This is a genomic window from Streptomyces sp. NPDC001508, assembly GCF_040298665.1.
In the GTDB taxonomy this organism is placed as follows: Bacteria; Actinomycetota; Actinomycetes; order Streptomycetales; family Streptomycetaceae; genus Streptomyces.
This window is the reverse complement of sequence record NZ_JBEPAP010000037.1, coordinates 8,298-64,510: the sequence shown is the minus strand read 5'-3', so window position 1 is coordinate 64,510 and position 56,213 is coordinate 8,298. Positions and strand designations below refer to the sequence as shown.

The window sequence follows — 56,213 nt, the reverse complement described above, 5'->3', positions numbered from 1 at the left end:
CAAGCGCATCGGAAACGGCCGGCCGTACCCCGACCACGGCCGGGAGAGCACCCGGCAGTGGGCGGACGTCGCGCCGCGCCCGGTCCGCCTCGATCAGCTCGTGACGACCAAGGGCCAGCTCGACCTGGAAACCCTCCTCGCCGAGGACTCGACCTTCTACGGCGACCTCTTCGCGCACGTCGTGAAGTGGCAGGGCGACCTCTACCTGGAGGACGGCCTGCACCGCGCGGTCCGCGCGGCCCTGCAGCAGCGCCAGGTGCTGCACGCGCGCGTACTCGAACTGGACTGACGCGCGCAGCCGGCCACGGCGGCCCCGCGCGGAGGGCGACGGACCCCGCGGTATCCGGGGTATCCGGGGAACGCATCGGCGACCACGCCCGTGCCCCGACCGCGGCCCGTCGGTCACACCGCCGGGCGTATCTCACGCGCGCCGGGCTCACCGGGATCGGCGGACAGCCCACGGACACCGACCGGCCATATGCCGGTCTCCGGTTGACCCTTTCGGGTTCTCCTGCCCGGCATCGAATGATCATCTAGTAGGCATGGCCGCCCCGGCGCACTACGCTGCGCTCATGAGCATGCTGACTCCCCCCGGCATGGGCGGCAAGTACCGGATCACGGGGGACAAGTACCCGAGGATGCGCCCTCCACGGCGGCGCGGCAGGCTCGTGTTCGGGCTGGTGGCCTCGGTCGCCGTGCTCGGCCTGATCGGCTGGGGCACCCTGCAGCTCATCGACGTCTTCACCGGCGGCAAAAAGGCCTCGGCGGCCGACTCCGCACCGGACTGCCCCACGGGGGCCGACGCCTCCCCGAGCCCGGCCGCGGCACCGCCCCGGCCCGGCACGATCACCGTCAACGTCTACAACGCCACGCCCCGCACCGGCCTCGCCAAGGCCACCGCGGACGAGCTGGAGAAGCGCGGCTTCAAGATCGGCGAGGTCGGCAACGCACCGGCCCGGTTCGACCAGAAGATCAAGGGCACCGGGATGCTGATCGGTCCCGGCTCAGCGCTGAACACCTCGCTGCCCGTCCTCGCCACCCAGCTCGGCGGCGCCGAACGCCGCACGGAGGCCGGCCGCAAGGGCGCCGCCCTCGACCTCATCATCGGCACCGGCTTCCAGAGCCTGGCCAAGCAGGCGGACGCCGACAAGGCACTGGCCGCGCTCGCCGCGCCGAAGCAGGCGTCCACCAGCACGTCGAAGAAGGACTGCTGAGACCGTACGCACGGTCCGCGTCAGGACGTGCCGAGGCCGTACACCGGCCCGCGTCAGGACTTACTGAGGCTGTACGCCGACCCCGTTCGGGCAAGGACTGTCGCCGAAGGCCGCACACCGGCCCACTTCGAGCAAGGACTCTTGGCGACGACTCTTGCCGACGGCAGTACACGGGCCGGCGTCGACGAAGGACCGCCGACGGCCGTACGCCGGTCCGCGTCGAAGTAGGGCTGAGGACGGCCCGATGCCGACGCCCGTCGAGTCGCGAAGGACCGCCGACGGCCGGCGCACCGGCCTACTCGGCCGCCCCGTACAGCCGGTCCCCCGCGTCTCCCAGGCCGGGGACGATGTAGCCCTGCCCGTTGAGGTGGTCATCGACCGCGGCCGTAACCACCGTGACCGGGGTGCCCGCGAGTTCGCGCTCCATGATCTCGACGCCCTCCGGCGCCGCGAGCAGCACCACGGCGGTCACATCGTCGGCGCCACGCCTGATCAGCTCCCGGATCGCGGCGACCAGGGTGCCGCCGGTGGCGAGCATCGGGTCCAGGACGTACACCTGCCGGCCGGAGAGGTCCTCCGGCATACGGGTGGCGTACGTGGAGGCCAGCAGCGTCTCCTCGTTGCGGATCATGCCGAGGAAGCCCACCTCGGCGGTCGGCAGCAGCCGGACCATGCCGTCCAGCATGCCGAGCCCGGCACGCAGGATCGGCACCACCAGCGGGCGCGGGTGGGACAGTTTGACGCCGGTGGTCGCGGCCACCGGCGTCGTGATGTCGACCTGTTCGGTGCGCACGTCCCGCGTGGCCTCGTAGGCGAGCAGGGTGACCAGTTCGTCGGCGAGCCGCCGGAAGGTCGCGGAGTCGGTGCGCCGGTCGCGCAGCGTGGTGAGCTTGTGGGCGACCAGGGGGTGGTCGACGACGTGGAGACGCATGCCCATAACAGTAACCGCGCTTGCGCGCAGCTCGCGCTGGCGTCAAACCGCCCGTCCGGGGGAAAGTGGATGGGACTGACCGGGGTGGTGAACCGATGCCTGAGCAGCCCGATCGCATACCGGACCCGTCCGGCGGCCCCAGCGCGCCCGACGGCTCCGACACGACCGCCGACGCGACCGGCGCGAGCACGTCCGAGCCGGGCGGCGAAGCCGAGCGCAGGCGCCGCCGGGCACGGTTCCTGCGTGAGCTGACCGAGGCACGCGAGCTGCGCGACCGCGTCCAGCCGCGACGCGCCAAGGCCGCCAGACTCCGGCACGCGATGCGCATGCGCACCTTCCGCTGGTAGGGAAGGCCGGCGGTCGCGACCGCGTTGCGGTAGGGCGTGCGTGAGCGTCCCCGAAAGCCGCGTACGATCCGCAGGTGGCGGCAACGAGTGCGCTGGTGATTCCTTGACCGACGTCCGGATGCGACTTTGCATACACGCGATCAAAACTGCCAGACACAGGGAGCCGAAGACGTCCCCTCAGCGCTTTGTTTCTGCCACGATTCCGAGTGGGTGGGGCTCGGAGCCCAGCTCATCCCGCCCAGAACCTCCGCCGGGGGGACCCCCAACCGGCACGCCTAAGACCAGTGGGAGAGTCACGGTGTACTTCGCCGCACTGCTCGCGCGCACCGAAGACGGGTGGGAAGCGAGCGACACAGAGCTCGACGATGTGGAAACCCTGTCGGATCTGGCCGACCTGGCCCGGGAAGCCTCTCCCGAAGAGGACACGGTGCTCGTTCTGATCGAGCAGGAGGACGCGTGGTTCGGCGTCGTCCGCGTGGACGGCGAGGACGACCCTCGCATCTACGTCTCCGATGCCGCCGCCGCTGCCCGCAGCGCCTACGGCGAACTCCTGCTCACCGACGAACTGCTCGGCCGCGAACCCGGCTCGGACGGTCCCGACCTGGACGCCCTGAACCTCGACGGCACGGAGGACGGCGAGTCCGAGGACGAGGGCGACGACGAGGACGGCCCGGCCGCCGAAGCGGTTGCCCACGGTCCGGTGGGCGACAGCGAGATCCTGGACGACCTCGGCGTCGGCGAAAAAGAGCTGCGCGCCCTGGACGCGGAGGACGCGCTGGGCGCGATCGCCGACGCCCTGGGCGCCTCGGAGGTGCTGGAGACCGTCCGCTGACCACCTCACCCACCGGGCGGACCCCGGATCCGGTACGCGACCGCTGGCGGACCGCGATGCGCGGCGCCCTGGCCGAGGCCGAGCGGGCCGTCCGGGGCGGGGACGTCCCCGTCGGTGCCGTCGTGCTGTCCCCGGACGGCACGACGGTGCTCGCGAGCGGCCACAACGAACGCGAGGCCACCGGCGACCCGACCGCCCACGCGGAGATCCTCGCGCTCCGGCGGGCCGCGGCCTCGCTGGGCGGCTGGCGGCTGGCCGGATGCACGCTCGTGGTCACGCTGGAGCCCTGCACCATGTGCGCGGGCGCGCTCGTGCAGGCCCGCGTCGACCGTGTCGTCTACGGCGCCCGCGACGAGAAGGCGGGCGCGGCCGGGTCCCTGTGGGACCTCGTGCGCGACCGGCGGCTCAACCACCGGCCCGAGGTCGTCGAGGGCGTCCTGGCCGAGGAGTGCGCCGGGCTCCTCACCGCGTTCTTCCGGGACCGCTGAATACTGATTTCGGACCATGGCCCCGGTTGTTGTAGGGTCTCCCTCGGTAGCGTGTCCGAGCGGCCGAAGGAGCTCGCCTCGAAAGCGAGTGTGGCGCAAGTCACCGAGGGTTCAAATCCCTCCGCTACCGCAGGTGGAAGGGCCCCGTCCTACGACGGGGCCCTTCGTGCGTGCGCGGCCGCGGGCGGCGTGGGCGTGGACAGCGCGGGCGCGCAGCAGAAGGGCCCCGTCGTAGGACGGGTGAGGCGCGGCGGCGCCACGTGCCACGGTCGGTGCGGGTGAGGCCGGGCAGCGCGGCGTGCCACGGTCGGCGCAGGTGAGGCGGGCGGCGTGACCTGCCGCGGTCGGTGCCCTCGGCCCTCGCCGTCGGTGCCGACGGACTCGTACCGGCCGTGGTCGATGACGAGCAGCGCCGCGAGAACGGCGACCGCGGACCGGCCGCCGCCCTTCCTCACCACTTGGGGGTCGTCATCCGGGGGAGGACCCGCAGGACACCGCGCGTCCGTGGCAGGACCCGCGCCGGTCAGCGCCGGCGGGCGGTCCGGTGGGCGGGGCAGGGGGGTGTGCGGGTGGGGAAAGGTCTTCGGGTCGTGGGCCGTTGGTGGCCGTGGGGCGCGTGAAGGTTACACTCGCCGCCGGCAGCAGGGGCCCGACGGGCACACAGTGACAGGGGAGGCGCGGTGGCCGTGAACGCCAAGAAGATCGCCGTGTATGTGCTCGTGGTCTTCGTGCTGTACGTGATCATCACGGATCCGGCCAGAGCCGCGGACTACGTCCAGATAGGCTTCGAGGGCATATCGGACGCGGCCAAGGCCATCGGCGACTTCATGACCTGGGTCGTCAACGGCGGAAACAGCTGAGGAAAGAGCCGCGGAAACAGCTGAGGAAAGCTCTGAGGGGAAGCCCATGATCCGGCATCTGGTCCTGTTCCGGCTCGACGAGGGCGTCGAGCGCGACGACCCGCGGGTCGTGGCGGGCGTCGAGGCCTTCCGTTCTTTGGGCGACCGGATCGAGGAGCTGCGGTTCTGGGAGTGCGGCTGGAACATCTCGGACCGTCCCATCGCGTATGACTTCGCGATCAACTCGGCGGTCGAGGACACCGACGCGCTCAGGCGCTACCTGGAGCACCCGGCGCACCAGGCGGGCGTCGCGCTGTGGCGGGAGTTCGCCACCTGGGTGATCGCCGACTACGAGGTCTGAGCCGTACGGTCGAACCCTCGGCCCCGCACCGGAATGGTGCGGGGATTTTTTGCGTCCCATACCCCAATTCATCACTCAACACGTGGTTATGCGGTGCTTGAACACAGTGCACATGTCTTGTGATGCTATGACCGCTTTTGATGGATGAGTTGACCGATAGAAGAGGTGGCGTTGACCTTGTCGGCCCGTACTGCGCCGCCCCAGGACGGGGCTTCGGCTCCGGCCCCGAACCCGGTGCCCGAGAAGCGCCGCGGTGCCGACACCCGGGCCCTCACCCAGGTCCTCTTCGCCCAGCTCAAGGATCTCCAGCCGGGCACGCCGGAGCACGACCGGGTGCGCGGGGCGCTCATCGAGGCCAACCTCCCGCTCGTGCGGTACGCGGCCGCCCGCTTCCGCTCCCGCAACGAGCCCATGGAGGACGTGGTCCAGGTCGGCACCATCGGCCTGATCAACGCCATCGACCGGTTCGACCCGGAGCGGGGCGTGCAGTTCCCGACCTTCGCGATGCCGACGGTCGTCGGCGAGATCAAACGGTACTTCCGGGACAACGTGCGCACCGTGCACGTACCGCGCCGGCTGCACGAGCTGTGGGTCCAGGTCAACAGCGCGACCGAGGATCTGACCACCGCCTTCGGGCGCTCTCCGTCGACCGCCGAGATCGCCGAGCGGCTGCGCATCAGCGAGGAGGAGGTGCTGTCCTGCATCGAGGCGGGACGCTCGTACCACGCCACCTCCCTGGAGGCCGCACAGGAGGGCGACGGGCTGCCCGGCCTGCTGGACCGGATCGGCTACGAGGACCCGGCCCTGGACGGCGTCGAGCACCGCGATCTGGTCCGGCACCTGCTGGTGCAACTCCCGGAACGGGAGCAGAGAATCCTTTTGCTGCGCTACTACAGCAACCTCACCCAGTCGCAGATCAGCGCGGAACTCGGCGTCTCCCAGATGCATGTCTCGCGGCTGCTCGCGCGCAGCTTCCAGCGGTTGCGCTCGGCGAACCGGATCGACGCGTAACCGCGCCCGAACCGCTCCGGCGCACAACCGAATACGAGATCGATCGATCACCGGCCCGAGCGAATCGCTCACCAGGGCGGATTCCGACATCCGCCCGCCGACGAGCCGTCAGACCCCCTCCTTCCTGGGCTGATTCACATCTCTCATGTCGACATGTCACTACAGCGTGTTGCCGACATGTGACATTCTGCGTGAAGCGCGTTTGCCGTGGCTCCGGCTCCGGTATTCAGGTGAAGGTTGCGTTCCTCGCAGGAGGACGCCACCACGACCGTCCCGCGACCCAAAGGGGGTGGCATGTCCGCAGACCAGGGCAGCTCGAAGGTGCTCACGCCCACGAAGAGCGAGGCAGCGACCAAGGAACTCGACGCTCTTGACGTGCTCGACGACGTCACGGCCCTTGGGACCGCGCCGGCCCCGGCCGTCCCGGCCGACTCGGGGGCCATCGACACCCGCACCCTGTCCCGCTCCCTGTTCCTGCGGCTCGCCGCACTCGACGAGGCGAGCCCCGAACGCGCCTACGTCCGGGACACCCTCATCGAACTCAACCTCCCGCTCGTGCGGTACGCGGCGGCCCGCTTCCGCTCCCGCAACGAGCCGATGGAGGACATCGTCCAGGTCGGCACCATCGGCCTGATCAAGGCCATCGACCGCTTCGACTGCGAACGCGGCGTCGAGTTCCCGACGTTCGCGATGCCGACGGTCGTGGGCGAGATCAAACGCTTCTTCCGCGACACGTCGTGGTCCGTGCGGGTCCCGCGGCGGCTCCAGGAGCTGCGTCTGGCGCTCACAAAGGCCAGCGACGAGCTGTCCCAGAAGCTGGACCGCTCCCCGACGGTCACCGAACTCGCCGCGGTCCTCGGGGTGTCGGAGGAGGACGTGGTCGACGGCCTGGCCGTGGGCAACGCCTACACGGCCTCGTCGCTGGACTCCCCGGCCCCCGAGGACGACGGCGGCGAGGGCTCCCTGGCCGACCGCCTCGGCTACGAGGACAGCGCCCTTGAGGGCGTCGAGTACCGCGAGTCCCTGAAGCCGCTTCTGGCCAAACTCCCGCCCCGGGAGCGCCGGATCATCATGCTCCGCTTCTTCGCGAACATGACGCAGTCCCAGATCGGCGAGGAGGTCGGCATCTCCCAGATGCATGTCTCCCGCCTGCTCACCCGGACCCTGGCGCAGCTTCGCGAGGGCCTGATCGCGGACTGAGCCCCGGGGTCTCCTTCCGCCCGTCCCTTCCTTCCTGACGGCCCGTCAGCCACACTGGCGCGATGCTGGGAAGTGGGGCGGGCACGGAGACCGGGGCCGGGACCGGAACCGGAGCGGGCAAAAGGCCCTGGACTGGTCTGATTCATGGCCGACGGGGAGCCGTTGCGGCCGCGTCGGCGGCCGTCGTCGTCCTGGGCGGGGTGTCGGCCTTGTACGGGGGAGACGGCGCGGGCGGTGGGTACGTCGCCGTAGGGGCGCCCGGCGCCTCCCCGCGGACGCGGCCGGGTACGGGGCCGATGCCGAGCGATCCGGTGAGGCTGGTGCCGCTCGACGGGTCACCGGAAGCGGACCGCAACGCGCCTGTCCGCACGCCGACTTCGCGTCCCGCGCCCGACCCCCGGGCAGCGGGCGCCCGCGACGGCGGGGACGGCCCCGCCGAGGGCGGCGGGCCGACGCCGGAGGCGCCCGCCCCACCCACCGCGCCCGCAGGCTCCGGGCCGACCGGTACGGCGGCCGGGTCACCGGCTCCGTCGGCGCCACCCGCCGGCGGTACGACACCGCCGTCCCCCGCTCCCGCCCCCGCCGCCCTCGGCTGGGACGATCCTTCACGGGAGGCGACGGAGCAGCGGTGGTGCGAGAAGGTGACGGTCACCTTCCACAACACCGGTGGTACGGCGGTCCGTTCGGGAACGGTGACCTTCGGCACGCACATCATCGGCGCGCTCGGCATCGACTGGGCGACGGTGGAGTCCACGCGTGACCTCCCGGTGCCGCTTCGCCCGGGCGCGGACGAGAAGCACACCTGGACGGTCTGCGTCGACGCCTGGCGGGTACCGCTCGGGACGCACATCGAGACGCGGGACGTGTCGGTCACCTGGAAGTGACGCGACCACCGGCCGTCGGCCGGTACGGAGCGGCGGTCAGTGCGGGCTGCGCAGGCCCGCGGTGAGCAGTCCGACCAGCCGGCGGGCGTCGTAGCGGGGGTCGCTCTCCGCGCCGATGCAGAGGTTCCCGACGCCGCGCATCAGCTCGTAGGCCGTCAGGTCGGACCGGATCTCGCCGGAGGCGGACGCGGCGTCGAGCAGGTGGGTGCACACGGGCACGAGGCGGTCGAGGAAGTAGGTGTGCAGCGCCTCGAAGCCCGCGTTGTCGGACTGCAGCACGCCGGCCAGGCCGTGCTTGGTGACCAGGAAGTCGACGAAGAGGTCGATCCACCGGGCCAGCGCGGCGTGCGGGGTGGGGCCGGCCTCCAGCAGGGCCGGACCGGCCTCCGCGCAGGCTTCGACCTGGTGCCGGTAGACGGCGATGATGAGGTCCGCCCGGGTGGGGAAGTGGCGGTAGATCGTGCCCACCCCGACGCCGGCGTGGGCCGCGATGTCCCGGACCGGCGCGTCCACGCCCGACGCCACAAAGATCGCGGCGGCCGCGTCGAGCAGGGTCTTCTCATTGCGCCGGGCGTCCGCCCGCTTGGACCGGGCCGCGTGCCCCGCGCCCTCGCCGCCGTCGCTCACCGCACCGTTCCTTCCGCCCGCGGCCCGCCTGAGCGGATCCTCGTCCCCCGTCGCTTATCGGAGCGAGGTTCCGGTTTCTCATGATGGCAGAGCCATGGTCCGACGACCACCCTTGGGCGCCGTAGGGGTGCGGGTGATCCAGCCCGCTCCAGAGCGTGGGGGCTTGGCGCGCAGTTTCCCGCGCCCCCAGGTGGGCTGCCCCCGGCACGGGAACGGGAAGTACCGGTCCGGGCCCCGGCGCCGTAAGGGGGCGGGTGATCCAGCCCCGTGCCTGAGCGTGGGGGCTTGGCGCGCAGTTTCCCGCGCCTCCGGGTGGGCTGCCCCTGGGGGTCGTCGGCCGGGCGGGCTACTTCAGTGCCAGCCAGGCCACCGCTGCGACGATCACCACCGCCGCTACGACGCCGAGGATCACGCCGACGCGGGGGCCGGTCGAGCCGGACGCCTGCTGCCGAGTCCCCTGGGGGGCCTCGTCGACGAACGCGCGGAACATCTGGGTGCTGCCTGCGGGGTCGGGGTTGCCCTGAGGGCCCTGGGTGTTAGCCATGGCCCGAGACCCTAGCGAAGACGGGCGGGGCCGCCCAAGTGGGGGCACTGAAGAGCCCGTACAGAACGTGTGTGCACCCCTCACCCTCACCCCCTTTCACCCCGCGAACGACACCACCTGCGTATTTACGGTCGCAATACTTGCCTTTGCCAAGTTTTTGAGCCGCGCCCCCCTCGATTTGTTTGCCTTCAGCAACCAAGCACTCGTACGGTTGCCTCAAGCAACGAAAACGGGAGGTGTGATGGCCGAGCAGGCGCAGTTCGAGGAGCTGGCGCGTCAGCTCAGTGCCGTCGGAGCCGTGAAACGGGATCTGGCGCGGATACTCCCGCACGACTGCCCGGGTGGCTCCGCCGCCGTGCTGACCCTGCTCGGACGGCACGGCGACATGCGCATGAGCAAGCTCGCCGAGCTGCTGGCCGTGGACATGTCCGTCACCAGCCGGCATGTCGCGCACGTCGCCGAACGGGGCTGGATCGAACGGTCCCCGGACCCCGCCGACAAGCGCTCACGCATCCTGCGTCTCACTCCCGCGGGCAGATCCATGACGGACGAACTGGCGCGGCGCAGCACCCAACTGCTGGCCGAGCGGCTCAGCGACTGGTCCGACGACGAGGTCGCCCAGCTGATCCGGCTCATGACCCGGCTCAGGAACAGCTTCGGCGACTGCCGGACCGTACCCGCCCGGCCCCACCCGTCGCAGCCCGCCGCCGTACCCGAGCCCGCGCCCGCACCGGTACTCGAAGCGACGACCACCCGTACACCCGGATAAGCACGCAGAAGCACGTAGAAGCACGTAGAAGCACGTAGAAAAGGAAGCCCATGGCAACGACCACACCAGCCGGTGTGCGGGCTCACGCCAAGCACGGGGGAGGCTCCGACCAGGCTCCCATGACGCACCGGCAGATCATGGAAGCGCTCTCCGGGCTGCTGCTCGGCATGTTCGTGGCGATCCTGTCGTCCACGATCGTCTCCAACGCCCTGCCGCGCATCATCGGTGACCTCGGCGGCGGCCAGTCCGCCTACACCTGGGTGGTCACGGCCGCCCTGCTGTCGATGACCGCGACCACTCCCCTGTGGGGCAAGCTCGCAGACCTGTACAGCAAGAAGGCACTCGTCCAGATAGCCCTGGTCATCTATGTCATGGGCTCGGTCGTCGCCGGTCTCTCGCAGAACCCCGGCATGCTGATCGCCTGCCGCGTCGTGCAGGGCGTCGGCGTCGGCGGTCTGTCGGCCCTGGCGCAGATCGTCATGGCGGCGATGATCTCCCCGCGCGAGCGCGGCCGTTACTCCGGTTACCTCGGTGCCACCTTCGCCGTCGCCACCGTCGGCGGCCCGCTGCTCGGCGGTGTCATCACCGACACCTCGTGGCTGGGCTGGCGCTGGTGCTTCTACGTCGGCGTGCCCTTCGCGGTCATCGCGCTGATCGTGCTCCAGCGGACCCTGCATCTGCCCGTGGTGAAGCGGGATGTGAAGGTCGACTGGGGCGGCGCGTTCTTCATCTCCGCGGCGGTCTCGCTGCTGCTGGTCTGGGTGACCTTCGCCGGTGACAAGTACGACTGGCTGTCCTGGCAGACGTACGCGATGGTCGGCGGCTCCCTCGTGCTCGGCGCGCTGTTCGTGATCACCGAGACCAAAGCGAGCGAGCCGATCATCCCGCTGCGGCTGTTCCGCAATCGCACCATCACCCTCGCGTCGCTCGCCTCGCTGTTCGTCGGCATCGCGATGTTCAGCGGCACGGTCTTCTTCAGCCAGTACTTCCAGCTGGCCCGCGACAAGTCCCCGACGATGTCGGGTGTCCTGACCATCCCGATGATCGGCGGCCTGTTCGTCTCGTCCACCGTCTCCGGCCAGTTCATCACCCGTACCGGCCGCTGGAAGGCCTGGCTGGTCAGCGGTGGTGTGCTGGTGACGGCCGGGCTCGGTCTGCTGGGCACCATCCGGTACGACACCGACTACTGGAAGATGGCCGTCTTCATGGCCATGCTGGGCCTCGGCATCGGCATGATGATGCAGAACCTGGTGCTGTGCACGCAGAACCAGGTGGAGCCGAGGGACCTCGGTTCGGCCAGCTCCACGGTCACCTTCTTCCGTTCCCTCGGCGGCGCGGTCGGCGTCTCCGCGCTCGGCGCGGTGATGTCCCACCGGATCACCGACTACGTCAAGGACGGCCTCGCCGATCTGAGCCCGAAGTACGCCAAGGGGCTGTCCGCTTCGGGCTCCACGGACTCCATCCCGGACATGAACGCCCTGCCGGCGCCGCTGCGCACGGTCATGGAGAGCGCCTACGGCCACGGCATCGCCGACGTGTTCCTGATCGCCGGCTGTCTGACGGCGGTCGCCTTCCTCATCACCCTGTTCATCAAGGAGGTCCCGCTGCGGACCAAGGGCGCACTGGCGCAGGCCGCCGCCGAGAGCGAAGCCCCGGCCGAGACCCCGGCCGCCGCCGCGGCCACCGCCGGGCCGGCCGCGGAGAAGGTGCCCAGCTGGGCCTCCCCGGTCGTGGCGGGCCCCGACGACGGCACGGACGGCACGGAGCCGGCCGCGACACGGCAGCTGACGGCCGTCGCCGCCGTGCCCGCCCCGGAGCAGCCCTCCGCCGGCGGCATCCCGGTCCACGGCTTCGTCCGCGGCGCCGAGAGCGCCCCGGTCGCGCGGGCCGCGGTCACCCTGATCTCCCTCACCGGCCGCCAGCTGGGCCGCTCGGTCACCCAGTCCGACGGTTCCTACACGCTGGACGCGCCCGGCACCGGCTCGTACGTCCTGATCGCCTCCGCCGACGGCTTCCAGCCGCAGGCGTCCACGATCGTGGTGCACGAGGACCCGGTGGCGTACGACGTCCTGCTCAGCGGCACCAGCGGGCTGAGCGGTGTGGTCCGGGCGGCCGGCAGCGCGCTGCCGGTCAAGGACGCGATGGTGATCGTCACCGATGTGCGCGGCGATCTGCTGGCCACCGGGTCCACCGGGGAACAGGGCCAGTTCACCTTCGGTGAGCTGGTGCCCGGCGCGGTGACGGTCGCGGTGAACGCCACCGGGTTCCGGCCGCGGGCGCTGCCCGTCGAGATCGGCACCACCGGGGTCACCCGGATCGAGGTGGACCTGGAGGCGGGTGCCCGGCTCCAGGGCGTCGTCCGGGCCCCGCACGGTCCGCTGGCCGACGCCCGGGTGACCCTCGTGGACGCGGCGGGCAACGTGGTCGGCACATCCACCACCGGACCGGACGGCGCGTACGCCTTCACCGACCTGAACTCCGGCGACTACACCGTCATCGCGACCGGCTACCCGCCGGTGGCGACGGCCCTGACGGTGCAGGGCGCCGGAGCCGACGGGCACGACATCGAACTCGCCCACCCCGGCGAGTAGTCCGGCACCCGGCCCGTGGCGGGCGCGCTCCGAGCGGCGGCGCGCCCGCCACGGGCCGGACATTTTACGACTAATTTGTACGGCTTTTCGAGGTCGCCATGGATGTTCGGTCCATGGCTTCGCAGGGAGAAGAACGGGATGGGACTGACCGCGAGGATCCACACCCGGGACGGATGGGCCGTGTCGCACGCGGTCGTCACGGTGACCGACATGACGGGCACGCAGGTGCTGCGCGCCGAGGCCGACGCGGAGGGCGCCGTACGGGATACGACCGCACTCGCGCCCGGGGCGTACACGGTGATCATCACGGCCGTCGGGTACGCACCCGCCGCGGCCGGCGCGATCGTCACCGCGAGCGGGCGGGCCGAGGTCGGCACGGTGACGCTGGCCCGGCAGGGCGGCGCCGAACTGCCCCCGCCGGGTCCCTGGACCATCGACCCGGCGCACTCGACGGTGGCCGCCATCGCCCAGCACCTGGGCATCTCCAGCGTGCGCGGCCGGTTCACCGACTTCACCGGCGCGATCGAGATCGCGCCCGACGACGTCGGCAAGTCCCGGGTGCAGGCGGTGATCCGGGCCTCCTCCATCGACACCGGCAACGGCATGCGCGACACCCACCTGCGGTCCGCGGACTTCCTGGACGTCGAACGCCACCCCGAGATCACCTACCGTTCGACGGGGCTGTCGGTGGCCGGCCGGGACCGCTGGACCGTCCACGGCGAGCTGGCCATGCGCGGTGTCGTACGCCCGGTCGATCTGGACCTGGCCTATCTCGGCACCGGCGCCGACCCGTGGGGCGGCACCCGGGCCGCCTTCCGCGCGACGACGGAACTGCGCCGCGAGGACTTCGCCATGAACTACAACCAGGTCGTCCAGGCGGGCATCGCGGCCATCGGCACGACCCTGAAGGTCGAGCTGGACGTCCAGGCGGTGCAGGGCGAAACGCTGCCACAGGCGTAGGAACGGCAGGGTCAGCCAGAACGGGGGCCGCTGCCCCTAGGCTGCCCGCATGGCACCGAACATCGCGACGAACACCACCGTCTCCCGCGACGAACTGCTGGACTTCGTACGGCCCCGGCACCGGGCCGTCCTGCTCACCCGGCGGGCCGACGGCGGCCCCCAGGCATCGCCGCTGACCTGCGGAGTCGACGACTCCGGCCGGATCGTGGTCTCCACCTACCCGGAGCGCGCCAAGACCCGCAACGCCAAGCGGGACGAGCGGGTCGGCCTGATCGTGCTCAGCGACGACTGGAACGGGCCGTGGGTCCAGGTCGACGGGACGGCGGAGGTCATCGACAGCCCGGACTCCGTGGAGCCGCTGGTCGAGTACTACCGGAACATCGCCGGTGAACACCCGGACTGGGACGAGTACCGCGCGGCGATGCTCAAACAGGGCAAGTCCATCATCCGCATCACCCCCACCCGCTGGGGCCCGGTGGCCACCGGCGGCTTCCCGGCCCGCCTGGTCGAGCAGAGCTGACCCGGGCGGGGCGTGCGGCCCGACCGGCCCGACCGGCCCCGGCACGGCACGGCACGCAGCCCACTCGCGCTCCGAGCACCCGGCCCGGCCGGCCCGGGCGTGCTCGGTCGGGCCGGGTCCGCGGGAGCGGCCGCGCGGTTACGGCTCGGGGGTGGTTCTTCGGACCATCTGCTCGATGCCCGCGATCAGGAGGTCCAGGGCGAAGGCGAAGTCCCGTTCCAGCATCTCCTCGACCGTGTCGCCGCCGCGGGCCTCCATGATGTCCCTGGACTCCTTGATGACCTCGGCGGCCTGCGGGGCCGCGGTCACCGCGGTCATGGCGGTGCGGTGGTACTCGTCCGGGGTCATACCGGTCGCCGCGACCCGGGCCGCGAAGTGGCCCTCGATCGTGCCGAAGCCGTACACGAACTGGAAGACGGCCGAGATGGCGCCCATGATGCCGTGCGCGGGCAGCCCGGAGCGGCGCATGATCTGCTGCACCCGGCCCGAGAAGCCGAGCGAGTTCGGGCCGATGTTGAGGTAGCGGCCGGCCAGCGGGGACAGCCACGGGTGCCGCACCAGCAGCGCGCGGTACTCCCGGGCCAGCGCACGCAGTTGGCCCCGCCAGTCCTCGTCCGCCTCCTCGGCTCCGGGCAGCCGCAGTTCGCCGAAGGCCGCGTCCAGGGCGAGTTCGAGCAGATCGTCCTTGGTGTCGACGTACCAGTACACGGACATCGCGGTGACGCTCAGTTCGGCGGCCAGCCGCCGCATGGAGAACCGGGCGAGCCCCTCCGCGTCCAGCAGCCGCACGGTCGCCTCGGTGATCCGTTCCCGGTCCAGGCCGGACGGCTGCCCGCCGCCGCGCCCGCCACGGCGGGTCTTCCCCTCCAGCCAGACACTGGTACGCGCCGTCCGCCCGGCCGCCTCCGCCATCGACGCACCTTCCTGGATCTCCGACCACTTACCAAGATGCTAGGGCCTGCCAGACAGGCCCCTGGGCCCGCGCGGGTCCCGGTGACCTCCGCGATCACCCCGCGCCCGCACCCCCGGGCGTGGGCCGGACCGTCAGGCGAGCGTCTTCTGTGCTCGCCGCAGCAGCCCACCGGCCACCAGCCCGCCGGCCAACACGGCGACCGCGCCCACGAGTTGACCCGCTTCCAGGCCAGAGGCCAGCCCGTCCGCAGCGGCCCGGGAGCTGAGCACCGCGCCGAGCACCGCGACCCCGAGTCCGTTGCCGAACTCCGCGAGCGTCCCGTTGATCCCGGCCCCGACCCCCGCCCTGGCCGGCGGGATCGCGCTCATGATGGCGTGCGCCATCGCCGGGTTGGCGATCGCGCAGCCGCCGCCGATCAGCAGCAGCCCGAGCAGGGTTCCGGCGTAACCGCCCGAGGCCGGCAGGGCGATGGACACCAGCCCCGCCGACATCAGCGCCATGCCCAGCACGATCGAGACGGGCGTGCCGAGCCTGGCCGACCACCTCGCCGACAGCCCCGAGAAGTTCACGGGAAAGAGGAGCGGGGTGGTGACCGCGGTCCCGGCCACCACCCCGCTCCGTCCGGCCGGTCCTCAGCCGCCGCTCGACTGCTGCGTGAGGTCGTAGAAGGTGGCCGAACCGACCGTCACCTTCTTGAAGTTGCTCTCGACCCACGAGGTGATCTGCGAGGCGGTGCCGCTGTCGCTGCCGCCCATGCCGCCACCCATACCGCCGCCGGCGATGAAGTAGTGGATCTTCCCGTCCGCCACATACTGCTTGAACTGCGCCAGCGTCGGGGACGGGTCGGTGCCGTTGAAGCCGCCGATCGCCATCACCGGCTCACCGGTGGCCAGTTGGTAGCTCGCGGCGTTCTGGGAGCCGATGGACGCGGCGACCCAGGTGTACGCACCGGCGTCCGCCTCCAGCAGCTTCTTGGCCTCGGAGCCGACCGTGGCACCGTCGAGCAGACCGCCGAAACCACCGCCGCCCAGCCTGCCGCCCTCGCCGATACCCGGGAAGCCGTTGCCGTTCTGTGTGCTCCCGTTGCCGTTCTGCTGGTTCTGACCGGGCAGGCCGCCACCCGGGAAGCCGCCGGTGCCGCCGCCGGGGAAGCCGTTGCCGTTCTGCGTGCCTCCGTTGCCCTTCTGTGTCCCCCCATTGCCGTTCTGCTGGTTCTGGCCCGGCATGCCGCCGCCGAAGCCGCCCCGCATGCCGCCGGGACGGCCGCCGCCGAAGCCCATCGCGCTCGCACCCGCCGGACCGGCCGTCGGAATGGAGCCGGTGTGCGCCGAGTCGACCGTGCTCAGGGTGTACGCGGTCGGCCCGGCCAGCGCGGCCACGAGACCCACGGCCGCCGCCCCGAGGGCCAGCCGGCGCGGCGCCCGGCCCGCGAAGACCAGGCCCAGCGCGGCGGCCAGGCCGCCGATCAGGACCAGCCAGCGCAGCCAGGGCAGATAGTCCGGGGTGCGGTTGAGCAGGACGTAGCCCCAGGCGGCGGACGCCACCACGGAGGCCGCGAGGGCGATCGCCGCCCAGGTCTCGGCCCGCCGCTCCCACAGCAGACCGGCGCCCATGCCGATCACGGCCGCGACATAGGGGGCGAGGGCGACCGTGTAGTACTGGTGGAAGATGCCCGCCATATAGCTGAAGACGATCATGGTCATCAGCAGCGAGCCGCCCCACACCAGGAACCCGGCCCTGGTCACCGAGGCACGCCTGGCCCGCCGGGTGGCCCACAGGCCGGCCACGAGCAGGATCAGCGCGGCCGGGATCAGCCACGAGACCTGGCCGCCGATCTCGGCGTTGAACATCCGGTCCCAGCCGGTCTCGCCCCACTGACCCATACCGCCCGCGCCGCCACCGCCGCCGACGCTGCCCGTCTCCTCGCCGCTCAGCCGGCCCAGGCCGTTGTAGCCGAAGGTCAGCTCAAGGAAGGAGTTGTTCTGCGAGCCGCCGATGTACGGGCGGGACGAGGCGGGCCACAACTCCACGACCGCCACCCACCAGCCGCCCGCGACGACCATCGCCGCCGTGGCGAGGGCCAGTTGGACGAACCGCCGGCGCAGCCGCACCGGTCCGCAGACCGCGTACACGACCGCCAGCGGCGGCAGGACCACGAATGCCTGCAAGGTCTTGGCGAGGAAGGCGAAGCCGACCGCGACGCCCGCCCACACCAGCCACCGGGTCCGGCCGTCCTCCACGGCACGCATCACGAAGTAGCAGGCCAACGCCGTCAGCAGGGCCAGCATCGCGTCCGGGTTGTTGAACCGGAACATCAGCGCCGCGACCGGGGTGAGCGCGAGCACGGCGCCCGCGATCAGAGCGGGCACCGGGCCGGACCGGCGCCGCACCGCGGCGTGGACGACGGCGACGGTGCCGACGCCCATCAGCACCTGGGGGGTGAGGATCGCCCATGAGTTCAGGCCGAAGATCCGCACCGACAGCTCCATCGGCCACAGGAACGCCGAGGGCTTGTCGACGGTGATGGCGTTGCCCGCGTCCAGCGAACCGAAGAAGAACGCCTTCCAGGACGTGCTGCCCGCCTGAACGGCCGCCGAGTAGAAGGAGTTGGCGTAACCGGAGGCGCTGAGGTCGTACAGGTACAGCAGCGCGGTGGCGAGCAGCAGGCCGAGGAGGGCCGGGCGCGCCCAGCGCGGGTCCTCCGGACGTCCGCGCCACAGTCTGCGGGCGAGGGGCTGCTTCGGCTCGCCCGACTCGGGGGCCGGGCCCTGCGGCGGGTGAGCGGCGGGGGGCGGGCCCCATGAGCCGGGTCCGGTCCGGTCGGTCGGCTGGTCGTAGTGGGTGGTCATCGGGTATCCCCCGGGCCGGTGTCGTGAGGGCGCACGGTTACGTCCCTCCAGTTGCCGTCCACGCCGTCGTCGGCGCGGAGCTGGGTGGTCTGGTGAGGTTGCTGTGCTTGCTGCGCGTGCTGATCCAGACGCGAGTACTGCACCTGCTGCTGGTCCTGCTGCGGTCGCTGGGCTTGCTGCGGTTGGTGTGTTTCCTGCGGTTGTCGGGCTTGCTGCGGGCGCGGCGCGGGGCGTCGCGGCAGCGGGGCGCTCGGCTGGGGCTGGCGGGGCCCCGGCGGGAGGTGGGCGGCGTCGGACAGTGACTGGTCACGAGAACCCGGACGGACCGGGTAGGAGCCGGGTCCGTGGCCGGGACCGGAGGTGAACTCGGTTTCGGGGTCGCGGTGGTCCGGGAACACCCACGCGCGGAACAGGAGGAAACGCAGCACCGTCGCCGCGAGGTTGGCGGCGATCAGCACCGCCAGCTCGGTGGAGTGCGCCGGGTCGCTGGTGGCCGCGTCCAGGGCGGCGAGCGAGCCGCTGGTCAGGGCGAGGCCGATACCGAAGACCACCAGGCCCTGCGCCTGGTGCCGCACCGCGCCGCCGCGCCCCCGCACCCCGAAGGTCAGCCGCCGGTTGGCCGCCGTATTGGCGACGGCCGAGACCAGCAGGGCCAACGCGTTGGCCACCTGGGAGCCGGCGAACTGCCGGAAGACGCTGTACAGGAGCAGGTAGAAGAGGGTCGACAGGCCGCCGACCACGCAGAACCCGACGAGTTGCCGGGCCAGCCCCTTCGGTACGTCTTGGATCTCGCGGTCGCGCGGGTCGTCGCCGAACGGCCGGGTGAGCCGGTCCAGCGGCAGCGAACCGGTGGCCAGGGCCTTGCCCACCCGCCACACGCCCTTGAGGTCGTCGGTCGCTGTCCGCACGATGTGCACCGTCGAGTCCGGGTCGTCGACCCAGTCGACCGGCACCTCGTGGATGCGCAGCCCGGCCCGCTCGGCGAGCACCAGCATCTCGGTGTCGAAGAACCAGCCGGTGTCCTCCACCAGCGGCAGCAGCACCTGGGCGACCTCACCCCGGATCGCCTTGAAGCCGCACTGCGCGTCGGAGAAGCGGGCCTGCAGCGAACCGCGCAGGATCAGGTTGTAGGTGCGGCTGATGAACTCCCGCTTGGCGCCGCGCACCACCCGCGACGAGCGGCTGAGCCGGGAGCCGATCGCGAGGTCGGAGTGGCCCGAGATCAGCGGGGCCACCAGCGGCAGCAGCGCGTTGAGGTCGGTGGACAGGTCGACGTCCATGTAGGCGAGGACCGGGGCGTCCGAGGCGGACCACACGGCCCGCAGGGCCCGCCCGCGGCCCTTCTGCTCCAGGCGGAAGTCGACGACCTCGGGGAGCCGGGCCGCGAGGCCGGCCGCCACCTCGGGGGTGGTGTCCGTGGACGCGTTGTCCGCGATCGTGATGCGGAACGCGTACGGGAAGGTGCGCGTCAGGTGCTCGTGCAGTCTGAGCACACAGGGCCCGAGGTCCTTCTCCTCGTTGTAGACGGGGATCACTACGTCCAGGACAGGCGTACCGGCGTCGCCGGCCGGGAGGTGCTCCCGCGCCGGCAGGGTGCCGGGAGAAGAGTCGGTTCGCATGTCCCCGACTGTCGTCAGGCGCCCTGTTCCGCCCATGTGCCAGCACTGTGCTGCGCCTGTGAGTGCGAGGACCACCGCGTTTCAGCGGTCGGCCGGGGCAGCGCGGGGTGCAGCGCGGGCAGATGGACGGTGAACACCGTGCGCCCGGGCACGCTGTCCACGGTGACGGCACCGCCGTGCGCGGTCGCGACGGCCTGCACGATGGCCAGGCCCAGACCGGTCGACCCGGTGGATCTCGACCGTGCGGAGTCACCCCGCGCGAACCGTTCGAAGACGTGCGGCAGCACCTTCGCCGGGATGCCCTGGCCGTCGTCCTCGACGTCGACGCACAGCCACGGTCCGCGCCGCTGTACGCGGGCGGTGACCGTGGTGCCGGGCGGGGTGTGGTTGCGGGCGTTGCCCAGCAGATTGACCAGGACCTGTTGCAGCCGGGCCGCGTCCGCCGACACCAGGGCCGGTTCGTCGGGCAGGTCGAGCCGCCAGGTGTGGTCCATGCCGGCCGCGCGGGCGTCGCTGACGGTGTCCACGACGAGCGGGACGAGGTCGGTCTGTTCGAACTGCAGGGGCCGGCCCGCGTCGAGCCGGGCGAGCAGCAGCAGATCCTCCACGAGCAGCGTCATCCGGCCCGCCTCGGACTCGATGCGGCCGAGCGCGTGCCGGGTGTCGGGGCCGACCTGTTCCCGCCCGCGCCGGGTCAGTTCGGCGTAGCCGCGGATGGAGGCCAGCGGTGTGCGCAGTTCATGGCTGGCGTCCGCGACGAACTGCCGCACCCGCGTCTCGCTCTGCTGGCGGGCGTGCAGGGCGCCGTGCACATGGTCGAGCATCCGGTTGAGCGCGACGCCGACCCGGCCGACCTCGGTGTGCGGGTCGCACTCGGACTCCGGGACCCGCTCGCGGAGGTTCACCTCTCCGGTGTGCAGGGGCAGTTCGGAGACCCGGGTGGCGGTGGCGGCGACCTTGCGCAGCGGCCGGGTGGCGACGCCGACCAGGACGTGGCCGGCGATCCCGGCGGCGACCAGACCGGCGGCGGTGACGCTGACCTCGACGAGGATCAGGGTGTTGATGTTGTCGTCGGTGTCCTTGGTCGGTACGGCGACGTAGTAGCTGCCCTTGGGGCCGGTGACGTACTGGGCGCGGTAGCTGCCGAGGCCGGGGACGTCCACGGTGTGCATGCCGCCGTCCCGGGTGACGGTGCCGAGGGCCGCCAGCTGGGCCTCGGTCAGCGTCTTGGGGCTCATGTCCAGGGTGTCGGACTTGTGGCCGACCTTGCCCTTGGTGACGACACCGTCCTCGACCTGGGCCGCGATCGTGTACTGCGGCTGCGGGCCCCGGGTGACGAAGTCGGACAGATCGAGCGCCTTGCCCTGCTGGTCGCCGTTCAGGACGGGGAGGTCCTTGCCCTGGACGGGCGGGGCGAACCCTCCGGAGGCGCGCGCCCCGACCTCGCCGAGCTGGCCGTCGAGCTGCTGGTACAGGTGCGAGCGCAGCGCCAGGGTGGTCACGGTGCCGATCACCGCGCAGACGACGGCGATCAGCACGACGGATGCGACGACGAGCCGCGTCCGCAGGGTGCGCGGCTGTCCCTTCCTCACTCTCGGCCTCGCTTGAGCGGGGGGATCCCCACGTCGCTGCTGCGTACGCGGCCGTCGGCGCCCGCTCATGACACGGCGGGCTTGATCAGATAACCGGCACCGCGCCGGGTGTGGATCATCGGCTCGCGCCCGGCGTCGATCTTCCGGCGCAGATAGGAGATGTACAGCTCGACCACATTGGCCTGGCCGCCGAAGTCGTAGGACCACACGCGGTCGAGGATCTGCGCCTTGCTCAGCACACGGCGCGGATTACGCATGAGGAAGCGCAGCAGCTCGAACTCGGTCGCGGTGAGATGGATGTTCTCGCCGGCCCGCGACACCTCGTGGCTGTCCTCGTCGAGGGTGAGGTCACCGACGACCAGGACGGAGTCGGAGCGCCGGTCGGCGGCGCCGGACCGCCGGATCAGGCCGCGCAGCCGGGCGACGACCTCCTCCAGGCTGAACGGCTTGGTGACGTAGTCGTCGCCGCCGGCGGTGAGTCCGGCGATCCGGTCCTCCACCGCGTCCTTCGCGGTCAGGAACAGGACCGGTACGTCCGGCAGTTCGCGGCGCAGCCGGCCCAGCACGGTCAGCCCGTCCATGTCGGGCAGCATCATGTCCAGGACGACGGCGTCGGGCCGGAACTCACGGGCGCTCTGCACGGCGCCCTGCCCGTCACCCGCGCTGCGGATCTGCCAGCCCTCGTATCGCAGAGCCATGCTCAGCAGTTCGGTGATCGACAGCTCGTCGTCCACCACAAGCACTCGGACGGGGCTCCCGTCCGGCCTCAGCAGTTCGGTGCGCCCCTGGGGCGAGGTCGTGGTCATGGTGGACACCCTGACGAGACGCTCTGAGAGCGCCCTTTCAGGTGTCTGTGATTTCCCTGAGAAACCCACAGGCGCCGCTCAGGGAACTCTTGGGGGACGGCCCGGCCCGCGCCGGTGCCGCCGATCCGGCTCACAGCCCGACAGCCGCGCCCCATGGTCGTGATTGTCGTGGCACACCGCCCGCAGCCACGCGTCGCCGAGGCCGAGCCGTTCCAGGGCGCGCAGCTGATGGACGTACGGGTAGGGGACGTTGGGGAAGTCGGAGCCGAGCAGGACGCGGTCGCCGAGGTCGGCCGGGCGGGGCAGGGCGCGCCGCGGGAAGGGCGCGTAGCCCTCGCTGAAGTCCGTGACCGCCATCGTCGTGTCGAGCCGTGTCCGCGCGTACCGCTCGGCCGGCGCGAGGAAGTCCTCGTACTCGGGCATGCCTAGGTGCGCGACGACCAGCCGCAGCCGCGGATGCCGGGCCGGCACCCGCCCGATCGGCTCGGGTCCGATGTTGCTCGCCGGGCACGGCCCCCGAACCCCAGTCGCCCCCGTACCCGTCACGCGCGCGCTTCCCAGCGGTGATCGGCCGTGTCCCCCACGATCGCCGGCGGCACCGGGCTGCCCACGCCCGGCCGTGGGGACCGCTCAGAAAAGCTCGTCCTGAACCCCTCTCTCCTCCCTGAACCTCCGCACGGGCACCGTCACCCCGCCGGCCCCGCCGGCCCCTGGCAGGGCCGGAACCAGCTCCCATCCGGTCATCAGCCGGGTGTCCAGGACGACCGTCCCGCGCTCGGTGGCGAGGTGCAGATCCGGCCCCGCCAGCGCGACCAGCTCACCACTCACACCCCCGCCCGCGACCAGCTCGCCGACCTCGCCGTACGCGGGCGCGAGGCCCGCCGCCAGCCCGAACACCCCGGCATGGTCGACGGGCCGGAACGGCTCCCTGGCCAGCGCCTCGGGCCAGGCGTCGAGCGCCACGGCGCGCGCGTGCAGCGCCTCGATCTCGGCCGCGTGCTCGGCCGGCGTGCCGGGCAGCGCCGACCGCACCGCCCGTTTGACGCCGTACGGGATCCGGTCCGGCACCCGCAGCGCGGCCCTCAGCAGCTCCTCGGCGCGGCGGGCGGCCATCAGCGGGCCGCGGGCGAGCCAGCTGAAGCAGACGGCGCCCTGTTCGAGGAGGCGCGCCGAGCCCCGTTCTTCGGCGGTGATCCCGACCTTGACCAAACCCGGGCCGAACCACGCCAGATACACGTGGTACGGCCGGGGGTCGTCCGCGACGGTGTCGGCGGCCACGGAGTGCGCCCGCTCCAGCCGTGCGCACTCCTCGCACCGCGCGCCCGTGCTCCGCCCCGACACGGCCGCCCGCACCGGGCAGGGATGCCCGCGCGCTCCCACACATGTCCGCACACCCCCCTCCAGGACCCCGAAGGCCACCCGTTTCCCCCGGGGCAGCGTGCTTCTACGCCCCCCGTCCCACGCCAGCACGGGGCCGTCCACGGCCCACCGCAGCCCCGCGCACTTCCACGCCTGTGCCATCACCCCCGACACTAGACCCACCCACTGACAACGTCCCTGGCCTCGTCGGGCCGCCGGGTCCCGGCGGTCAGTTCCCCGTCTCCGCGACCGCCGACCGAGGGTCCTCGGGATCCGGACCGGTCGTCACCGCCGCCGCCGTCGCCGTCACTGCCGCCGTCATCGCCGTGTGCCGCCCGCGTCCCGCGAGCCGGCAGGCCACGCACCCGGGATGTCCGTCCCGCGCCCCGGCGTCCCTGACGCGCAGGCCCCAGGCCGCCCGGGACCGCGGCCCCGGCGCCTTGCCCCAGCCGACGAGGTGCAGCAGCCAGGTGACGAGGACCGCCACCACGACGATCCCGACCCCGACGCCCGCCAGCGCGACGGAAGTCATGACCACTCCCAGGCCCGCGACCGTGGCCCCGACGGTCGCGATACAGGCCCCGGCCCAGCCGGCAACCGTATGCCCCTCGTCGTGCAGATGTCCGCTCACGTTCCCGCCTCCCGTTCCTGGGCAGGGCAAGTCCGCCCCCTGGCGTGAGGGCCTAGACTCCCTCACCACGGAAGGAATTTAGCCTCAAATCCCTCACGAGCTAAGGTAATTGAGAACCATGGACGGCATGCCGCGCCCCGGCGCCATCCCGGCACAGGCACTGTCGGCGATGGACCATCTGATCGCGGCCCACCTCATCGGACAGCAGGAACTCGCCCGCCGTCTCGGCCTGAACGTCACCGACCTCACCTGTTTCGGCTTCGTCCTGGAAGCCGGCGACGACCTGCTCACCGCCGGCGACCTGGCGGCCCGCGCCCATGTCAGCACGGGCGCGGTGACCGGAATCCTCAACCGGCTCGAACGCGCCGGCTACGTCAGCCGCCGCCCCGACCCGACCGACCGCCGACGCGTCCGCGTGGCCGCGGAACCGGACGCCGTCGCCCGCGTCGAGGCCGTGTACGCGGGCCACCACAAGCGGCTCGACGCCCTGTTCGCCGCCCACTCCCCCGACGAACTCGCCGTCATCACCGACTGGTTCACGCGCGCGACCGCGCTGGCCCACGAGTACCTGGAGAAACTCGACCACAACGACTTGGAAGAGGACTGCTGACCCCACCTCCCCCGGCCGGGGCGCGTCCCGGTTCCCTACCGACGCCCGCCGAACTCCCGGTCGTGGACCTCGATTTCGGCGTACCCGTGCGGGGTCAGGACGGCGCGGGCCGTGTTCCGGTCCGGCGCACCGCCGTTGGCGGCGTCGAGTCCGGCGCCCGCACCGGCGTCGCCGTACCCAGCCAGGTGTCACCGTCGTCGGACGACAGCGGCCCGTACGCGATCACCCCGTCCGCTGCCCTCGGCGCCGTGTGCGCCCCACGTCGGCGTACCGGTCCATGGAGGACCAGCGCTCCTCCACGAGTTCCGTGCGCAGCGCCATGGAGCCCGGCCGGTCACGGTGGTAGCGGAAGAATTCCAAGCCCCACAGTCTCGACTGCCGCACGCCGCACGCCGCACGCCCCACGCCCCACGCCCCACGCCCCACGCCCCACGCCGCACGCCGCACGCCGCAGGCCGCAGGCCGCAGGTTGCAGGTTGCACGCCGCAGGCCGCAGGCCGCACGGAGCGTCGCGTCGGCCAAGCCCGCCCCACGGGCCCCGCCACCGCACCCCACACGGACGGCCCGGCCCACCAAGCCCGCCCCACAAGCCCCGCTGCCGCGCGCCGCCGGACGGTGGGGTGCCGCTAGGGTCGCCCCATGGGTGCCGCCATAGCCGCCATGGTCACTGCCGTCGTCGGGGTCCTCGGCACGCTCTTCGCGCCCCTGGTCACGACCTGGGCGGCCAAGCGCCAACGGGCCGAGGAGCGCCGGACCGAGGAGAGCAGACGGCGCTTCGAGGAGCGGCGCTCCGCCTACACGGCGATGAACCGGGCCTCCCGCCACTTCCACACCATGCTGAAGGACGCCCTGCACCGGATGCGGGACGGGGTCTACACCGACGACGACCGCGTCCAGGTCGAGGAGGCCCGCCGCGACTACCGCGACCGCTACGCCGAAGCCCAGATGATCGTCCCCGAGACGGTGCTCAAGGCATCCCGCGAGGTGAACGTCGTCCTGGCCGCGGCCGACGCCACCGCCAAGCGCATCGATCGCGGCCTGACGCGCGCAGGGGAAAGCGCCGAACAGGCACTCCTGGACCTCAAGGCCGTGGAACCCCGGCTCACCGCCATGCGCCGCATCATGCGCGAGGACCTGGGCCTGCCCGACTGACCGGCCCGCGCGGGGACGACGGGGGCGACGGGGACGACGGGGACGACGGGGACGACAAGAGGCGGGGGCCAGGCGGCCGGTCAGCGGACCAGCAGGTCGCTCACGCCCTTCAGGTCCTCGTCGCCACCGCCCTCGGCCAGGCGCCGGCGCATCAACGCGAAGTACGGGTGGGGCATGACCACACTGAACCGGCCGGGTGCACCGGACGGGCATGTCTGCGGGATCGACGCCGCGACGGAGGTGATCGGCGGCAGGTGGCAGGTGCTGATCCGCTGGGCGCCGCACGAGCCCCCACCGCCGCTTCGGCGAACTGCGCCGGCTGCTTCCCGGAGTCAGCGAGAAGGTGCCGGCCTCGCACCCGCGCGAGCTGGAAACGGACGGCATCGTGCGCCGTATCTCCTACGACGAGGTCCTGCCCCACGGCTCGTACCAAGGTCGCCTGCGTCATCCCCATCACCTGCGTCATCCGCATCGCCTGCGCCACTGCATCGCCTGCGCCACCGCATCGTCTGTGTCATCCGCATCGTCTGCCGTGAACGGCATCGCTTGACCTTGTCGCGGCGACAACGTTTCTACTGGTGCCATGCGCATCGGAGAACTCGCCGGCGTCGTCGGCGTCACCACCCGCGCCGTGCGGCACTACCACCGCATCGGGCTGCTGCCGGAGCCGCCGCGGCAGCCCAACGGATACCGCGAGTACACGCTGCGCGACGCCGTCGAACTGGCCCGCGTCCGCCGACTGACCGAGCTGGGCCTGAGCCTGGACGAAGTGAAGGACGTGCTGGCGGACGACGCGGGCAAGGACTTCGTAGAGATCCTCGCCGAACTGGACGCCGACCTGGCCCGCCAGGAGGAGGCCATCCGAGAGCGCCGCGTCCGCCTGGGCCACCTCCTCAAGCAGGCCGAGCGGACCGGGCGGTTGCCCGCCGAGGCCCCGGTCTCGCCCGAACTCGCCGCCCTCTTCGAGACCATGGCCCGCGCGGCGGAACGGCTGCCCGGACCGGAGCCGGTGATGGCCGCCAAGGAACGGGAACTGCTGGCCCTGCTGGAGACCGGCGCGCCGGGCGGCGACCGCGGCTGGCTCCACGCCATGGGGCAGAGCCTGAGTGCCGACACCGAGGCCATACGGCGCACCTACGCGGCATACGCCCAGATGGACGCGCTGGCCGAGGCGGCCGAGGACGACCCGCGGGTGGAGCGGACCGCGCGGGCCATCGCCGAGAGCATCCCGGACGAGGTGGCGCAGGCACTGATCGCCACGGAAGGCAAGGAGGGATCAGGTGAGGAGGACGGTTTCACGGATGCCCTCTTCGCCGAATTCGCCCCCGCCCAGGCGGTGGCCGTGCGCCGCGCCGTCGACTTGCTCAGGGAGCGTGCCGGGTGAAGGCGCTGCGAAGGGCCGTGCGCTGGGGCTTCGCCACGCTCGCGCCCTGCGAGGTCGTGATCGTGCTGTGTGTGGCCGGCGGGGTGCGCGTGGCACCGGCGGTTTGGCTGGCGGCGGAACTGGCAGTGCTCGTGCTCATGGCCGGAGCGACCGCACTGGTCGTCCTCGACTACCGACGGCACCGCCGCACAGGTCTGCACCGTCGCTCCGCGTTCCTGGCCGCGATCGCCGACAGCGTCCCGGTGTCCGTGCGCAAGCTGATCAGCCATGAGATCACCCTCGCCACCAGCCTCTTGCGCTGGGTGACCCGCCGCGGGCCGCACGGAGTGCGCGACGGCGACCACCTGGTCCCGTACGCGCCGGCCCAGTCGGCAACCATGTACGGCCTGCTGTTCGTCTGCGTCGTCGAGACCGTCGCCCTCGCTTGTGTGATCCCCTGGCCGGTGGTGCACGCCGTCACCCTCGTCCTCGACCTCTGGGGCTGTTACTTCCTGCTCGCTCTGCACACCTCCTGCGTGGTGCGCCCCCATGTGATCGGCGCCGACGGCGCGCTGCGCCTGCGCTACGGCGCGCTGCTGGACATCCGCGTCCCGGCCGACCGCATAGCCTGCGCCCGTGTGGACCGGAGATTCCCGGACGGCAAGCCGGCCGCAGCAGATGCGAGTGGCGTGGCCGACCTGGCCGTGGCCGGCCTGACGACGGTCACCGTCGAACTCACCGAGCCCGTCCGGTACGTACGCGTCCTCGGCAAGCAAGCCGAGGCCCGCGCCTTCCGCTTCTACGCGGACGACCCCGTGTCCGCGGTCGCGGCGCTGCGGGCAGCCGGCAGATCGCGTCCCGGCCCCGTCAACGCCTCGGACCGGTAGTCAGCGGCGTCCAGAAGGACTCGGGACACGGAAGGACCCCATACGAAGGGGATCACGTCGGCGGGGCGCCCATGACCCACACCCCGCTACGGCTGGTGCCGGAACCGGCCGATCTCGACCCGTTGCTGTACGCCCTCGAAACGCCAGAAGCCCCGGAGTGATCCGGGGCCTCTGACGTGCTGTGCACTCGGCAGGATTCGAACCTGCAACCTTCTGATCCGTAGTCAGATGCTCTATCCGTTAAGCTACGAGTGCTTGTGTTGTTTTTCTTGCCGCTCGCGGTCCTTCTGGCCCGCTCGCGGCGACAGGAAGAACATTACATGACTGCCGCCGCCATGTGAAATCCATTGCGCTCACCCCTGTGACCTGCGAAAACACCCGGACGGCGGGGTGGTGGGGACAATGACACCGAGGCCCCGGTCCAGAGGGGCCGGGGCCTCGGTGATCAGGTGCGGAGGCGGAGGGATTCTCGCCTGGTAGGGGCGGCGGGGCGACCGGATCGCCCTTCTTCGGGGTCACTCGGCGGTGGCCTTGGGCGGCTCGACGGGGCCGAAGTCTCCCTCGGCGGGGGCAGTGAGCTGGTCGCGCAGCTCGGGGTCGGCGTAGATCTCGGCGGTCGACTTCCAGGAAACGACCAGCGGTGCGATCGGGCTGACGGTGCCTAGTTCGGACGATGCCCGCGCGGTCTCCATGAACTCGATCAGGAACTCGCGGACTGCTTCTGTGGGCAGGAACCGAACCCAGGGGAACGCTTCAGAAAAGACGCGGGTGAGGGTGTCGATCGCGTTGGGGTCGGTGTTCATGAGGGCGACGAAGACGCGGGTAGTCGAGTCGACGATCTGAGCGGCTTCCTCGACGCGCCCCTGTTGCCCGGTGCGAGCCTGCGGCTGCGAGACAGGGTTGAGCGGCACCAGGACGATGGAGGTGACGGGTTTGCCGTCCTCTGTGGCCTCGCCGTTCAGGGCTACCTGGTGGAGTCCGAAGGTGATGTCGGTGAACTCTTCGTCGTCCTTCTGCTTGCCCCTCTTGAGCGTCACCTGACTGTCGAGCAGGCCCTTGCCCTTGCGCTCCACTCCCGGCTCGGTCTGTAGCGCGCCCTTGACGGCGGTGGCACCGCGACCCCGGTCGCTGTCGTGGCCAGCGTGATGCACGAGGAGAACACAGCCGCCCGACGCCGCCCGAAGCTGCTCCATGCGGTCGACGACCTCGGGGACGATGGAGACCCGTGGCGATGCTGATGCGCGGCTGCCGGCGCGGATCGCAGCGTTCATCCCGCGCCAGAACCGCCTCGCCGCCGTTGGTGCCGGCACGGTGCCATCACGGGGCTGAAATGGGGTCCGGAAACGACTCAGGGAGCCCAGCCCTCTTGGGCCGAACTCCCTGGTCAGATGGCGGAGGCGGAGGGATTTGAACCCTCGATGGGCTTTAAGGCCCAAACCGCATTAGCAGTGCGGCGCCATAGACCGGACTAGGCGACGCCTCCAGCACTACCCCTCACGCGAGCGCGCGAGTGGTGCGTGCAGATGATGACACAGTCGAGCGTGCTGTCACCAATCGCCCCCCACGGTACTAGGCAGGCGGGCCGCAGAGCAAAGCCCTTGTCCTCGGTGGGCCTGCCGCGCAACGTCCGGCGGTCTCAGGCGTTGGTCAGGTCATGTCGCTGCTCACCTCGCGAACCGTCGGCTCCGCCGTCGCCCTCGCCGCCGCCTCCGCGCTCTCCGTCACGGCGCTCTCCGCCGTCGCCGCCGCACCCGCCGTCGCCGCCACCTCCGCCGCCGTCTCCGGGGCCGCCGGGGCCGCCTCCGCCTCCGCGCCGCCGCCCGTCCGGGGCGAGGACCGGCCCGCCGGCTCCGGCGACCGGCTGATCGTCACCGTGCGCTACGCCGGCCCGGGGCGCGACGGGACGTACGAACTGGTCTGCCACCCCGCCGCCGGAAGTCACCCGGATCCGCGGCGGGCCTGCGCGGCCGTCGAGCGGAACACCCACTGGGGCAGCGATCCGTTCGCGCCGGTCCCGGCGGACAGCGTCTGCACGATGATCCACGGCGGACCGGCGACCGCCCATGTCACCGGCAGCTGGGCCGGACGCCCGGTAAACGCCACGTACAAGCGGAGCGACGGGTGTGAGATCGCGCGCTGGAACCAGATGGTGCCGCTCCTGCCGGACCTGGGTTCCTGACGCCACGGCGGCGAGCCGCACCACCTGTCCACGGCGCCCAGCCGTAGCACCCAGCCGCAGGGGCCGACCGTAGCCACCCAGCCGCAGGGGCCGACGGTAGCCACCCAGCCGCAGGGGCCAGCCGTAGCGCCCGGCCGCAGCATCCGTCCGCTGCTGCCGGGCGCTGCGGCCATCCGCGGCAACCGTCCGACGCGACCGGGCCGACGGGTGGTCCGCCGGAGGGGCGGATGGGCGAACGGGCGTCAGGCGATCGGGTGACCCGGCTGTCGGGACGAGGGGGCGCGGACTGTTCGTGGCGGAATCCCCGGTCCGGTGGTGGCGGAATCCCCGGTCCGGTGAAAGTCCCGCGGAGGTCTCACGCGGCCGACGGCATGCGGTCACACGTTCCCCGTCACTTCGTTGTGCGACCTCCCTCTCATCCGGCGTCCCCAGCGCAACCGCTGCCCTTAGACTCCCTCGCGTGACACGCTGCGAGCCGGTTGGCAAGATGGCACGAGCGATCGGCAAAGTGCGGTAACAGGGAGGAAGCGTCTCGTGAGCAGCAGGCCATCCCGAGGCGCTGCTCGCCTCGCAGCCATACTGGACGCGCTGCCCGACGCGTTGGTGCTGGTCAACGCCAATGGGACCGTCGTCAACGCCAACACCATCGCGCTGGAGACCTTCGAGACCCCGGGCACCGCCCTGGTGGGGCGCGGACTGCTCGATCTGCTGCCCCAGTTCGACTCCCGTCTGATCCCGGGCTCCATGCGGCGGGCCGATCACATCGACCCGCGCGGGCGGACCAAGCCCACCCGGATGACGGCCCGGCGGACGGACGGCAGCGAGTTCCCCGTCGAGGTCACCAGCGCGAACCTGGAGAACGGGCAGCAGGCGTACGACGGTTACGGCTACACCGGCGACGAACTGCTGATGCTCGTCGTACGCGACCTGTCCGGCACCGTCGACACCGAGGCCGAGCTGGCGCGCTCGCAGCGGCAGACCGAGATGATCCTGCGGGCCGCGTCGGAAGGCGTCGTGGGCACCGACACCGACGGGCGGATCGTCCTCGTCAACCCGGCCGCCGCCCAGATCCTCGGCTACCGCGCCGGCGAACTCGGCGGCAGGGAGCTGCACACCCTCGTACTGCACTCCCGCGCCGACGGCTCGCCCTTCCCGTACGCGGAGTCGCCGCTCGCCGACACCCTGCGCTCCGGGCGCAAGCACCGGGTGCGCGGGCAGGTGCTGTGGTCCAAGGGCGACAAGCAGGTACCGGTCGATCTGACGACCGCGCCCGTACGCGACGGCGACCAACTGGTCGGCGCCGTGATGACCTTCACCGACCGGCGGTCGTACGACGCCCTGGCCGACGAGAAGGCCGCCGCGGACGAGCAGCACGCGCAGGAGATCGAGCGGCTCTCCGAGGAGCATGCCTCCGATCTCACCGCGCTGCGGCAGCAGCACGTGGCCGAGTTGGAGGAGCTGCGCGAGCGGCACGCCGAGGAGCTGGCGTCCAACGAGGAGCGGTACGCCGCGCTCGGCGAGCGGGAGAAGGACCGCTACGAGGCGCTGTCCGGCCGGCACGAGCAACTGCTCACCCTGCTCTCCGGTTCCCTGCGCGGCCCCCTCGACGAGCTGCGCCGCGATCTTGCGGCCCTCGCCGCCGACAACGCCGGCCAGCTGTGGCCGGAGGCCAACCAGGTGCTCCACCACCTGTCCGCGGGCTACTCCCGCATCACCCAGCTGATCGACAACGTCCTCGGCTACCAGCGGCTGGACGCGGGCACGGACGACATCACCCGTACGAAGGTGATGCTCGACTCGGTCGTCGCCGCGGGCGTCGACGGTGCCGTCGAGCTGGTCGGGCCGGGCCGGGTGCAGTTCGCCGTGCACGCCCCGCCCATCGAGGCCGAGGTCGACCCACAGCGGCTGGCGACCGCGCTCGCGCACCTCGTGGCGGACGTCGCCGGGGTCGATGCCACCGGTAACAGGCCCGTGTCCGCCGGGGGTTACCAGGACAACACCGTGGTGGTGGCCGCCGCGCAGCGCGGCGAGGTGGTACGGATCGAGGTCCGCGGTCCGTACGCCGGGGGAGACCCGGTGCACCAGCCGATCGTGCGCGGGATCGTACGGGCCCACGGCGGCGTGCTGCAGACGCACGAGGTGCCGGGCATGAGCGGCAGCGCGTACGTGCTCGAAGTGCCCATCGGCGGGGGTGCGGGTGCCGTCCCGCCCCCGGCCCTGCCCGTGGTCGCCGCCGACCTGCCCGCCCCGGCCGAGCAGACCTCCGGTGGCGGGCGGCGGCGGGCCCGGCGGTCCTCCGTGGACGCCTTCCTGGAGAGCGAGGTCTCCGGCGAGTCCGGCGGCGGCACGGAGGCGCCCGCGCCGACCGGGCGGCGCAGGAGGCGCGCGGCCGATGCGTCGGCGCCGGTGCCAGTGCCGATGCCGGTGCCGGTGCCGGTGCCGGTGCCTGCGGAGGGCGCGGAGGTTTCCGGCGGCACCGGCCGGCGCCGCGGGCGGCCCGCCGAGGGCGCCGGGGACGGGGACCAGGGCGTGACCGAGGGCGCCGTCATGACGGCGGCCGAGCATGCGGCGGGCACCGCCGCCTCGGGTAGCGGCCTCGGTGGGACCGTGCCGCCGCAGGGCGTGCCCGGGCCCGCCGGCCGGCGCGGCGGCGGCGAACAGCCGCAGGCCGCGCTGCCGCCGGCCCTCCCGAGCGCGGGTGCCCCGAACGCGCCACAGGCCGGGCCTCTTCCGCTCGGCGCGGCTCCGGCCGGCCCCGTGCCCGCCGGTTCCGAGGCCGCCGGTCCCGGGACGACTGGGTCCGGAGTTGCCGGATCCGGGGCGGCCGAGGGTGGGCAGCCGACCGGGCGTCGGCGTCGTGCGCTGGCCGCTGCGGCGGAGCGCGCCGCGGCGCAGGAGGCGGGGGCCCGTACGGTGTTCGCCCTGCCGCCCGCCGAGGCGGACCGCTCGCCCGAGCCCGGTGCCGGGAACGGCGGCAACGGCGAAAAGGGGGGCAACGGAGGCGGGACCGGGCAGGCGCCCGTGTCGGCATCGGGGAACGTGCCGCCTCAGGCGCCGGGGCAGGCACCCGCTCAGGTACCGGCCGTGGTCGGGGCGCAGGGCACCGTTCCGGCCCAGGGGGCGATGCCGGTCCCCGCACAGATGCCGGTCCCCGCACAGGGGTCGATGCAGGTTCCGGGACAGCTACCGGTTCCGGCCCAGGGCCAGGCACCGGTTCCGGCTCAAGGGCAGATGCCGGTCCCCACGCCAGGGCAGGTATCGGTCCCCGCACCGGGACAGACGCCGGTCCCGGCTCAAGGACAGATGCCGGTCCCCACGCCGGGACAGGCACCGGTCCCCGCACCGGGACAGACGCCGGTTCCGGCTCAAGGGCAGATGCCGGTCCCCACGCCGAAGCAGGTATCGGTCCCCGCACCAGGACAGATGCCGGTGCCAGCCCAGGGACAGATGCCGGTCCCGGCTCAAGGACAGGCGCCGGTTCCGGTTTCGAGGCAGGCGCCCGTCGCCGGGCAGGCTCAGGGGTCCGGCGTCGGTGTGCCGGGGGACAACGGCCGGCACGACGCCGTACCGCACAACCAGGCCGAGGACCACACCCCGCCCCAGCCGCACCCGACCAGCGCGCCGACGGGTCGTCGGCGGCGGGCCGTGGCCCAGCCGGGGGAGCGTCCGGCGGCGCCGGGCACGCCCGCGCAAGGCACGCCCGCGCAGGGCGGGCCGGTCCAGGGCGGGCCGGTCCAGGGCGGGCCGGCCCAGGGCGTGCCCGCCCAGGCAGAGGGCACGGCACAACCGGGCATCGCGGCGCAGGCCGTACCCGGTCCGCAGGCCCTGCCGAGCGCGGCCGTGTCCGCGCAGGGCAGCGTCGGTCAGGGTGTGCAGTTCGCCCCGGGGCAGCCGATTCCGGCGCCGGGGCAGGCCGCACTAGCGCAGCCCGTGTCGCCGCCTGCGGCGCCGGGGCAGCAGTCCCCGGCGGGACAATCCCTACCGGGACAGCCGGGACAGCCGGGACAGCCGACGCCGCCGGGACAGCCTGTGCAGCCGGGTCTGTTGCCCGCCGCCCAGCCGTTGCCCGCGGAGACCGCGCCCGTCGCTCCGGCCGCGCTGCCCGCCGCCGAGGCGACCCCGGCCCAGCCCGCGCCCGGTGCCGACACTCCGGCGCCCGGCACCCCGCTCCCCCCGGAGCGGTCAGGTGCCGAACCGCGTGCGGCCCAGCCGCTGCCCGCCGAGGCGGCCGGCGCCCCCGTGGACCCGAACTCGACGCAGGGCCGGGCGATCAGCGTGCGCACGCTGGGGCAGGGTGTGCCGTTCACCAGACAGGCGGCCCAGGCGCAGCAGCCGACGGCCACGCCTCCCCCGCACGGTCCGAACGCCACCGGCCGGCGCCGCAAGCTGGGCACGCCGCCGGATCCGGCCGCGCGCCCGGAACAGCGCACCGAGCAGGGCGCCCGTCCGCACCCGCCGACCGAGCAGCCGCCCGCGCAGCCGTCGCTCGCCGGCCAGTCGCGGCTCGCCCCGGGCACCGAGGGCGCCGGACGCTCCTACGCCATCGGCGCCCCGGACGAGAACGCCGCCGAGGGACCCGAACCGCTCGACGGTCCCGGCGGCGCGGTCGAGGTCGCCGACCCGCCGCGCCCGCAGCCGATGGACGACGAACTGCCGCCCGAGCCGCTGGACAACCCCCGTCGGCTGCTGGTGTGGCCCGCCCCGGACGTCACGACCCAGCAGGCGCTGAGCGACCGCGGCTACCGTCCGGTGATCGTGCACTCGCGCGAGGAGGTCGACGCGCAGATCGCCGCCTTCCCGGCCGCGCTGTTCGTGGATCCGCTGACCGGGCCCATCACCCGTACCGCGTTGCAGGCGCTGCGGCAGGCCGCCGTGGCCGCGGAGGTGCCGGTCCTCGTCACGGCCGGGCTCGGGCAGGCGACGCGCGAGGCGGCGTACGGGGCCGACCCCGCCGTCCTGCTGAAGGCGCTCGCGCCGCGGGACAGCGAGCAGCATCCGCCGCGCGTACTGCTCATCGAGGAGCACGCGGAGATCGCGCTGGCGCTGACCTCGACGCTGGAGCGGCGCGGGATGCAGGTCGCGCGGGCCGCGAGCGACGCCGACGCGGTGACGCTGGCCGGGCAGCTGCGGCCGAACCTGGTCGTGATGGACCTGCTCCAGGTGCACCGCCGGCAGAGCGGGATCATCGACTGGCTGCGCGCGAACGGGCAGCTCAACCGCACCCCGCTCGTCGTCTACACCGCCGCCGTCGACCAGGCCGACCTGCCCCGGCTGGCCTCCGGCGAGACGGTGCTGTTCCTCGCGGAACGCTCCACCAGCACCGAGGTGCAGGCCCGCATCGTCGACCTGCTGGCCCGCATCGGCACCAACTAGGGCACAACTAGGGCGTGTTTCGAATGTCCCGTCTGTCCTCCGGGCGGACGACGCTACTTTCGAAACACGCCCCAGGCGCTCCGCGCGGCAGGCCGGAGCTGACGCGCTGTCATTCGTCTGCGGCGGCGTCGTGTCCGCTCGCGCGGTTCGGGTCGCTGGTGGGAACCGCCGCGGTCACAGGCGGGTGACGTCCAACTGACCGTCCGTGTACCGCCTGCGCAGCACTTTTTTATCGAACTTGCCCACGCTCGTCTTGGGCACCGCCTCGATCACCGTCCAGCGCTCCGGGAGCTGCCACTTGGCGATCCTGCCGTCCTCGGCGAGGAAGGCGCGCAGGGTCTCGAAGTCGGCGGTGGCGCCCTCCTTGAGGACCACCGTGGCCAGCGGGCGCTCGCCCCACTTGTCGTCCGGTACGGCCACCACGGCGGCCTCGGCGACATCCGGGTGGGACATCAGGGCGTTCTCCAGATCGACCGAGGAGATCCACTCGCCGCCGGACTTGATGACGTCCTTGGCCCGGTCGGTGAGGGTGAGGAAGCCATCCGGGCTGATGGTGCCGACGTCCCCCGTCTTCAGCCAGCCGTCCTCGCTGAACTTGTCGGCGGGGCGCAGGGGTTCGGCGTCGGGGCCGTCGTAGTACGCGCCCGCGATCCACGGCCCGCGCACCTCCAGTTCGCCCGCCGACTCGCCGTCCCAGGGCAGCCGTTCGCCGCCCGGCCCGGTGAGCCGGGCGGAGACACCGGCCGGGAAGCGGCCCTGGGTGAGCCGGTACGCGAACTCCTCGTCGGTGCCGACCGCGTGGGCCGGCGGCCGGGCCACCGTGCCGAGCGGCGAGGTCTCCGTCATGCCCCATGCATGGCACACCCGCATGCCGAGCCGGTCGAAGGCCGCCATCAGCGCGGGCGGACAGGCCGAGCCGCCGATGGTGACCTGGGTGAGGCGGGAGACGTCCCGGGGCTTGGCGGTCAGCTCGGCGAGCACGCCCTGCCAGATGGTCGGCACGGCGGCCGCGTGGGTCGGGCGCTCGGCCTCGATCATCTCGGCGAGCGGCGCGGGCTGCAGGAAGCGGTCCGGCATCAGCATGTTCACCCCCGTCATAAAGGTGGCATGCGGCAGGCCCCAGGCGTTCACATGGAACTGCGGGACCACGATGAGCGAGGTGTCCTGGTCGGTCAGGCCCATGGACTGGGCCATGTTCACCTGCATGGAGTGCAGGTAGATGGAACGGTGGCTGTAGACCACGCCCTTGGGGTCGCCGGTGGTGCCGGAGGTGTAGCACATGGCGGCGGCCTGACGTTCGTCAAGTTCCGGCCAGTCGTAGGTGGCCGGCTTGCCCGCGAGCAGTTCCTCGTACTCGTGCACCCGCGCCCGGGAGGCGGCCAGCGGGGAGCGGTCGCCGGGGCCGGAGACGACGATGTGCTCGACCGTGGTGAGGCCGGGCAGCAGCGGGGCGAGCAGCGGGATCAGCGAACCGTTGACGATGACCACCCGGTCGGCCGCGTGGTTGACGATCCAGGTCAGCTGCTCGGCGGGCAGCCGCAGGTTGAGCGTGTGCAGCACGGCCCCCATGGCGGGGATCGCGAAGTACGCCTCGACGTGCTCGGCGTTGTTCCACATCAGCGTCGCGACCCGGTCGTCGCCGCGCACCCCGAGGTCGTCGCGGAGGGCGTTCGCCAGCCGCGCCGCGCGGGCGCCCGCCTCGGCGAAGCTGCGCCGCTGCGGCTCGGCCCGCCCGGTCCAGGTGGTGATCTGGGACCGTCCGTGCACCTGTACTCCGTGCAGCAGGATGCGGGTGACGGTCAGCGGTACGTCCTGCATGGTGCTCAGCACGGCGTCCTCCCAGGGCGGCATCGCCTACGCGGCAGTAAGGGCTGGCCCGATTCTGCGCGCATACCGTGCGGTATGTCACTGGGGACGAGTGATCGATCACCGCGCGGGCCGTCCCGGTCCGCGCTGGACGAACCCCTACCGGACGAGCCCCAGCTCGGGATCCTCACGCAGCTTGCCGAGCGCCCGGGACACCGCGGACTTCACGGTGCCCACCGACACCCCGAGCACCTCGGCCGTCTGGGCCTCGCTCAGGTCCTCGTAGTACCGCAGGACGACCATCGCCCGCTGCCGGGCCGGCAGTTTGGTGATCGCCCGCCACATCGCGTCGTGCAGCGCCTGGCGCTCGGCCGGGTCGTCGTCGCCGGGCACGGGATCAGGCTCGGGCAGCTCGTCGCACACGAACTCGTCGACCTTGCGCTTGCGCCACTGCGAGGTCCGGGTGTTCAGCAGCGCCCGGCGCACATAGCCGTCGAGCGCCCGGTGGTCCTCGATCCGCTCCCACGCCACATAGGTCTTGGTGAGCGCGGTCTGCAGCAGGTCCTCCGCGTCGCTGGGGTTCGCGGTCAGCGAACGGGCGGTGCGCAGCAGGACCGGCTGCCGGTCCCTCACGTACGACGAGAACGATGGATACAGGGGAGTCCCCCCGTTCGAGCGCAGCCGGGAGTGGGGGAGGGTCTGCCTCGCCGCCGTGGCGGCGTCCGAAGCACTGGTGCAGACGGGTGTGGTCATGGCTCCCACGCTATGAGCGGGCCGGGTGAGGCGGATCGGCCGCAGGTCCCGAAGGAGAGTCCCCCTCAGGTTGTAGGGGTGGGGTTGGCTACACCTCCTGAAGGTGGAGCGGGGAACGACCCGTACTCCGGGATGACCCCTGCGGGGGCTCAGCCGTCCGCCGCCAGTACCAGGCCCGATGTAGGTACTCCGGTACCGGCCGTCACCAGGACTCGGCCGGCCCCCGGTATCTGGTTGGCGGCCGTGCCGCGCAGCTGGCGTACCCCTTCCGCGATGCCGTTCATCCCGTGGAGGTAGGCCTCGCCGAGCTGTCCCCCGTGCGTATTGAGCGGCAGCCGTTCCTCGGCCACGAAGGCCGCCGCCTCCCCTCTCGCGCAGAACCCGAACTCCTCCAGCTGCATCAGCACGAACGGAGTGAAGTGGTCGTACAGGATCCCCACGTCGATGTCGGCCGGGGCCAGCCCGGAGGTGCGCCACAGCCGCCGTGCCACCACGCCCGTCTCCGGCAGCCCGGTCAGGTCGTCGCGGTAGAACCCGGTCATCTGCTGCTGGGCGCGGCCGGCGCCCTGGGCGGCCGCCGCGATCACCGCAGGCCTCTGCGGCAGATCGCGCGCCCGCTGCACGGAGGTGACCACGAGCGCCTGCCCGCCGTCCGTCTCCTGGCAGCAGTCCAGCAGTCTGAGCGGCTCCACGATCCAGCGCGAGGCGGCGTGGTCGGCGAGCGTGATCGGGCGGCCGTGGAAGTACGCCGCCGGGTTGGTCGCCGCGTATCTGCGGTCCACCACGGCCACATGCCCGAACGCCTCGGGGGTCAGACCGTAAGCGTGCAGATAGCGCTGGGCCGCCATCGCCACCCAGGAGGCCGGGGTGAGCAGCCCGAACGGCAGCGCCCAGCCCAGCGCCACGCCCTCCGCCGACGGCTCCCGGTGCTGTACGCCCGAGCCGAATCTGCGTCCCGACCGCTCGTTGAACGCGCGGTAGCAGACCACCACCTCGGCCACGCCCGTCGCCACCGCGAGCGCCGCCTGCTGGACGGTGGCGCAGGCCGCCCCGCCGCCGTAGTGGACCCGGGAGAAGAAGGACAGCTCGCCCATCCCGCAGGCCTGGGCCAGGGTGATCTCCGGGCTGGTGTCCATCGTGAACGTCACCAGCCCGTCCACGTCGAGAGGGGTCAGCCCCGCGTCCTCCAGCGCCGCCCGGACCGCCTCCACCGCCAGCCGCAGCTCGCTGCGGCCCGAGTCCTTGGAGAACTCGGTGGCCCCGATGCCTACGACGGCGGCCCGCCCGCCGAGCCCGTCGCGGCCGCGCACGCTCATCACGCGCCCCCCGTCGGCACGGTGACCGTGACCGTCCCGGTCACATGCCGGCCGACGGCGTTGGCCCCGACCACGCGTACCGTCGCGGTGTCGCCGTCCATCTGCTCGACCTTGCCCGTCAACACCATGGTGTCCCCGGGGTGGTTGGGCGCCCCGAGCCGGATGGCGACCCTGCGCAGCACGGCCCCCGGGCCGAAGTGGTCCGTGATGTATCTGCCGACCAGGCCGTTCGTCGTCAGGATGTTCATGAAGATGTCCGGCGAGCCCTTCTGCCGGGCCAGCTCCGCGTCGTGGTGCACGTCCTGGTAGTCCCGTGACGCGATCGCACCGGACACGATCAGTGTGCGGGTGATCGGGATCTCCAGCGGCGGCAGTTCCACGCCGGCCGTCAGCGCCGTCCCGTCCGCCGTCACCGCCATGACTCACTCCCCACTCGCGATCAACTCCCCCAGTTCCTGGAGCACTTCGCTCCCGCATCCCAGATAGGCGTCCAGCTGCCGTCCCCACAGGAAGTGCCGGTGCACCGGGTGGTCGAGGTCGGCCCCCGTGCCGCCGTGCAGATGCTGGCCCGTGTGGACGACGCGCTGCCCCGCCTCGGACGCCCACCAGGCGGCGGTCAGCGCATGGCCGGCGTACGGCAGTCCGGCGTCGCGCCGCCAGGCCGCCTCGTACGCCGTCACCCGTATCGCCTCGGTGTCCATATGGGCGTCGGCGGCCCTCAGTTGGACGGCCTGCCGGGTGGCGAGCGGCCGGCCGAACTGCTCCCGGGCGTTCGAATGCGCCACGGCCCGGGCGAGCGACCCCGCGCAGACGCCGGCCTGAAGACCGGCGAAGGCGGTGCGGGCGGTGGCGAGGACATCGTCATAGGCACCGGTGTCCCGGGGTGACGTGCCGGTGCCCAGGCGCTCCGCGGGGGCGTGGTCCAGGGTGAGGCGGCCGGCCGACCAGGGGGCGGTCAGGTCGATCGGTGTGATCGTCGCGCCTGAGGCGAGGGGCGTCAGCCACAGCCGTCGCCGGTCGTCGGCGACGAGGACGTGGGTGGCGTCCCGCAGCCACGGGACGGCGGGCACCGTGCCGGTCAGCTCAGCCGGGGCCGGGCCCGTCGCGGCCTCGGGCCCGCCCGGCGGCCAGGCCCGGACGCCGCCCTGTGCCGGAAACGCCCCGGTGACCACCAGTGAGCCGTCCCGGAGTCCGGGCAGCAGCCGGTCCCGCTGGTCCGGGGTGCCGTGCGCGGTGATCGCCAGGAGCCCGAAGACGCAGGTGGCCGCGTAGGGCACCTGGGCCGTGGTGCGGCCCTGTTCCTCCAGGAGCAGGACCAGGCCGAGCAAGCCGAGGTCCTCCACCGCGCCCACCAGCCCGGCACCGGTGAGGGCCTTCCACAGTTCCGGGTCGCTGCCGGTGCCGGCGGCCGTGAGCCGTTCGTGCGTGGCCAGGTCGGCGAAGATCCGCGCGGCCAGGTCGCGGGCCGCGGTCTGGTCCTCCGTGGGCGTGAAGTCCATCTCAGGCTCCGTCCCCGGTGACCCGGAAGACCGGCAGGACCAGCGGTTCCTCGTCCGCCCCCTGGTACCGGCGGAACTCCAGACGCACCGGCAGGCCGATCCGCACCGTGTCGTACGGCGCTCCCACGACGTTGCTCACGATCCGCACGCCCTCGGCCAGTTCGATCAGGCCGACCGCGTAGGGAGGGTCGAACGCGGGGAAGGGCGGATGGTGCATCACGACGTACGAGTGGACGGTGCCCTCGCCGCTCGCCTCGACCGTGTCCCAGTCCAGGCTGCCGCACGCGTTGCAGCCCGGCAGCCAGGGGTGACGCAGGGTGCCGCAGCCGGTGCAGCGCTGGATGAGCAGCCGGTGCCGGGCCACGCCCGCCCAGAAGCCGGCGTTGTCCCGGTTGACCACCGGGCGTGGACGCCCCGGCCTCGGTTTGCGGCGGGCGGCGGGGGCGTACTTGAGGATGCGGAAGCGGTGCGTGCCCACCAGGTCCGCGCCCCTGCGGACGTCCGTGCGGGTCGTGATGAAGTACCCCGTGCCGAGCCTGGTCGTCTTGCGCGGCGACACCGACTCGATCACCGCGTCGAAGGTGACCTCGTCCCCCGGGCGCAGGGGCCGCAGATACTCCTGTTCGCAGTCGGTGGCGACCACCGAGGTGCAGCCCGCCTCGTCGAGCAGGGTGAGCAGTTCGTCGTACGCGTCCGTGCGCCCCTCGTGTCCGGACAGGCCGCCCATCGTCCACACCTGGAGCATCGTGGGGGGAGCCATGGCGTCCGGGCCCTCGTACGCCGCATTGGTGTCGCCCATCGCCTCGCACCAGTGCCGGATCATCGGCGCGTTGACCGGGTCCTTGCCCGCGCGGGCGACGGCGGCGGCCCGCCCCTCGTACGCCCTGAGCCGGCCCCACAGCTCATCCGGGGCGCCCGCACCCGTCACCGTCCCAGCCCCCACGCCCACTACGGCCCCCGCGCCTGCCACAGCTTTCCCCCCGGCACCCGCACCCGCACCCACACCAGCACCGGCACCCGCACCCGCACCCGCACCCGCACCCGCACCCGCACCCGCCACGATCGCCGTCGCCGCGGCCTCCGTCTCTTCCCGCAGCGCCTCCCCCTCCGCGCCCGTCACCGCGGCCCCCTCGTCATCCCGAGCCGCATCGTCGCGACGATCTCCCGCTGCACCTCGCTCACCCCGCCCCCGAACGTGTTGATCTGCGCCGCCCTGTTCAGCCTTTCGAGCTCGCCGTCCGCGAAGGCACCCGGCGACCCCGCTCGCACCGTCCCCGCCAGCCCGTCCGTCCCGATCGCGTGCTGGCATATTCGATAGACCGCGACCGCCGATTCGGTTCCCGCCACTTTCACGCCGCCTGCGTCTCCCGGCGCGAGCCGACCCGCCCCCACATCGCCCACCAAACGCCAGTTCAGCAGGCGTGTCGCGGCCAGCCGGGCATGCGCCTCGGCAAGCTGCGCACGCACCCACGGCTCGTCAATCCGACGCCTTCCGGTCACTGGATCGGGGGTACGGACGGCGGTGAGCGCGGCGGCGTAGAAGTCCTCGGCCTGCATGCCGATCGCGGCGAGGGCGACCCGCTCGTGGTTGAGCTGGTCGGTGATGAGCGACCAGCCCCCGTTCTCGGCCCCGACGAGGTGGCCGGCCGGGACGCGCACCCCGTCGTAGTAGGTGGCGGTCGTGGTCTGCCCGCCCACCGTCTCGATCGGCGTCCACGAGAAACCCCGCGCGTCGGTGGGGACGAGGAGGATCGAGATGCCGCGGTGCCGGGGCGCCTCGGGATCGGTGCGGCAGGCCAGCCAGATCCAGTCCGCGTGCTGGGCGCCCGACGTGAACATCTTCTGCCCGTCGATCCGCCATCCCTCGCCCTCCCGCACGGCCCGCGTGCGCAGTGACGCCAGGTCGGTGCCGGCGGACGGCTCGCTGTAGCCGATCGCGAAGGTCAGCTCCCCGCTGAGGATCCGGGGCAGAAAGCGGGCCTTGTGCTCCTCGCTGCCGTGCTTCATGAGCGTGGGCCCGACGGTGTTCAGGGTGACCATCGAGACGGGGGCGCCGGCCCGGTACGCCTCGTCGAAGAACACGAACTGTTCGTCGGCGCCGCGGCCCTGGCCGCCGTACTCGACGGGCCAGCCGAGCCCGAGCCAGCCGTCGGCGCCGATGCGGCGCAGCAGCGCGCGCCGTTCGCGCGGGCCGACGGGCGCCGTCGGCAGCAGGGCCCGGAAGTAGGCACGGAGTTCGGTGCGCAGCCGCTGCTGGCGTTCGGTGGGGGCGAGGTGCACGGCGGGGGAACCTCCCGGCCCGGTACGGGACCCGTACGGGCCGGGTCCGAGCCCGTACGGACGACAGTTTCTGACTGTCCGTCAGATAGCGTCCGGTGTCAAGGTCGCCACAGGACAGCGGAGAACGCCTGCGCGGCGGCACCGAAGTACCGCCGCGCAGACGTGTTGCGACCCCGAAAGCACACCCCCCACGGGAAGTCAGTCGCGGCTCACCACAGGCGGGTGAAGTGGATGTTGATGTTCTTGTTCCCCTGCTGGATGGTGGTGAACGCGGAGCCCCTGACCTGAGCGGTGTTGCTCTGGTTCGAGGCGCCGTAGCCGACCGCGCTCTGCTGCGTGGTGGACGAATTGCCGGTGTTGTTGCGGCCGACCCCACTGCCGACGACGCTCGCCACGCCGGCGTTCGATCCGTCGTCCGCGATGGCACCGTTGTCCGCACTCGCGACGCCGGTGAGAAGGACGGCTGCGAGCGGGAGCGCGGAGACGGCGGCGAGAACGCGGGCGGTACGGATGCTTGCCATGTTGTTCCTCCAGGACGATGCCCATCGGCCGACCGGCCGGGAGCGCGGGAATTCATGAAGTACAGCTGCTGCCAAGGAAGTTGGCCGACCTCCCGGGCGGTTGAGCACGACGTCGCGAATCCAGAGTTGCCCACCTCATCCCTGGCGAACCGCCCCACAGGCCCCAATTCGCACTCAAGCGTGAGGACAAGTCGATAAACCCCTTTCGCCATCTTTGGTGATCTCATGGCGCCATCGCATCCAGTACGGACTTCTCGGACCCAAGCGACACAAGCGATGAACCGTTTCGGCATATTTCTGGCCAACCCGCCCGGACCGGCGTGTCGCCGCGGCACCCTCTTCCCTTTTTCGAACGCGTGTACGAACATGGATCCATGGCCACCACCGACCGGCAGGCCACGACGCTGGCCCTCGCGCACGCCCTGTCAGCCGCCGAACGCGGACTGGCCGTCATCCCCCTGTCCCGGACGAAACTCCCGGCCCTGCGCTCCCCGCACCGCGACCACCCCGGCCCCGCCCCCTGCCACGGCGAGTGCGGCCGCCTCGGCCACGGCGTGTACGACGCCTCGACCGATCCGGCCCGCATCCGCGAACTGTTCGCCGCCGCCCCCTGGGCCACCGGTTACGGCATCGCCTGCGGACTGCCCCCGCACCACCTCATAGGCGTCGACCTCGACACCAAGTCCGGCACGGACTCCTCGGCCGCCCTGCGTGAAATCGCCCTGCGCCATCTGTTCACGATCCCGGAGACCGTCGTCGTGATCACGCCGAGCGGCGGCCGTCATGTCTGGCTGACCGGCCCGCCGGACGTCGTCGTCCCCAACTCCGCCGGCCGGCTCGCCCCCGGGATCGACATCCGGGGCGCCGGCGGCTATCTCGTCGGCCCCGGCTCCCGCACCGACCACGGTGTCTACGCCCCCGCGCCCGGCACCGCACAGCTGGCCCCCGCGCCCTGCCCGCCCGCCCTGCTGCGCCTGCTCCTGCCGCCGCCCCGCGCACCCCATCCGGCGCCCCCGGGGTCCGGCGACCACGGCAGGGGGCTGGTCCAGTTCGTCCTCGCGGCCCACGAGGGCCAGCGCAACACCCGCCTGTTCTGGGCCGCCTGCCGCGCCTACGAGAACGGCATCGGGCCCGCCCTCGTCGCCCCGCTGGTCGAGGCGGCCCTCTGTACCGGGCTCTCGGAGCGCGAGGCGCGGGCGACGATCGCGTCGGCGGCACGAATGACGGAACACCGGCCCTGAACGGCCGGCCCCACAGCTGCACGAGCGGCAAAGGGCGCTCTCGCCGAACCGGCGCGACGGCTGTCTGTACGCACGTGAGTCGGCTCCACGGTACGGACGAGTTTGGGCACCACCCTCGAACCGGCAGTCGAAGGTTCGCCCTCGCCCGAGACGGCCTCTTCTCGCAGGCCACGCCCCTGCTTCAACCCACAACCGGGCTCACCGTCGAACGACTGTCGGAGCCAGAAGAACTCGGTGCGCTGGTACCCGAAAGCCTTGCTGCAGACACGACGGCGGACGCGGGCTGTCCGGCGCCGGTTTGCGGGGCTCTTCCACCGTACGTGTGCCCAGCCGCGTCACCGGGTTCGGGGCGCCTGCCGCACATCGCGGGCCCATCGAGGACTCAAGCATGCGGGATATACCGTCAGCCGGTATATGCTGCTCGCGTGACCGACCAACCACTGAGGGAGCCGACGCTCCTGATCCTGACCGCACTCGCCGATGCGCCCCGCCATGGGTACGGCCTGATGCAGGAGGTCGAGAAGATCTCCCAAGGCCGGGTCCGACCACGGGCCGGCACCCTCTACGGCGCCCTGGACCGCCTCCTGAAGGAGGAACTCGTCCGCATCGAGAAGGAAGAGGTCGTGGACAGCCGCATGCGCCGCACCTACGCGCTCACCGAGAAGGGCACGCAGCGTCTCGCCACGGAGGCCGCACGCCTGCGTTGCACAGCCGACGAAGCCGCACGCCGTCTCGGCATGACCTTCCCCCAGCCGGGCGGAGCCACATCATGAGCGCAGCGCCACAGGACTGGACGACGCGCCTGTATCCGACCGCCCGCCGCCACGAGTTCGCCGATGAGGTCAGCACCGCCATCGCCCAGGTCAAGGCCGAGCGCGGACGGTGGGCGGGAACACTGGAGCGGGCCGCCGTCGTCGGCCACGCCCTGCGACTGCGCACCCGCCTCGACTCGGCCCGGCCGGGGGGCCGGCTCCTGGCGGCCGCGGCACCCGCGGTGATCGCCGTCAGCGCCGCCCTGTCCGCGTCCCTGCTCGTCGTGTGGCAACTGCCCCCACTGCCCTGGGACGGCGAACCCGGTTACACCCCCGCCGCCTACGCCCCCTGGATCGCCGTGCTGGCCTGCGCACTCGCCGGCCGCTGGACAGCCGCCCGGATCAGCGCCGGCCTCGCCCTCCTGGGCGCCCTCGGGTCCCTGCCGCTGGTCCACTGGACCGGCGGGGCCGACGGACTCGCCCAGAACCGCAACGCCCTCATCGGCCTGGCCCTGGCCGCGCTCTTCGTACTCGCCGTGCCCCCCGACCTTCCGCCGGTCGGCCCGCGGGCGCGGCGCACCATGGCCCTGTCCGCTCTCGCCATGGGCGTACCGATGGTGGCCGGGTCGATCACCGTGTTCCAGACCCTGGCCGGCCCCGACAAGTTCGTCGACGCCCGCGCCGACCCGTTCCACCTGCTGTTCTTCTTCACCCCCCTGGTCTTCGCCATTCCCCTGGCGCTCGCGGTCGCCCGCTCGCGCTACGCCCTCGCGCTGGTGGCCCTGCTGCTGGGCGCCGCGGTGCTCGGGGCCACCCCGACGATCGCGCCGGTGAGCGAGATTCCTTACGGCACCGGAGGGTTGTGGGCGCAGGCGTCGTTCGCGGCCGGCCTGATCGCCCTGATCGCGTACTGCGTCCGAGTCGTACGGGAGCGCCGGCGAGGCAACCCGGTCCCCGCTCCTGACGGAACGCGCTGACCACGAACCGGCCCGTTCGCCGGGCCCCACAGAAACAGGAACCCGGCGAACAGGCACGGCGACAAAGCCTCCGCCGGGGGTCAGCCTGCACCAGCACGCAGGGGCCACCGCTCGCGACGACGGGGCCGTAGTGGCAGTCCCCGAGGAGGAAGCCGTAGTGGCTGTCCCCGAGGAGGAAGCCGACCGCCGGGACCTCTGCCCGTAGCCATCGCCATGCCCCTTCGCGCCCCACGGGCCGGTGAACAACGGGGAATCACGAACAGCCGCAGGACATCGAGCACAAGAACGGCCCCCGACCGAGTCACCCGGTCAGGGGCCGTTTGCGCTGTTCTCAACGCGGAGGCGGTGGGATTTGAACCCACGGTGACATCGCTGCCACGACGGTTTTCAAGACCGTTCCCTTCGGCCGCTCGGGCACGCCTCCCCGCGCTGCGCGGTGGGCAGCGCGGGGACAAGACTAACCGGTCGGCACGCGCGCGTGGAGGTCAGCTGTCGCCCTCGCGGGAGCCGAGGGCCAGTTGGACCGTGTGCTCCTGACCGCCCCGCTCGTAGGTGATGGTGACCTTGTCGCCGGGCTTGTGGGTCCAGATCTCGCCGATCAGGGTCGGGCCGCTGTCGATCACCGTGTCGTCCAGCTTGGTGATGACGTCGCCCGGCTTGAGCCCCGCCTTGGCAGCGGGACCGCCCGACTCCACCGCCGCGGAGCCGGCGGTGGGCTGGTCGGTGATCTTCGCGCCGTCCGTGGTGTCCTCCAGGGAGACGGACGCGCCGATCTTCGCGTAGACCGGCTGGCCGGTCTTGATCAGCTGCTGGGCGACGTACTTGGCCTGGTTGATCGGGATGGCGAAGCCGAGGCCGATCGAGCCGGACTGGCCGGAGCCGCCGAGTCCGCCGCTGCTGCTGGACTGGATCGCGGAGTTGATGCCGATGACCGCGCCACCGGCGTCCAGCAGCGGGCCGCCGGAGTTGCCCGGGTTGATGGACGCGTCGGTCTGCAGGGCGCTCATGTACGACGCCTTGCTGCTGGCGCTGCCGTCGCTGGAGGCGACCGGCCGGTTCTTGGCGCTGATGATGCCGGTCGTCACCGTGTTGGACAGCCCGAAGGGGGCGCCGATCGCGATCGTCTCGTCGCCGACGGCCACCTTGTCGGAGTCGCCGAGAGCGAGCGGCTTGAGGTCGGAGGGGGCGTTCTTCAGCTTGATGACGGCGACGTCGTAGCCCTGGGCGTGGCCAACGACCTCGGCGTCGTACTTCTTCCCGCTCGGGAACGTGGCGGTCAGTTTGCCGCCGCTGACGGCGTCCGCCACCACGTGGTTGTTGGTGACGATGTGGCCCTGGGTGTCGAAGACGAACCCGGTGCCGGTGCCGCCCTGGCCGCTGGTGCCCTCCGCCTCGATGGTGACCGTGCTGGGCAGCGCCTTGGCCGCGACGCCCGCGATCGTGCCCGGGGAGCGCTTGACCTGCGAGGCGCTGCCGCTGTCGGTGGCCGAGACGGTGGTGGAGCCGCTGTCGTCGTTGTTCTTGGCCAGGGTGTAGCCCAGCCCGCCGCCGAGTCCGCCCGCGACCAGCGCGGCCGCGAGGACCGCGGCGACGAGTCCACCGCGTCCGTTACGCGGCTTGGGCGCCGGCTGCTGCCACGACGAGCCCCAGCCGGAGCCCGCGCCCGCGCCGCCGTCCCCGTAGGAGGGCGTGGCGGGGGGCGGGGGCGGCCAGGAGCCGTCCGGGGCGGGCCCGGGGGCCGACGCGCCGTCGGACGGACCCGCCGAGGCGTACGCGGCCGGTGCCCCGCCATGCTCCGGCACACCGGGGGCGCCCTGGGGCACCGACGGGATCGGAGCCGTCGGCGCGTTCCCCGCGGGCGGGGCTGCCTGCGGGAAAGCAGCGGGAGATGCCACCGGCACGGGGGGTGCGGACGGGGCCGGGGGTACCGTGGTGCCCTCGTTCTCGGTGCTCACAGCTCTTCTCCTCGATCCACGGCTGTTGTACTCGGTCGCACTCGGTCACGCGCATTCATGATTGTTCACGGTCCGGCGCGATACAGCTGTGCATGTGCTCTTGTCTGACGTCAGCTTTTCCCATGGGCCGTCAGAGCACCATAAGCGGTGGCTGTGGGTCCGAAGCCACCCTTTATATAGGTCTTTTCTGACAAAATTTCCATTCTGGAGCGAAGTCGGCGCCGCCGTTCGCTTCACGTACGCGCCCATGCCTCCGCGCGTACCCCCACACGATGGGACCATGACGCGGTGACCCACGCACCACAGCACCACATCCAGGTCGTCGCCCACCGAGGGGCCTCCGAGGACGCCCCCGAGCACACTCTCGCCGCCTACAAGAAGGCGATCGAGGACGGTGCGGACGCCCTTGAGTGCGACGTCCGGATGACCGCGGACGGCCACCTCGTCTGCGTCCACGACCGGCGCGTCAACCGTACGTCCAACGGGCGCGGGGCGGTGTCGGCCCTGGAGCTGGCCGACCTGTCCGCCCTGGACTTCGGCTCCCGCAGGACCCGCGAGATCTGGCGCGGACGGGACGAGGAGCCCGACTGGGAGGTCCGCCCTGAGGATCGCGCGGACACCTCCGTGCTCACCCTGGAACGGCTGCTCGAACTGGTCACGGATGCCGGACGACGGGTGGAGCTGGCCGTCGAGACCAAGCACCCCACGCGCTGGGCCGGACAGGTGGAGGAACGGCTGCTGCTGCTCCTGAAGCGGTTCGGGCTCGACGCCCCGGCTGCCGCCGAGCAGGCGCAGGTGCGGGTCATGAGCTTCTCGGCGCGCTCGCTGCACCGGGTGCGGGCAGCCTCGCCGACGCTGCCGACGGTCTACCTGATGCAGTTCGTCTCGCCCCGGCTGCGCGACGGGCGGCTGCCCGCCGGCGTCCGGATCGCGGGCCCCTCGATCCGCATCGTGCGCAACCACCCGGCGTACATCGAGCGGCTGAAGCGGGCCGGTCACCAGGTGCACGTGTGGACCGTGAACGAGCCCGAGGACGTGGACCTCTGCGTCGAGTTGGGCGTCGACGCCATCATCACCAACCGGCCCCGCGCGGTGCTGCGCCGGCTCGGCCGGTGACACCCTCCGGCACCGGGCGAGCGTCTGTGACGAGAAGAGTCTGGTAAGAACCGGTTCACGCCCCTTGACCCCGTCCGCCCGCCTGAAGGATCCTCCCTGCTCGGCCACAGCATCGAAATCAAGCCACACCCTGACGTCTCCGTCACGGGGAGTGCTCCGGCGCGTTCCATCCGTATTCGATCGTTGCGAATGCGTCGCCGGCCGCGGATTGGCCGGTTTCCGGCACAGGCCGGTGGGGCATCCACACCGTGGCGTGGGGCGAAGGAGGTCTCGGGGGTGGCGTTGGTGGTGGCACAGGAAGTGCCCACGTCGTCGAGCATGGCCGTTCCCCATGGCCCTGCGGGCGTGGGGAAAGCAAGACACCGGATGCGCGAGCAACTGCACAGCGGTGGCGTATCAGAATCGGTCATCGACGATGCCGTACTGATCCTTTCCGAACTTTTGAGCAATGCCTGCAAACACGGGCGACCACTGGGTGACGCGTTGGCCGGGGACGGGGACGTCCGGGCCGCGTGGCGCGTGGACCCGCGCGGCCGGCTCATCGTCGAGGTCACGGACGGCGGCGGTCCGACCCGCCCGGCTCCGGCCACCCCGTCGGTCACCGCGCACGGCGGTCGTGGGCTCAACATCATCACGGCACTGGCCGCCGACTGGGGCGTACGGGACGACACCCGGGGCGAGGTCACCGTGTGGGTCGTCGTCCACGCGGACGTACACGATCCGGACGCGGGGCACCGCCGGGACGGCTTCGCCGCGCGGGTCGCGGCACCGGCCGTCTCCGCACTCCCCGAATTCGGCCTGGCGGACGCCTTCGAAGACGTGGACTGAACTCCGGGCCCGCCGGTTCGTTCACCCGCGGTCGCTTCGTTCACCTGGGGTCGATTCGTTCACCTGCGGTCGATTCGCAAACCGCGGGCGCGCGAACCGTCGGTTTCCCCGGCCGGGCATGTGAAGGCAGCGGGTTCGCGAGCCGCGAGTTTCCCAAGCCGTGGGCGCGCAGGCCGCAGGTCTTCGGGCCGTGGATCCCCAGGTCGTGCGTTCGCGAACCGTTCGCCTTCGCGGACGGTGGGGTGCCGGGTCGCAGGTGTCCGGGGCATGGGTGCTCAGGCGACGGCCCCACTCCGTGGGCGCCCGGGCCGCAGGTCCCCCAGGCCGTGGGTTCGCAAACCGTTGGCGCTCCGGGCGGCGCTTCCCAGGTCACAGGGGTCCGCGGCGTGGATTCTCGGGCGGCGGCCCCAGACCGCGGGTCCCCAGGCCACGGGTTCCCGGGCCATGGGGTCCCCAGCTCGTGGGTTCGCGAACCGTCGGGCTTCCCGGGTCGCAGGATTCCTGGGCGTGGGTCCCCGGGCGGCAGGGACCGGACCGTAGGCCCCCGAGGTCCCACCGGGGTCCCCGAGGCCCCTCCCGGAGTTCCCAGCCGTGGGTCCCCGAGGTCCCACCGGGGTTCCCCGGCCGCGGGCCCCCAAGGTCCTCCCGAGGTTCCCGAGACGGACCTCCCGGGATTCCCCAGCCATGGGATTGCCGGGCTGTGCGTTGCCGGTTTTCGGGGTCGTCGTTCGTTCGCAGGTTGCCGGCGGGAGCCGTTGCGCCGGCCGGGTCGCCGCGTTGTCCACAGGTCCCGGTCGGTCGCGGCGCGAACGGCTAGGCTCCGCCCGTACGAGATGAGCCGTAACCGGGAGACACCCACCATGGCCAAAAAGCGACCCCAGACGAAGGCCAAGCGCCCGCAGACCCCGGGCGGAGTCGGCGCCGCAGGCGCTGACGGTCATGTTCCGGTTGTCGGCGCCCGCGAGCCCTGCCCCTGCGGCAGCGGCCGCCGCTACAAGGCGTGCCACGGCCGGGCCGCCGCGCACGCCGCGACCGAGCTGGTGCACCGTCCCTTCGAGGGCCTGCCCGGCGAGTGCGACTGGGTGGCGATGCGCGAACTGGTGCCCGCGGCCACCGTCGAACTGCCCCTGAAGGACGGCCTGCCCGAAGGCGTCCCGTCGGTCACGCTGGCCACGGTGCTGCCGATGGCCTGGCCGGCCCTGCGCCGCGACGACGGCTCGGTGCTGCTCGGCCTGCAGAACGACACGGCGTCCGGCGACATCAGCCGCGACCTCGCCGACACCCTCCAGCAGGCCCTCTCCGCCGAGCCGGGCACGCCCGTCCAGGGCCGCCGCGCTCCGGCCGAGGGGCCGCGGCTGCAGGATCTCCTCGACCCCGAGGGCGCGTTCGAGCCAGTTGTGCACAGCGGCTTCGAGTTCTGGGTCCCGGACCCGGAGAACACCGCTGCGGACGTGGCCGCCTCCCTGGAGCGGGCCAACGCCGCGGCCGTGCCCACGGTGAGGTTGTCCGGCGTGGACGCGGCGTACTGGTGCCAGACCCCGGAGAAGAACCACCTGCGCTGGGTCATGCCGCACCCGGAGGAGCGTCTTCTGGACGCCCTCGCCCGGCTGCACGCGGCGGGCCGTTCAAGCCTCGGCGAGGGCACCCGCCTGGTCGGTTCCTTCCGCGCTCACGGGCTCACCGTGCCGGTCTGGGACCTGCCGAGCACCGTCTCGGCCGAGGACGTGGAGAAGCCGGCCGCCGAGTTCACCGAGCGGCTCGCCGCCGCGCTGGCCACCGACGCACCGCTCACCGCCGACGAGCGTCGCGCGCGCGGGGGCCTGACCAACCGGCAGGTCACCCTCAGCTGAGGCCGGGTGCCACCCCGGTGTGCGGCCGGCCGCACGCCGGTTCGCCACGTCGGGTGACTCCTGTCACAACTCCCCGTCGGGACAGGGAAATCGGTGTCCGAATAGGCAAGACCGAATTTGCGAACCGCCGATCTCTTGTTACCGTTCCAGTAGCCCGGTTGCTGGTGCATCCCCCGTCGCCAGCAACCGGGCCTTTCCATGTCCTGCCGCGCGGTCGCAGCGCAGCCGTTCGTCAACTGCCCTCAGAGGGGCCGGAGTTGCTGCCCGACCTGAGCAGCAGCGGCCCCTGGCCCCTGCGCTCCGAGAACTCGGTGACCGCGGTGTATCCGTCCAGCGCGCCCCGGGTGCGCTCCCGCGGTGTCTCGCAGGTGTCGGGCACGTCGTCGGCACCCACCGAGCAGTGCATCCGCACGGTGCGGTCGCCGGGCCCCATCAGGCTCAGCACGGAGTCCAGCGCGGCTCCGGTGGCGTTGCGGTAGTAGGTACGGGCCCAGGTGTCCGCACCCTGGGTCAGGACACAGGTCTGCGCCTCGATGCCGTCGGGGGAGGAGAGTTCCGGGCCGCAGCGGGCGGCCGTGGCCAGGCCCAGACCGAGCAACGCCGGAGCCGGGCCGGGCGTGGCGGGTGAGTTCTTCTCGTCGTCACGCGCGTCGCCCGGTGCACGGCCGTACGAGGACTCGTACGGCGAAGCGTGGGCGGCCTCCTGCGGGGAACGGCGTACGGCCGCTCCGCCTGTGTCACCGACGGGGCCCGCGGAGGCCACGGCCAGCGGCAGCGCCAGCGCGCATGCCGCGATGCCCGCCAGGGCGAGCAGACGAACGTTCATGGGCGGACGATAACGAGCGGGCGCGAGCGCCGAGTGCCGCGCGCGCCCGACACCCCTACAACTCGGGCGCGCTCACACCCGTACGAGTGAGCGCGTCGACCACGGCATCCACCACGGCCTCCACGTCGGGTACCCAGGGCGCGGCCGAGCCGGGCAGCGGGGCGCGCTCCCAGCGGATGGCGCCCTGGCCGGTCTCGGACGGGGGCAGGGCGAGGTAGCCGCCGTCGCCGTGGAAGCGGAGCGAGCCGGGGACGAAGTCCTTGGCGTAGAGCAGTTCGCCCAGTTGCTCCATGGAGTAGGGCTGCACGAGCAGTGCCCATCGGGTGGGCGCGGCGATCACCGGGCCGAGCCGCATGCCGCAGCGGTCGAGGGCGTCGAGGGCGCGGGCCGCCGCCAGGGCCGGCAGGCTGACCGCGCAGGGCGCCTTGCCTCCGGTGGCGAGGACGATGGGCGCGCCCGGCCGGTTGGTCCACCACCAGCGCACCATGCGCGCGTCGGTGGTGGCCGTAAGGAGTCCTGGGTCGAAGGGGTGCGCACCGGGCACCGTGCACCCCGGGTCGGGGCACGCGCAGCGGGCCCGGCCCTGCGGGTCCGGTGCCACGCCCGGGAGCACCGGCCACTGCCATTCCGTCGCGAAGGTCAGGGCCGCGCTGAGCAGATCAGGCCCCCCGCCGTTCCGCCTGGACAGGAGCCTGCGTCGCCTTCCGAGGATCTCGCGCATGAGCGCTCGTTCCTTTCCGTTGCACCGCTGGCAACACCGTGGGCCACATCACACCATGTGTCGATCACTTCACTGTGCGTACGTGTTGGCGCATCACACCCCTGTTCCGGACAAGGGGATCCCAAGGGGTCGAGCGTTGGCCGTTTCCGCGTCCCTACTGCGTCTGTCAACAACACGGCCGCGGCGTGAGGGTGGCGAAGTCTGACGCTTTGCCGTCACGCGTATTTCTCTTCGCCTCCGCCACGGGAGGATGGGGCACGGTCGTCGGTGGTTAAGACGCCCGGGTCCGTCGCCAGGTTCCGGGTGACCCCCAACCACCCCTGGCCTTCTCCGAGTACGTACCCATCACGACCGCTGTGACGCTCCGTGGAGCAAGGCCAGTCGACCGCAATGAACCGATACCCGAGGCAGTTTTGAGCCAACTTTGCCGTAACGCAAGGGGTCCGGCGAAAACCCGCAACAGACCCATGGACACCAGGAATCCCAGCAGGACAATGCTGGACATCCCCTTACGAGTGCGTGTACATGTGGAGACATTGCCAGCGGCGCAGAATGACATGGGGGTTTGCGATGCTATGGAGCAATACGCACCGGTCTGAAGGCCGGACGCCATGAACGCCCCGCACCCTCCGAAAGTGGCCGGAATCGATTCAACACTGCCCACGCCCGCACACACTGTCGCGCCAGTCACCACCGCCCCGGGCACACCGCCCGTGACGAAGACCTCCGTCCCCCACGCCCCGCCGCCCGGCGCCCTCCTCCAGGACCGGCTGGCCGGCTGGGTCTCCGACCTCACGACGCTTCACGAACTCACCGAACGCCTCGCCCGCACGGCCTCGCTCGACCCCGCACTCCAGGAACTGCTGCGCGCCGGAGCCGCCCTCGTGGGCGCCCGGCGCGGTCTCGTCGTACTGGAACCGGACGACGGCCGCGGCCTCGGCAGGACGGTCGGCCTGGGCCTCGCTCGGTCCGATCTCGGCCACATGGAGACCGTGCCGCGCGGCGCCCTGCCCTACGGCGGGCTCCTCGACACGGCGGCCGGACTGCCCGGCGGCGCCGGTGAGATCGTCCACCCCGACCTGTTCGCCGAGGACGGTCTCGACCCCCGCCACCGCGAGGTGGCCGCACGCCTCGGCTACGCCGCCAGCTACGCCCTGCCCCTGTCCACCGCGGCCGCCGGCCGTCTGGGCGCGGCCGTCTGGTTCTACGACGAACCCGCCGAGCCGCACGAGCGGCAGCGCCACCTCGCCGGCCTGTACGTCCGCTACGCCACCGAACACCTTGCCCGGCTGCTGGAACTGGAACGCACGCGCGCGTACATGGCCACCGTCGCCGAGGAGTTGCTCCCCTCCCGGCTGCCCCGGGTGGCCGGCGTCCAGCTCGCCGCCCGGCACAGCAGCGGCCCGCGCGGCGGCGGCGACTGGTACGACGCGCTGCCGCTGCCGGACGCCGCGCTCGGCCTCGCGGTCGGCTCGGTCACCGGTTGCGGTCCGAGCGCGGTCGCCGCGATGGGCCGGTTGCGCGCGTCCCTGCGGGCGTACGCCGTGATGGAGGGCGAGGACCCGGTCGCCGTCCTGTCCGACCTCGAACTGCTGTTGCGCCTGGCCGAGCCCGCCCGGTCCGCCACCGCCCTGTTCGCCTACTGCGAACCGGCGCTTCGCAAGGTCACCCTGGCAGGCGCCGGCCACAGCCCGCCGCTGCTGATCGGCGAGCGGCGCACCGAGTTCGCGGAGACCTCCGTGTCCGCGCCGCTGGGGATGCTCGCCTGCTGGGAGGCGCCGAGCGCGGAGATCCAGGCCGAGGCCGGAGAGACGGTTCTGCTCTACACCGACGGGCTGCTGCGGCGCACCGGCGAGGCCATGGACCGCGCCTTCGCCCGGCTGCACGCGGCGGGTGCGGGGGCGCCGCGCGCGCTGCGCCGCGATCCCGGTGCCCTCGCGGACCACGTACTGCGGGCCATGCTGCCGGACGGGCAGGGCGCCGCGGACAGCGAGGAGGACATCGTGCTGCTGGCCGCACGCTTCGACTGACCACCGGCGGACGCCGGCCCACCACTCCGACCGAACACCGCCCCGACCGCCACTTCGACCGAACCTGGTCCCGGCCCACCGGTTCAGCCGAACGTGGTCCCGGCCCGCCGGTTCGACCGAACACCGTCCCGGCCGCCACTTCGACCGAACGTGCTCGCAGCCCCGCCGGTTCAACCGAACGTGGTCCCGGCCCACCGGTTCGACCGAACACCGTCCCGGCCGCCACTTCGACCGAACGTGCTCGCAGCCCCGCCGGTTCAACCGAACGTGGTCCCGGCCCACCGGTTCGAG

General features: G+C 72.3%; 49 protein-coding genes, 4 tRNA genes and 4 pseudogenes (1 of these 57 only partly in view). 29 read left to right on the top strand and 28 right to left on the bottom strand.

The window, feature by feature from the left end; translation table 11 throughout:
* Positions 1-289, top strand: partial view of a type II toxin-antitoxin system VapB family antitoxin gene (locus ABT245_RS28425; RefSeq protein WP_003999914.1) — the 3' portion only. Its footprint begins 8 nt before the window's first position; only the last 289 of its 297 coding nucleotides appear in the window; its start codon lies off the left edge, out of view; the stop codon is at positions 287-289.
* A 283-nt stretch (positions 290-572) separates the two neighbouring features.
* The gene (locus ABT245_RS28420; RefSeq protein ID WP_351738565.1) at positions 573-1,214 is read left to right on the top strand and encodes a LytR C-terminal domain-containing protein; all 642 of its coding nucleotides are present in this window, start codon (positions 573-575) and stop codon (positions 1,212-1,214) included.
* 295 nt (positions 1,215-1,509) lie between these two features.
* Here ABT245_RS28420 and upp read toward each other — a convergent pair whose 3' ends face one another.
* Positions 1,510-2,145, bottom strand: a complete 636-nt coding sequence (upp, locus tag ABT245_RS28415) for a uracil phosphoribosyltransferase (protein ID WP_351738562.1) — start codon at positions 2,143-2,145, stop codon at positions 1,510-1,512.
* Between the two features lie 95 nt (positions 2,146-2,240).
* On the opposite strand from upp, the gene ABT245_RS28410 reads away from it, so the two are divergent.
* From ABT245_RS28410 to ABT245_RS28370, 9 genes are all read left to right on the top strand, one after another.
* Entirely contained in the window at positions 2,241-2,492 is a 252-nt protein-coding gene (locus ABT245_RS28410; RefSeq protein ID WP_351738559.1) for a hypothetical protein, read from the top strand.
* Positions 2,493-2,790: 298 nt separating this feature from the next.
* Complete coding sequence (locus ABT245_RS28405; RefSeq protein ID WP_351738557.1) at positions 2,791-3,324, top strand: tRNA adenosine deaminase-associated protein; 534 nt, start codon at positions 2,791-2,793, stop codon at positions 3,322-3,324.
* A gap of 56 nt (positions 3,325-3,380) precedes the next feature.
* Complete coding sequence (gene tadA / locus ABT245_RS28400) at positions 3,381-3,812, top strand: tRNA adenosine(34) deaminase TadA (protein ID WP_351738555.1); 432 nt, start codon at positions 3,381-3,383, stop codon at positions 3,810-3,812.
* A gap of 45 nt (positions 3,813-3,857) precedes the next feature.
* Positions 3,858-3,942, top strand: a tRNA-Ser gene (locus ABT245_RS28395).
* 550 nt (positions 3,943-4,492) lie between these two features.
* Positions 4,493-4,672 carry a hypothetical protein gene (locus ABT245_RS28390; protein WP_351738552.1) on the top strand — a complete coding sequence of 60 codons (180 nt, stop codon included), beginning with the start codon at positions 4,493-4,495 and terminating at the stop codon, positions 4,670-4,672.
* A 46-nt stretch (positions 4,673-4,718) separates the two neighbouring features.
* The gene (locus tag ABT245_RS28385) at positions 4,719-5,012 is read left to right on the top strand and encodes a Dabb family protein (protein WP_351738550.1); all 294 of its coding nucleotides are present in this window, start codon (positions 4,719-4,721) and stop codon (positions 5,010-5,012) included.
* Positions 5,013-5,183: 171 nt separating this feature from the next.
* Positions 5,184-6,023 (top strand): RNA polymerase sigma factor SigF, encoded by an 840-nt coding sequence (locus tag ABT245_RS28380; protein WP_351738618.1) that lies wholly within the window; start codon positions 5,184-5,186, stop codon positions 6,021-6,023.
* A gap of 294 nt (positions 6,024-6,317) precedes the next feature.
* Positions 6,318-7,223, top strand: a complete 906-nt coding sequence (locus ABT245_RS28375) for an RNA polymerase sigma factor SigF (RefSeq protein WP_351738547.1) — start codon at positions 6,318-6,320, stop codon at positions 7,221-7,223.
* A 296-nt stretch (positions 7,224-7,519) separates the two neighbouring features.
* A complete protein-coding gene (locus ABT245_RS28370; protein WP_351738545.1) occupies positions 7,520-8,107 on the top strand; it encodes a hypothetical protein in 588 nt (195 codons plus the stop codon).
* A 36-nt stretch (positions 8,108-8,143) separates the two neighbouring features.
* Here the strand turns inward: ABT245_RS28370 and ABT245_RS28365 are convergent, their stop codons facing one another.
* Positions 8,144-8,734 (bottom strand): TetR/AcrR family transcriptional regulator, encoded by a 591-nt coding sequence (locus ABT245_RS28365; RefSeq protein ID WP_351738542.1) that lies wholly within the window; start codon positions 8,732-8,734, stop codon positions 8,144-8,146.
* Between the two features lie 346 nt (positions 8,735-9,080).
* Complete coding sequence (locus tag ABT245_RS28360; RefSeq protein WP_351738539.1) at positions 9,081-9,278, bottom strand: hypothetical protein; 198 nt, start codon at positions 9,276-9,278, stop codon at positions 9,081-9,083.
* A 241-nt stretch (positions 9,279-9,519) separates the two neighbouring features.
* Between ABT245_RS28360 and ABT245_RS28355 the strand changes: the two genes are divergently transcribed.
* The 4 genes from ABT245_RS28355 (at position 9,520) to ABT245_RS28340 (ending at position 14,118) form a co-directional block, all read left to right on the top strand.
* Positions 9,520-10,047 (top strand): MarR family winged helix-turn-helix transcriptional regulator, encoded by a 528-nt coding sequence (locus ABT245_RS28355; protein ID WP_351738537.1) that lies wholly within the window; start codon positions 9,520-9,522, stop codon positions 10,045-10,047.
* Between the two features lie 119 nt (positions 10,048-10,166).
* Complete coding sequence (locus ABT245_RS28350) at positions 10,167-12,638, top strand: MFS transporter (RefSeq protein WP_502982213.1); 2,472 nt, start codon at positions 10,167-10,169, stop codon at positions 12,636-12,638.
* A gap of 138 nt (positions 12,639-12,776) precedes the next feature.
* The gene (locus ABT245_RS28345; protein WP_351738533.1) at positions 12,777-13,598 is read left to right on the top strand and encodes a YceI family protein; all 822 of its coding nucleotides are present in this window, start codon (positions 12,777-12,779) and stop codon (positions 13,596-13,598) included.
* 49 nt (positions 13,599-13,647) lie between these two features.
* Positions 13,648-14,118, top strand: a complete 471-nt coding sequence (locus tag ABT245_RS28340; RefSeq protein WP_351738530.1) for a PPOX class F420-dependent oxidoreductase — start codon at positions 13,648-13,650, stop codon at positions 14,116-14,118.
* A 138-nt stretch (positions 14,119-14,256) separates the two neighbouring features.
* Here the strand turns inward: ABT245_RS28340 and ABT245_RS28335 are convergent, their stop codons facing one another.
* The 9 genes and pseudogenes from ABT245_RS28335 to ABT245_RS28295 all read right to left on the bottom strand — a co-directional run bounded on the left by ABT245_RS28335 (position 14,257) and on the right by ABT245_RS28295 (position 23,887).
* Complete coding sequence (locus ABT245_RS28335) at positions 14,257-15,030, bottom strand: TetR/AcrR family transcriptional regulator (protein WP_351738527.1); 774 nt, start codon at positions 15,028-15,030, stop codon at positions 14,257-14,259.
* A gap of 132 nt (positions 15,031-15,162) precedes the next feature.
* Positions 15,163-15,621 (bottom strand): annotated as a pseudogene (locus ABT245_RS28330) (MFS transporter); the annotation flags it as partial.
* Between the two features lie 42 nt (positions 15,622-15,663).
* Positions 15,664-17,880 carry a mannosyltransferase YkcB-related protein gene (locus ABT245_RS28325; RefSeq protein ID WP_351738525.1) on the bottom strand — a complete coding sequence of 739 codons (2,217 nt, stop codon included), beginning with the start codon at positions 17,878-17,880 and terminating at the stop codon, positions 15,664-15,666.
* Positions 17,877-19,499, bottom strand: a complete 1,623-nt coding sequence (locus ABT245_RS28320; RefSeq protein WP_351738522.1) for a bifunctional glycosyltransferase family 2/GtrA family protein — start codon at positions 19,497-19,499, stop codon at positions 17,877-17,879. Before ABT245_RS28320 ends, ABT245_RS28325 begins: the two co-directional genes overlap by 4 nt.
* A 14-nt stretch (positions 19,500-19,513) precedes the next feature.
* On the bottom strand, positions 19,514-21,160 hold the full coding sequence (locus ABT245_RS28315; protein WP_351738519.1) for a sensor histidine kinase: 1,647 nt from the start codon (positions 21,158-21,160) through the stop codon (positions 19,514-19,516).
* The gene (locus ABT245_RS28310) at positions 21,157-21,897 is read right to left on the bottom strand and encodes a response regulator transcription factor (protein ID WP_351738516.1); all 741 of its coding nucleotides are present in this window, start codon (positions 21,895-21,897) and stop codon (positions 21,157-21,159) included. Before ABT245_RS28310 ends, ABT245_RS28315 begins: the two co-directional genes overlap by 4 nt.
* A 78-nt stretch (positions 21,898-21,975) precedes the next feature.
* Positions 21,976-22,395 (bottom strand): annotated as a pseudogene (locus ABT245_RS28305) (amidohydrolase family protein); the annotation flags it as partial.
* Between the two features lie 132 nt (positions 22,396-22,527).
* The gene (locus ABT245_RS28300; RefSeq protein ID WP_351738514.1) at positions 22,528-23,418 is read right to left on the bottom strand and encodes a DUF2797 domain-containing protein; all 891 of its coding nucleotides are present in this window, start codon (positions 23,416-23,418) and stop codon (positions 22,528-22,530) included.
* A 67-nt stretch (positions 23,419-23,485) separates the two neighbouring features.
* Entirely contained in the window at positions 23,486-23,887 is a 402-nt protein-coding gene (locus ABT245_RS28295; RefSeq protein ID WP_351738511.1) for an HGxxPAAW family protein, read from the bottom strand.
* A 118-nt stretch (positions 23,888-24,005) separates the two neighbouring features.
* Here ABT245_RS28295 and ABT245_RS28290 point away from each other — a divergent pair, with 118 nt between their 5' ends.
* The gene (locus tag ABT245_RS28290) at positions 24,006-24,497 is read left to right on the top strand and encodes a MarR family winged helix-turn-helix transcriptional regulator (RefSeq protein ID WP_351738509.1); all 492 of its coding nucleotides are present in this window, start codon (positions 24,006-24,008) and stop codon (positions 24,495-24,497) included.
* A 35-nt stretch (positions 24,498-24,532) separates the two neighbouring features.
* On the opposite strand, the pseudogene ABT245_RS28285 reads toward ABT245_RS28290, so the two are convergent.
* A pseudogene (locus ABT245_RS28285) lies at positions 24,533-24,857 on the bottom strand (hypothetical protein).
* Positions 24,858-25,136: 279 nt separating this feature from the next.
* Here ABT245_RS28285 and ABT245_RS28280 point away from each other — a divergent pair.
* The 4 genes and pseudogenes from ABT245_RS28280 (at position 25,137) to ABT245_RS28260 (ending at position 27,899) form a co-directional block, all read left to right on the top strand.
* Positions 25,137-25,649, top strand: a complete 513-nt coding sequence (locus ABT245_RS28280; RefSeq protein WP_351738507.1) for a type 1 periplasmic-binding domain-containing protein — start codon at positions 25,137-25,139, stop codon at positions 25,647-25,649.
* 174 nt (positions 25,650-25,823) lie between these two features.
* Positions 25,824-26,079 (top strand): annotated as a pseudogene (locus tag ABT245_RS28270) (winged helix-turn-helix transcriptional regulator); the annotation flags it as partial.
* 153 nt (positions 26,080-26,232) lie between these two features.
* Positions 26,233-27,033, top strand: coding sequence for a MerR family transcriptional regulator (locus tag ABT245_RS28265; protein ID WP_351738505.1), 801 nt, complete (start codon positions 26,233-26,235; stop codon positions 27,031-27,033).
* Entirely contained in the window at positions 27,030-27,899 is an 870-nt protein-coding gene (locus tag ABT245_RS28260) for a hypothetical protein (RefSeq protein WP_351738502.1), read from the top strand. Before ABT245_RS28265 ends, ABT245_RS28260 begins: the two co-directional genes overlap by 4 nt.
* 182 nt (positions 27,900-28,081) lie before the next feature.
* On the opposite strand, the gene ABT245_RS28255 is transcribed toward ABT245_RS28260, so the two are convergent.
* The 3 genes from ABT245_RS28255 to ABT245_RS28245 all read right to left on the bottom strand — a co-directional run bounded on the left by ABT245_RS28255 (position 28,082) and on the right by ABT245_RS28245 (position 29,382).
* A tRNA-Arg gene (locus ABT245_RS28255) sits at positions 28,082-28,154 on the bottom strand.
* Between the two features lie 260 nt (positions 28,155-28,414).
* Entirely contained in the window at positions 28,415-29,170 is a 756-nt protein-coding gene (locus tag ABT245_RS28250; protein ID WP_351738500.1) for a hypothetical protein, read from the bottom strand.
* Between the two features lie 118 nt (positions 29,171-29,288).
* Positions 29,289-29,382 (bottom strand) — tRNA-Ser (locus ABT245_RS28245).
* 171 nt (positions 29,383-29,553) lie between these two features.
* Between ABT245_RS28245 and ABT245_RS28240 the strand changes: the two genes are divergently transcribed.
* Both ABT245_RS28240 and ABT245_RS28235 read left to right on the top strand, forming a co-directional pair.
* Positions 29,554-30,078: an SSI family serine proteinase inhibitor gene (locus ABT245_RS28240; protein WP_351738497.1), complete on the top strand. Its 525-nt coding sequence runs from the start codon at positions 29,554-29,556 to the stop codon at positions 30,076-30,078.
* A 534-nt stretch (positions 30,079-30,612) separates the two neighbouring features.
* The gene (locus tag ABT245_RS28235) at positions 30,613-35,451 is read left to right on the top strand and encodes a PAS domain-containing protein (RefSeq protein ID WP_351738495.1); all 4,839 of its coding nucleotides are present in this window, start codon (positions 30,613-30,615) and stop codon (positions 35,449-35,451) included.
* 174 nt (positions 35,452-35,625) lie between these two features.
* On the opposite strand, the gene ABT245_RS28230 is transcribed toward ABT245_RS28235, so the two are convergent.
* The 8 genes from ABT245_RS28230 to ABT245_RS28195 form a co-directional block, all read right to left on the bottom strand.
* Positions 35,626-37,281 carry a long-chain fatty acid--CoA ligase gene (locus ABT245_RS28230; RefSeq protein ID WP_351738492.1) on the bottom strand — a complete coding sequence of 552 codons (1,656 nt, stop codon included), beginning with the start codon at positions 37,279-37,281 and terminating at the stop codon, positions 35,626-35,628.
* A 135-nt stretch (positions 37,282-37,416) separates the two neighbouring features.
* Positions 37,417-38,010, bottom strand: coding sequence for a SigE family RNA polymerase sigma factor (locus ABT245_RS28225; protein ID WP_351738489.1), 594 nt, complete (start codon positions 38,008-38,010; stop codon positions 37,417-37,419).
* A 149-nt stretch (positions 38,011-38,159) separates the two neighbouring features.
* Complete coding sequence (locus tag ABT245_RS28220) at positions 38,160-39,326, bottom strand: lipid-transfer protein (RefSeq protein WP_351738486.1); 1,167 nt, start codon at positions 39,324-39,326, stop codon at positions 38,160-38,162.
* The gene (locus ABT245_RS28215; protein WP_502982212.1) at positions 39,326-39,718 is read right to left on the bottom strand and encodes a MaoC/PaaZ C-terminal domain-containing protein; all 393 of its coding nucleotides are present in this window, start codon (positions 39,716-39,718) and stop codon (positions 39,326-39,328) included. The genes ABT245_RS28220 and ABT245_RS28215 overlap by 1 nt, the downstream gene beginning before the upstream one ends.
* A gap of 30 nt (positions 39,719-39,748) precedes the next feature.
* A complete protein-coding gene (locus ABT245_RS28210; protein WP_351738481.1) occupies positions 39,749-40,825 on the bottom strand; it encodes an acyl-CoA dehydrogenase family protein in 1,077 nt (358 codons plus the stop codon).
* A 1-nt stretch (position 40,826) separates the two neighbouring features.
* On the bottom strand, positions 40,827-41,768 hold the full coding sequence (locus ABT245_RS28205) for a bifunctional MaoC family dehydratase N-terminal/OB-fold nucleic acid binding domain-containing protein (protein WP_351738478.1): 942 nt from the start codon (positions 41,766-41,768) through the stop codon (positions 40,827-40,829).
* A 173-nt stretch (positions 41,769-41,941) separates the two neighbouring features.
* On the bottom strand, positions 41,942-43,105 hold the full coding sequence (locus ABT245_RS28200) for an acyl-CoA dehydrogenase family protein (protein ID WP_351738475.1): 1,164 nt from the start codon (positions 43,103-43,105) through the stop codon (positions 41,942-41,944).
* 209 nt (positions 43,106-43,314) lie between these two features.
* Entirely contained in the window at positions 43,315-43,626 is a 312-nt protein-coding gene (locus ABT245_RS28195; RefSeq protein WP_351738473.1) for a hypothetical protein, read from the bottom strand.
* A gap of 374 nt (positions 43,627-44,000) precedes the next feature.
* On the opposite strand from ABT245_RS28195, the gene ABT245_RS28190 reads away from it, so the two are divergent.
* The 3 genes from ABT245_RS28190 (at position 44,001) to ABT245_RS28180 (ending at position 46,596) form a co-directional block, all read left to right on the top strand.
* Positions 44,001-44,867: a bifunctional DNA primase/polymerase gene (locus tag ABT245_RS28190; protein ID WP_351738470.1), complete on the top strand. Its 867-nt coding sequence runs from the start codon at positions 44,001-44,003 to the stop codon at positions 44,865-44,867.
* Positions 44,868-45,292: 425 nt separating this feature from the next.
* Positions 45,293-45,640, top strand: a complete 348-nt coding sequence (locus tag ABT245_RS28185) for a PadR family transcriptional regulator (protein ID WP_351738468.1) — start codon at positions 45,293-45,295, stop codon at positions 45,638-45,640.
* Entirely contained in the window at positions 45,637-46,596 is a 960-nt protein-coding gene (locus ABT245_RS28180) for a hypothetical protein (protein ID WP_351738465.1), read from the top strand. The genes ABT245_RS28185 and ABT245_RS28180 overlap by 4 nt, the downstream gene beginning before the upstream one ends.
* Positions 46,597-46,933: 337 nt before the next feature.
* Here the strand turns inward: ABT245_RS28180 and ABT245_RS28175 are convergent.
* Positions 46,934-47,020 (bottom strand) — tRNA-Ser (locus ABT245_RS28175).
* Positions 47,021-47,081: 61 nt separating this feature from the next.
* Positions 47,082-48,551 (bottom strand): S1C family serine protease, encoded by a 1,470-nt coding sequence (locus tag ABT245_RS28170; protein ID WP_351738463.1) that lies wholly within the window; start codon positions 48,549-48,551, stop codon positions 47,082-47,084.
* Between the two features lie 288 nt (positions 48,552-48,839).
* Here ABT245_RS28170 and ABT245_RS28165 point away from each other — a divergent pair, with 288 nt between their 5' ends.
* From ABT245_RS28165 to ABT245_RS28155, 3 genes are all read left to right on the top strand, one after another.
* On the top strand, positions 48,840-49,667 hold the full coding sequence (locus ABT245_RS28165) for a glycerophosphodiester phosphodiesterase (protein WP_351738460.1): 828 nt from the start codon (positions 48,840-48,842) through the stop codon (positions 49,665-49,667).
* 189 nt (positions 49,668-49,856) lie between these two features.
* Positions 49,857-50,495 (top strand): ATP-binding protein, encoded by a 639-nt coding sequence (locus tag ABT245_RS28160; protein ID WP_351738458.1) that lies wholly within the window; start codon positions 49,857-49,859, stop codon positions 50,493-50,495.
* An 860-nt stretch (positions 50,496-51,355) separates the two neighbouring features.
* Positions 51,356-52,345, top strand: coding sequence for a DUF5926 family protein (locus ABT245_RS28155; RefSeq protein WP_351738456.1), 990 nt, complete (start codon positions 51,356-51,358; stop codon positions 52,343-52,345).
* A 232-nt stretch (positions 52,346-52,577) separates the two neighbouring features.
* Here ABT245_RS28155 and ABT245_RS28150 read toward each other — a convergent pair whose 3' ends face one another.
* On the bottom strand, positions 52,578-53,171 hold the full coding sequence (locus ABT245_RS28150; RefSeq protein ID WP_351738453.1) for a hypothetical protein: 594 nt from the start codon (positions 53,169-53,171) through the stop codon (positions 52,578-52,580).
* A 55-nt stretch (positions 53,172-53,226) separates the two neighbouring features.
* The gene (locus ABT245_RS28145) at positions 53,227-53,892 is read right to left on the bottom strand and encodes a bifunctional DNA primase/polymerase (RefSeq protein ID WP_351738450.1); all 666 of its coding nucleotides are present in this window, start codon (positions 53,890-53,892) and stop codon (positions 53,227-53,229) included.
* A gap of 611 nt (positions 53,893-54,503) precedes the next feature.
* On the opposite strand from ABT245_RS28145, the gene ABT245_RS28140 reads away from it, so the two are divergent.
* Positions 54,504-55,922, top strand: a complete 1,419-nt coding sequence (locus ABT245_RS28140; protein ID WP_351738447.1) for a PP2C family protein-serine/threonine phosphatase — start codon at positions 54,504-54,506, stop codon at positions 55,920-55,922.
* Positions 55,923-56,213: the final 291 nt, after the last annotated feature.

What these genes read in the sequence shown, in the direction of transcription:
- ABT245_RS28420 (WP_351738565.1), top strand. Translation starts at nt 573, where the DNA reads ATGAGCATGCTGACTCCCCCCGGCATGGGCGGCAAGTACCGGATCACG.
- upp (WP_351738562.1), bottom strand. Translation starts at nt 2,145, where the DNA reads ATGCGTCTCCACGTCGTCGACCACCCCCTGGTCGCCCACAAGCTCACC.
- ABT245_RS28410 (WP_351738559.1), top strand. Translation starts at nt 2,241, where the DNA reads ATGCCTGAGCAGCCCGATCGCATACCGGACCCGTCCGGCGGCCCCAGC.
- tadA (WP_351738555.1), top strand. Translation starts at nt 3,381, where the DNA reads ATGCGCGGCGCCCTGGCCGAGGCCGAGCGGGCCGTCCGGGGCGGGGAC.
- ABT245_RS28385 (WP_351738550.1), top strand. Translation starts at nt 4,719, where the DNA reads ATGATCCGGCATCTGGTCCTGTTCCGGCTCGACGAGGGCGTCGAGCGC.
- ABT245_RS28375 (WP_351738547.1), top strand. Translation starts at nt 6,318, where the DNA reads ATGTCCGCAGACCAGGGCAGCTCGAAGGTGCTCACGCCCACGAAGAGC.
- ABT245_RS28370 (WP_351738545.1), top strand. Translation starts at nt 7,520, where the DNA reads ATGCCGAGCGATCCGGTGAGGCTGGTGCCGCTCGACGGGTCACCGGAA.
- ABT245_RS28360 (WP_351738539.1), bottom strand. Translation starts at nt 9,278, where the DNA reads ATGGCTAACACCCAGGGCCCTCAGGGCAACCCCGACCCCGCAGGCAGC.
- ABT245_RS28355 (WP_351738537.1), top strand. Translation starts at nt 9,520, where the DNA reads ATGGCCGAGCAGGCGCAGTTCGAGGAGCTGGCGCGTCAGCTCAGTGCC.
- ABT245_RS28350 (WP_502982213.1), top strand. Translation starts at nt 10,167, where the DNA reads ATGACGCACCGGCAGATCATGGAAGCGCTCTCCGGGCTGCTGCTCGGC.
- ABT245_RS28345 (WP_351738533.1), top strand. Translation starts at nt 12,777, where the DNA reads ATGGGACTGACCGCGAGGATCCACACCCGGGACGGATGGGCCGTGTCG.
- ABT245_RS28340 (WP_351738530.1), top strand. Translation starts at nt 13,648, where the DNA reads ATGGCACCGAACATCGCGACGAACACCACCGTCTCCCGCGACGAACTG.
- ABT245_RS28335 (WP_351738527.1), bottom strand. Translation starts at nt 15,030, where the DNA reads ATGGCGGAGGCGGCCGGGCGGACGGCGCGTACCAGTGTCTGGCTGGAG.
- ABT245_RS28325 (WP_351738525.1), bottom strand. Translation starts at nt 17,880, where the DNA reads ATGACCACCCACTACGACCAGCCGACCGACCGGACCGGACCCGGCTCA.
- ABT245_RS28320 (WP_351738522.1), bottom strand. Translation starts at nt 19,499, where the DNA reads ATGCGAACCGACTCTTCTCCCGGCACCCTGCCGGCGCGGGAGCACCTC.
- ABT245_RS28315 (WP_351738519.1), bottom strand. Translation starts at nt 21,160, where the DNA reads ATGAGCGGGCGCCGACGGCCGCGTACGCAGCAGCGACGTGGGGATCCC.
- ABT245_RS28310 (WP_351738516.1), bottom strand. Translation starts at nt 21,897, where the DNA reads ATGACCACGACCTCGCCCCAGGGGCGCACCGAACTGCTGAGGCCGGAC.
- ABT245_RS28300 (WP_351738514.1), bottom strand. Translation starts at nt 23,418, where the DNA reads ATGGCACAGGCGTGGAAGTGCGCGGGGCTGCGGTGGGCCGTGGACGGC.
- ABT245_RS28290 (WP_351738509.1), top strand. Translation starts at nt 24,006, where the DNA reads ATGGACGGCATGCCGCGCCCCGGCGCCATCCCGGCACAGGCACTGTCG.
- ABT245_RS28280 (WP_351738507.1), top strand. Translation starts at nt 25,137, where the DNA reads ATGGGTGCCGCCATAGCCGCCATGGTCACTGCCGTCGTCGGGGTCCTC.
- ABT245_RS28265 (WP_351738505.1), top strand. Translation starts at nt 26,233, where the DNA reads ATGCGCATCGGAGAACTCGCCGGCGTCGTCGGCGTCACCACCCGCGCC.
- ABT245_RS28250 (WP_351738500.1), bottom strand. Translation starts at nt 29,170, where the DNA reads ATGAACGCTGCGATCCGCGCCGGCAGCCGCGCATCAGCATCGCCACGG.
- ABT245_RS28240 (WP_351738497.1), top strand. Translation starts at nt 29,554, where the DNA reads ATGTCGCTGCTCACCTCGCGAACCGTCGGCTCCGCCGTCGCCCTCGCC.
- ABT245_RS28225 (WP_351738489.1), bottom strand. Translation starts at nt 38,010, where the DNA reads ATGACCACACCCGTCTGCACCAGTGCTTCGGACGCCGCCACGGCGGCG.
- ABT245_RS28220 (WP_351738486.1), bottom strand. Translation starts at nt 39,326, where the DNA reads ATGAGCGTGCGCGGCCGCGACGGGCTCGGCGGGCGGGCCGCCGTCGTA.
- ABT245_RS28210 (WP_351738481.1), bottom strand. Translation starts at nt 40,825, where the DNA reads ATGGACTTCACGCCCACGGAGGACCAGACCGCGGCCCGCGACCTGGCC.
- ABT245_RS28195 (WP_351738473.1), bottom strand. Translation starts at nt 43,626, where the DNA reads ATGGCAAGCATCCGTACCGCCCGCGTTCTCGCCGCCGTCTCCGCGCTC.
- ABT245_RS28190 (WP_351738470.1), top strand. Translation starts at nt 44,001, where the DNA reads ATGGCCACCACCGACCGGCAGGCCACGACGCTGGCCCTCGCGCACGCC.
- ABT245_RS28180 (WP_351738465.1), top strand. Translation starts at nt 45,637, where the DNA reads ATGAGCGCAGCGCCACAGGACTGGACGACGCGCCTGTATCCGACCGCC.
- ABT245_RS28160 (WP_351738458.1), top strand. Translation starts at nt 49,857, where the DNA reads ATGCGTCGCCGGCCGCGGATTGGCCGGTTTCCGGCACAGGCCGGTGGG.
- ABT245_RS28155 (WP_351738456.1), top strand. Translation starts at nt 51,356, where the DNA reads ATGGCCAAAAAGCGACCCCAGACGAAGGCCAAGCGCCCGCAGACCCCG.
- ABT245_RS28150 (WP_351738453.1), bottom strand. Translation starts at nt 53,171, where the DNA reads ATGAACGTTCGTCTGCTCGCCCTGGCGGGCATCGCGGCATGCGCGCTG.
- ABT245_RS28145 (WP_351738450.1), bottom strand. Translation starts at nt 53,892, where the DNA reads ATGCGCGAGATCCTCGGAAGGCGACGCAGGCTCCTGTCCAGGCGGAAC.
- ABT245_RS28140 (WP_351738447.1), top strand. Translation starts at nt 54,504, where the DNA reads ATGAACGCCCCGCACCCTCCGAAAGTGGCCGGAATCGATTCAACACTG.